General features: G+C 63.2%; 48 protein-coding genes and 1 pseudogene (2 of these 49 cut by a window edge). 22 read left to right on the forward strand and 27 right to left on the reverse strand.

The features are described from left to right. On the forward strand, positions 1–367 hold the end of the coding sequence (locus ACODS9_RS15665) for a spinster family MFS transporter (protein ID WP_489094241.1). 986 nt of this gene lie to the left of the window's left edge; only the last 367 of its 1,353 coding nucleotides appear in the window; its start codon lies off the left edge, out of view; it ends in the stop codon at positions 365–367. A 61-nt stretch (positions 368–428) separates the two neighbouring features. On the opposite strand, the gene ACODS9_RS15670 is transcribed toward ACODS9_RS15665, so the two are convergent. Together ACODS9_RS15670 and ACODS9_RS15675 are read right to left on the reverse strand one after the other, a co-directional pair. Then, positions 429–1,223 (reverse strand): hypothetical protein, encoded by a 795-nt coding sequence (locus tag ACODS9_RS15670; protein ID WP_156177517.1) that lies wholly within the window; start codon positions 1,221–1,223, stop codon positions 429–431. 96 nt (positions 1,224–1,319) lie between these two features. Then, positions 1,320–2,129 (reverse strand): helix-turn-helix domain-containing protein, encoded by an 810-nt coding sequence (locus ACODS9_RS15675; RefSeq protein WP_401111093.1) that lies wholly within the window; start codon positions 2,127–2,129, stop codon positions 1,320–1,322. Between the two features lie 124 nt (positions 2,130–2,253). Between ACODS9_RS15675 and ACODS9_RS15680 the strand changes: the two genes are divergently transcribed. Further along, a complete protein-coding gene (locus tag ACODS9_RS15680) occupies positions 2,254–2,568 on the forward strand; it encodes a DUF2834 domain-containing protein (RefSeq protein ID WP_401111096.1) in 315 nt (104 codons plus the stop codon). Next, positions 2,565–3,005 carry an MAPEG family protein gene (locus ACODS9_RS15685; RefSeq protein ID WP_401111099.1) on the forward strand — a complete coding sequence of 147 codons (441 nt, stop codon included), beginning with the start codon at positions 2,565–2,567 and terminating at the stop codon, positions 3,003–3,005. The genes ACODS9_RS15680 and ACODS9_RS15685 overlap by 4 nt, the downstream gene beginning before the upstream one ends. A gap of 158 nt (positions 3,006–3,163) precedes the next feature. Here the strand turns inward: ACODS9_RS15685 and ACODS9_RS15690 are convergent, their stop codons facing one another. The 13 genes and pseudogenes from ACODS9_RS15690 to gloB form a co-directional block, all read right to left on the reverse strand. Beyond that, entirely contained in the window at positions 3,164–4,006 is an 843-nt protein-coding gene (locus ACODS9_RS15690; protein WP_489094242.1) for an RHS repeat-associated core domain-containing protein, read from the reverse strand. 370 nt (positions 4,007–4,376) lie between these two features. After that, positions 4,377–4,844, reverse strand: a complete 468-nt coding sequence (locus ACODS9_RS15695; RefSeq protein WP_489094243.1) for a hypothetical protein — start codon at positions 4,842–4,844, stop codon at positions 4,377–4,379. Positions 4,845–5,141: 297 nt separating this feature from the next. Beyond that, positions 5,142–5,582: pseudogene (locus ACODS9_RS15700) on the reverse strand (GNAT family N-acetyltransferase); the annotation flags it as partial. Positions 5,583–5,677: 95 nt separating this feature from the next. Next, on the reverse strand, positions 5,678–5,947 hold the full coding sequence (locus ACODS9_RS15705; RefSeq protein ID WP_046854813.1) for a DUF3077 domain-containing protein: 270 nt from the start codon (positions 5,945–5,947) through the stop codon (positions 5,678–5,680). Between the two features lie 154 nt (positions 5,948–6,101). Then, the gene (locus tag ACODS9_RS15710) at positions 6,102–6,347 is read right to left on the reverse strand and encodes a hypothetical protein (RefSeq protein ID WP_011534689.1); all 246 of its coding nucleotides are present in this window, start codon (positions 6,345–6,347) and stop codon (positions 6,102–6,104) included. Between the two features lie 365 nt (positions 6,348–6,712). Continuing rightward, positions 6,713–7,774, reverse strand: a complete 1,062-nt coding sequence (locus ACODS9_RS15715) for a hypothetical protein (RefSeq protein ID WP_489094244.1) — start codon at positions 7,772–7,774, stop codon at positions 6,713–6,715. A gap of 105 nt (positions 7,775–7,879) precedes the next feature. Next, the gene (locus ACODS9_RS15720) at positions 7,880–9,472 is read right to left on the reverse strand and encodes an ABC transporter ATP-binding protein (RefSeq protein WP_489094245.1); all 1,593 of its coding nucleotides are present in this window, start codon (positions 9,470–9,472) and stop codon (positions 7,880–7,882) included. A 1-nt stretch (position 9,473) separates the two neighbouring features. Further along, on the reverse strand, positions 9,474–10,493 hold the full coding sequence (locus ACODS9_RS15725; protein ID WP_046854816.1) for an ABC transporter permease: 1,020 nt from the start codon (positions 10,491–10,493) through the stop codon (positions 9,474–9,476). Position 10,494: 1 nt separating this feature from the next. After that, on the reverse strand, positions 10,495–11,568 hold the full coding sequence (locus ACODS9_RS15730) for a microcin C ABC transporter permease YejB (RefSeq protein ID WP_489094246.1): 1,074 nt from the start codon (positions 11,566–11,568) through the stop codon (positions 10,495–10,497). 1 nt (position 11,569) lies between these two features. Next, positions 11,570–13,402, reverse strand: coding sequence for an extracellular solute-binding protein (locus tag ACODS9_RS15735; RefSeq protein WP_489094247.1), 1,833 nt, complete (start codon positions 13,400–13,402; stop codon positions 11,570–11,572). Next, entirely contained in the window at positions 13,399–15,231 is a 1,833-nt protein-coding gene (locus tag ACODS9_RS15740) for an extracellular solute-binding protein (RefSeq protein ID WP_489094248.1), read from the reverse strand. Before ACODS9_RS15740 ends, ACODS9_RS15735 begins: the two co-directional genes overlap by 4 nt. Positions 15,232–15,409: 178 nt before the next feature. Further along, on the reverse strand, positions 15,410–16,840 hold the full coding sequence (locus ACODS9_RS15745; RefSeq protein WP_046854819.1) for a lytic transglycosylase domain-containing protein: 1,431 nt from the start codon (positions 16,838–16,840) through the stop codon (positions 15,410–15,412). Between the two features lie 100 nt (positions 16,841–16,940). Next, complete coding sequence (gene gloB, locus ACODS9_RS15750) at positions 16,941–17,720, reverse strand: hydroxyacylglutathione hydrolase (protein WP_489094249.1); 780 nt, start codon at positions 17,718–17,720, stop codon at positions 16,941–16,943. 84 nt (positions 17,721–17,804) lie between these two features. Between gloB and ACODS9_RS15755 the strand changes: the two genes are divergently transcribed. The 4 genes from ACODS9_RS15755 (at position 17,805) to ACODS9_RS15770 (ending at position 22,334) form a co-directional block, all read left to right on the forward strand. Next, positions 17,805–18,578: a methyltransferase domain-containing protein gene (locus tag ACODS9_RS15755; RefSeq protein ID WP_489094250.1), complete on the forward strand. Its 774-nt coding sequence runs from the start codon at positions 17,805–17,807 to the stop codon at positions 18,576–18,578. 13 nt (positions 18,579–18,591) lie between these two features. After that, complete coding sequence (gene rnhA, locus ACODS9_RS15760) at positions 18,592–19,038, forward strand: ribonuclease HI (RefSeq protein ID WP_023629443.1); 447 nt, start codon at positions 18,592–18,594, stop codon at positions 19,036–19,038. 157 nt (positions 19,039–19,195) lie between these two features. Then, positions 19,196–19,951, forward strand: a complete 756-nt coding sequence (gene dnaQ / locus ACODS9_RS15765; protein ID WP_489094251.1) for a DNA polymerase III subunit epsilon — start codon at positions 19,196–19,198, stop codon at positions 19,949–19,951. A gap of 142 nt (positions 19,952–20,093) precedes the next feature. Beyond that, positions 20,094–22,334, forward strand: coding sequence for an Orn/Lys/Arg family decarboxylase (locus ACODS9_RS15770; RefSeq protein WP_489094252.1), 2,241 nt, complete (start codon positions 20,094–20,096; stop codon positions 22,332–22,334). Here the strand turns inward: ACODS9_RS15770 and ACODS9_RS15775 are convergent. Further along, a complete protein-coding gene (locus tag ACODS9_RS15775; RefSeq protein WP_028690532.1) occupies positions 22,318–22,536 on the reverse strand; it encodes a hypothetical protein in 219 nt (72 codons plus the stop codon). The genes ACODS9_RS15770 and ACODS9_RS15775 overlap by 17 nt on opposite strands. Positions 22,537–22,694: 158 nt before the next feature. Here ACODS9_RS15775 and ACODS9_RS15780 point away from each other — a divergent pair, with 158 nt between their 5' ends. After that, a complete protein-coding gene (locus ACODS9_RS15780; protein ID WP_217866555.1) occupies positions 22,695–23,255 on the forward strand; it encodes an NADPH-dependent FMN reductase in 561 nt (186 codons plus the stop codon). Between the two features lie 70 nt (positions 23,256–23,325). Here ACODS9_RS15780 and phnX read toward each other — a convergent pair whose 3' ends face one another. Then, positions 23,326–24,153, reverse strand: coding sequence for a phosphonoacetaldehyde hydrolase (gene phnX / locus ACODS9_RS15785; protein WP_401111193.1), 828 nt, complete (start codon positions 24,151–24,153; stop codon positions 23,326–23,328). A gap of 34 nt (positions 24,154–24,187) precedes the next feature. Beyond that, a complete protein-coding gene (locus tag ACODS9_RS15790) occupies positions 24,188–25,294 on the reverse strand; it encodes a 2-aminoethylphosphonate--pyruvate transaminase (RefSeq protein ID WP_489094253.1) in 1,107 nt (368 codons plus the stop codon). Between the two features lie 113 nt (positions 25,295–25,407). Here ACODS9_RS15790 and ACODS9_RS15795 point away from each other — a divergent pair, with 113 nt between their 5' ends. The 9 genes from ACODS9_RS15795 to ACODS9_RS15835 all read left to right on the forward strand — a co-directional run bounded on the left by ACODS9_RS15795 (position 25,408) and on the right by ACODS9_RS15835 (position 42,198). Further along, a complete protein-coding gene (locus ACODS9_RS15795; RefSeq protein ID WP_489094254.1) occupies positions 25,408–26,271 on the forward strand; it encodes a LysR substrate-binding domain-containing protein in 864 nt (287 codons plus the stop codon). Positions 26,272–26,328: 57 nt separating this feature from the next. Beyond that, positions 26,329–27,372, forward strand: a complete 1,044-nt coding sequence (locus ACODS9_RS15800) for an AraC family transcriptional regulator (protein WP_489094255.1) — start codon at positions 26,329–26,331, stop codon at positions 27,370–27,372. A gap of 49 nt (positions 27,373–27,421) precedes the next feature. Next, on the forward strand, positions 27,422–31,963 hold the full coding sequence (locus tag ACODS9_RS15805) for an NEL-type E3 ubiquitin ligase domain-containing protein (RefSeq protein WP_489094256.1): 4,542 nt from the start codon (positions 27,422–27,424) through the stop codon (positions 31,961–31,963). A gap of 94 nt (positions 31,964–32,057) precedes the next feature. Continuing rightward, positions 32,058–36,524, forward strand: coding sequence for an NEL-type E3 ubiquitin ligase domain-containing protein (locus ACODS9_RS15810; protein WP_489094257.1), 4,467 nt, complete (start codon positions 32,058–32,060; stop codon positions 36,522–36,524). 118 nt (positions 36,525–36,642) lie between these two features. Beyond that, positions 36,643–38,289 (forward strand): AMP-binding protein, encoded by a 1,647-nt coding sequence (locus tag ACODS9_RS15815; protein ID WP_401111209.1) that lies wholly within the window; start codon positions 36,643–36,645, stop codon positions 38,287–38,289. A gap of 12 nt (positions 38,290–38,301) precedes the next feature. Further along, entirely contained in the window at positions 38,302–39,069 is a 768-nt protein-coding gene (locus tag ACODS9_RS15820; protein ID WP_489094258.1) for an SDR family NAD(P)-dependent oxidoreductase, read from the forward strand. Between the two features lie 12 nt (positions 39,070–39,081). After that, positions 39,082–40,275 (forward strand): acetyl-CoA C-acyltransferase, encoded by a 1,194-nt coding sequence (locus ACODS9_RS15825; RefSeq protein WP_401111215.1) that lies wholly within the window; start codon positions 39,082–39,084, stop codon positions 40,273–40,275. Positions 40,276–40,283: 8 nt separating this feature from the next. Next, positions 40,284–41,411: an acyl-CoA dehydrogenase gene (locus ACODS9_RS15830; RefSeq protein ID WP_489094259.1), complete on the forward strand. Its 1,128-nt coding sequence runs from the start codon at positions 40,284–40,286 to the stop codon at positions 41,409–41,411. Positions 41,412–41,424: 13 nt separating this feature from the next. Beyond that, positions 41,425–42,198 (forward strand): enoyl-CoA hydratase, encoded by a 774-nt coding sequence (locus ACODS9_RS15835; RefSeq protein WP_401111219.1) that lies wholly within the window; start codon positions 41,425–41,427, stop codon positions 42,196–42,198. Positions 42,199–42,233: 35 nt separating this feature from the next. On the opposite strand, the gene ACODS9_RS15840 is transcribed toward ACODS9_RS15835, so the two are convergent. After that, a complete protein-coding gene (locus tag ACODS9_RS15840; protein ID WP_489094260.1) occupies positions 42,234–46,568 on the reverse strand; it encodes a hypothetical protein in 4,335 nt (1,444 codons plus the stop codon). 543 nt (positions 46,569–47,111) lie between these two features. Between ACODS9_RS15840 and ACODS9_RS15845 the strand changes: the two genes are divergently transcribed. From ACODS9_RS15845 to ACODS9_RS15855, 3 genes are all read left to right on the forward strand, one after another. After that, a complete protein-coding gene (locus ACODS9_RS15845; RefSeq protein WP_046854836.1) occupies positions 47,112–47,516 on the forward strand; it encodes a TraR/DksA family transcriptional regulator in 405 nt (134 codons plus the stop codon). A gap of 650 nt (positions 47,517–48,166) precedes the next feature. Then, complete coding sequence (locus ACODS9_RS15850; RefSeq protein ID WP_489094265.1) at positions 48,167–49,273, forward strand: methyl-accepting chemotaxis protein; 1,107 nt, start codon at positions 48,167–48,169, stop codon at positions 49,271–49,273. A gap of 115 nt (positions 49,274–49,388) precedes the next feature. After that, positions 49,389–49,583 carry a hypothetical protein gene (locus tag ACODS9_RS15855; RefSeq protein WP_046854838.1) on the forward strand — a complete coding sequence of 65 codons (195 nt, stop codon included), beginning with the start codon at positions 49,389–49,391 and terminating at the stop codon, positions 49,581–49,583. 5 nt (positions 49,584–49,588) lie between these two features. Here the strand turns inward: ACODS9_RS15855 and ACODS9_RS15860 are convergent, their stop codons facing one another. Next, positions 49,589–49,876, reverse strand: coding sequence for a hypothetical protein (locus ACODS9_RS15860; protein WP_401111227.1), 288 nt, complete (start codon positions 49,874–49,876; stop codon positions 49,589–49,591). Positions 49,877–50,088: 212 nt separating this feature from the next. Between ACODS9_RS15860 and ACODS9_RS15865 the strand changes: the two genes are divergently transcribed. Then, on the forward strand, positions 50,089–50,559 hold the full coding sequence (locus tag ACODS9_RS15865) for a hypothetical protein (protein ID WP_046854840.1): 471 nt from the start codon (positions 50,089–50,091) through the stop codon (positions 50,557–50,559). Beyond that, positions 50,556–50,765, forward strand: a complete 210-nt coding sequence (locus ACODS9_RS15870; RefSeq protein ID WP_489094261.1) for a hypothetical protein — start codon at positions 50,556–50,558, stop codon at positions 50,763–50,765. Before ACODS9_RS15865 ends, ACODS9_RS15870 begins: the two co-directional genes overlap by 4 nt. A gap of 3 nt (positions 50,766–50,768) precedes the next feature. Here the strand turns inward: ACODS9_RS15870 and ACODS9_RS15875 are convergent, their stop codons facing one another. The 7 genes from ACODS9_RS15875 to ACODS9_RS15905 all read right to left on the reverse strand — a co-directional run. Continuing rightward, on the reverse strand, positions 50,769–51,134 hold the full coding sequence (locus ACODS9_RS15875) for a Na+/H+ antiporter subunit G (RefSeq protein ID WP_046854842.1): 366 nt from the start codon (positions 51,132–51,134) through the stop codon (positions 50,769–50,771). Further along, positions 51,131–51,409: a K+/H+ antiporter subunit F gene (locus ACODS9_RS15880; protein WP_046854843.1), complete on the reverse strand. Its 279-nt coding sequence runs from the start codon at positions 51,407–51,409 to the stop codon at positions 51,131–51,133. The genes ACODS9_RS15875 and ACODS9_RS15880 overlap by 4 nt, the downstream gene beginning before the upstream one ends. Continuing rightward, positions 51,406–51,894: a Na+/H+ antiporter subunit E gene (locus tag ACODS9_RS15885; protein ID WP_401111234.1), complete on the reverse strand. Its 489-nt coding sequence runs from the start codon at positions 51,892–51,894 to the stop codon at positions 51,406–51,408. The genes ACODS9_RS15880 and ACODS9_RS15885 overlap by 4 nt, the downstream gene beginning before the upstream one ends. After that, positions 51,891–53,570 carry a monovalent cation/H+ antiporter subunit D gene (locus tag ACODS9_RS15890; protein ID WP_489094262.1) on the reverse strand — a complete coding sequence of 560 codons (1,680 nt, stop codon included), beginning with the start codon at positions 53,568–53,570 and terminating at the stop codon, positions 51,891–51,893. Before ACODS9_RS15890 ends, ACODS9_RS15885 begins: the two co-directional genes overlap by 4 nt. Further along, on the reverse strand, positions 53,567–53,911 hold the full coding sequence (locus ACODS9_RS15895; protein ID WP_023632557.1) for a Na+/H+ antiporter subunit C: 345 nt from the start codon (positions 53,909–53,911) through the stop codon (positions 53,567–53,569). Before ACODS9_RS15895 ends, ACODS9_RS15890 begins: the two co-directional genes overlap by 4 nt. Continuing rightward, the gene (locus ACODS9_RS15900) at positions 53,911–56,817 is read right to left on the reverse strand and encodes a monovalent cation/H+ antiporter subunit A (RefSeq protein ID WP_110703560.1); all 2,907 of its coding nucleotides are present in this window, start codon (positions 56,815–56,817) and stop codon (positions 53,911–53,913) included. Before ACODS9_RS15900 ends, ACODS9_RS15895 begins: the two co-directional genes overlap by 1 nt. Positions 56,818–57,006: 189 nt before the next feature. Next, positions 57,007–57,157, reverse strand: partial view of a DMT family transporter gene (locus tag ACODS9_RS15905; RefSeq protein WP_401111241.1) — the 3' portion only. It continues 794 nt past the right edge of the window; only the last 151 of its 945 coding nucleotides appear in the window; the start codon falls outside the window, past its right edge — the gene reads right to left on this strand; its stop codon occupies positions 57,007–57,009.

Consider the following 57,157-nt stretch of genomic DNA (forward strand, 5'->3'; position numbering starts at 1 on the left):
CAACTTCTATACCTGCGTGTACACCGCCATCCAGGACGTGGTGCAACCGCGCTTGCGGGCCACGGCCATGGCACTGTTTTTCGCCGGGCTGTACCTGCTGGGCGGCGGGCTGGGGCCGGTGGTGGTCGGCGGGCTGTCCGACCACTTCGCCGTGGCGGCTATGACGGCGGCGGGTGAGGGCCTGATGAACGAGGCGTTCAAGGCACAGGGGCTGCATGACGCGATGTACCTGATACCCGTGGTGCTGATGCTGACCATGGTGTTCCTGCTGGCGGCTTCGCGGTGTTTCAGCCGGGATGCGCAGCGGATGCGCGAGGGGATGGTGCTGGAGGGCGGGGCGGTGGCGGGGCAGGCGGCACAGGCTTGAAGCCAGGTGTGCCGCCTTGATCGTCGAATGCCCACTTGCTGCGGCGGCTTGCATGAAGGATTCAGTGGGTGCCGTTGTCTCGGAATTCGGCACTGAGGTTCATCGGGTCGAGGCAGTCCTTGGTCAATGCCTGCACTTGCTTGAAGTGGGCCTGCGCCGTGGCTTCATCCACGTCGCCCATGACTATCAGTGAGTAGTAGGCGTCTGCGCGGTACTGCTGCAGCTCCAACGAGACGGGAGTGAACGCTTGCGCCACTGCGCCGAGCGGTCGTTGCGGATCTAACGTGGGTTTATCCAGGCCTTTGAAGCACAACGATTGCGACGTTGGCAACGGATAGTAATCGGCATAGGGGTCGGGCCGCTCCAAGGCCTTGAGCAGTTGTGCGCGCAGGCGTTGAAGCTCCGGGTCATCGACGGCAAAGCGCAACATTGCGGTCTGGCACTCGCGCAACATCGCCACCGCCGCAGCCAGCAGGCCCTGGTCGGCCGCCGTTTGGTACAGCGCGCAGGCCTGCGCCTGCTTTTGCTCACGTTGGCCTGGCATCAGCAACTTGAAGTGGGACTCCAGGTTGGCCAGCAGATAGCTCGCGACGGCATGACCGCCATCGCTGGCCTTGCGCAACTCGTGTTCCATGGCGTCGTGTTCTTGTGCGAAAGCGTGCAGGGCCTGCGCCATGGCGGGTTTGTCCAGCTGGCCAAGTTGTTCCTGCTCTACCAATCGACTCGCCTGTTGCGCATTGGCTTCGGCCATGCGAACTGCCCGTTGATAGTCAGCCTCGGCCTCGACGCTGGGGGCGGCCTGTGCCGTGCTGCAAAGCGTCAGGCAGAACAGCAGGGTTGGGAGCTTGAGTGACAATGGCGTTCCTCCATGAAGCGATGCCTGGATATGCCGGTCGGCAGTTGGCGGCGGATTCTACAGGGAACGACCAGCGCATGCCTTGGCTGCTCAGCTTCAGTTTTGCCACGCTTGATAGGCCGCCGTCATGGCTTGCCATGTCTCGCTGTCGGCGGGCACCAGGTGCTCGATACGCAGCGACGCCACCGTGATGTCCTGCGGCATGCCGAAGGTGGTGAAGGTGGACAGGAAGCGCAGCTCACCCTCGGCAGCGCGCACCCGGGTCAGCACCAATGGAGACACAGGCGTATCTGCCGCCCATGCGGGTGGCACGGGCAAGTCTTGCAGCAGTCTCGCCAGGTCAGGATTGCTCACCGCCTCCCTGGCCGCCCGCTGCCAGGCGATCGCCCGTATCTCGTCGGCATTGACCAGATGATCCCCTAGCCCGCCCGGGCGCAGCAGGGTGTCCAGCAGGTTGAGGCCCGAGGTGCTGCTGGTGGCTACGCCGGCCATTGCGAACAACAGCCCGGCACTGGCATTGGCCGCCGTGATGTCCCAGTTGCTGGCGATGACGATGGCCGGTGCGGGGTTGTTGGCCTGCAGGATGTGCTCCACGGCGTCGTGCACCATCTTCATGGCCGGGGCGTCCGCTGCAGAGGCCATGTAGCGCGGTGCATAGCCAGCCGCGAGGAACACTTCGTTGCACTGATCGAGCGGTACCTGCAGCACGCTGAGCAAAGCATGCAGGGTACTTGTGCTGGCCTTGGCGCGGCCGGTTTCCACGCAGCTCAGGTGGCGTTGCGAAACACCGGCGAGCAACGCCAGGTCGAGTTGGCTGAGCCCGGCCTGGCGCCGCAGGCGGCGCAGATGCGCGCCCGCGTCGGTGGCGGTGGGTGGGTGCGGGGTGTGGAAGGGAAGAGGGCTCATGCTGCGACTCTGGCTGTCCTTGGCTGAAGCGTCCATGACCTGTGAGGTCATTGCGGCGCAGGCGACTGTATCACTACCGTGAGGCCAACTTCGCCCGCCAGATCGACAGGTATGGAATTCGACTATGAGAGCTGAATGGATCGCGCTGCCGCTGTTGCTGCTGTTTGCACTGTACACCGGCTGGACCATGATGATTGCGGAGCAATCGTTGATTGCCTTTGGCCTGGAACTGATGTCCCGGCCGGACACCGCGCAGGTGGTTATCGACCTGTACGTGATGGCCGGGCTGGGCTGCGTGTGGATGGTCAGTGACCACCGCAAGCGCGGCGGCTCGTTGCTTGGCGTCATGCCCTATCTGCTGCTGACGCTGGTGTTCGTCTGCATGGGGCCGCTGCTGTACATCGTGGTCAAGGGTCGCATGCCGAGGCACGGGCAATGAGTGTCGCCCTGTCGGTCTATGCCTCCTGCGTGGTGGTGTTGTTCATCAAGATGCTGGCGATTTCTTGTTACCAGGGTTACTTCCGCCTGCGTTTCCTGGCCTTCACCAATGTGGAGGATGCGGCGGTGTTCAAGCGCGCAGCGCATCCTGCGGAGCTGGTGGAGGTGACACGGGCCATGCAGGCTTGGCGCAATGACCTGGAGAACATCCCGATGTTCATTGCGTTGGCCGGGCTTGCGATTGCGCTCGACGCGCCTGCAGCCAGTACCGCATGGCTGAGTGGCGTGTTCACCGTGGCCAGGGTGCTGCACACGGTGACCTACCTAGCGAGGCTTCAGCCCTGGCGGACGCTGAGCTATGGCGTGGGTGTGATGTGTCTGATCGGGCTGGCGACGTTGCTCGTCATGAGGCTGTGCTCAGCCGTGGAGTTACATTGAAATATTCCAGGCCAATAATTCTTGCCATGGAGTGATTTCGGATAAAATCACTGCTGATATCTTCCTGCGTCCTTAACTGGCCACGACATGGCCAGCTACTGCTTGAACACGCCGCGCTGGATATGCGTTGTTCCCACGAGCAACGGGATCTTCGTCAGTTAATTCTCTGGCCCCTCAGGAATGGGAATTACATTATTATTTCCTCGAACTTCGCTAGTCAACTGCTGAAGTTCAATGTCATTTCCGGTATCTGCTAGACGTGCTGCTTTCGTTCTGTTCTTATTGTTGATTAGCTGGCGAGCTGCATAGGAGTTCGTTATAAGGACTGAAAATTTAAGAACAATATCAATCGTCCAAAGAGGCCAATCCGTCAGCATCTGATGTCTGTCAAATCTGCTGGGGTCGTACAGGGTTGTTCCGGTCGCTCCCTTCCAGGCTTCCCATCCGACGTTTAATGCAGCGGTGAATCCGGAAAATATATAGGAGCGAATTTCACGGGTAGTCGCGTTACCGCTCTGTCGCATTCTTTTGGCCATGGTTATGTCGTAGGTAAGTAATCCCATCCAGAAAGCGATAAGCGGGATGTTCATCGCACTTATCTGAAAGGAACCGGAGTAGACCGTGGGTGTTTCGGTTTGTTGGTAAACACCCTGCCCGTTCACTCCGCTGCTTCGTACCACAGGCTTGCCCTTGGATTTACCATTCCGATCAATGTAGTTGATGGGATCCCCATTACAGTATGCATAAGGGTTGATGCCACCCGCTCCGAATGGGCTCAAGGTATCGGGCGAGGTGAACCGTAGCAAGCTGGTGCTGTAATGGCGGTGACCGTTACCCAGCAGATAGCCGCCCGTCCGTGGTTCATGGCATTGACCGCAAAACGCCAGCCGCTGGTTGTCAATCGAGCGCAATGTACCGTACGGGGCATAACTTCGTGTGGAATCATTGTCCCTCAAGATCGAATGCTGGTGGTCGCACGGGGACAGGTAGATTGTTTCCATGTTCAGCTCCGAACTGAGTAGCGCTTACGAGCTGCTAGTGGGTGTTTCACAAATCAATGACCCTACCTCGCGGCGCTTTTTTTGCGCTCAGGCGGCGTTGTCGCTCCTTGTCGTAGCTGGGGGCTATGACCCGTCGCGATACCTTGCCTGAGCGCAACAAACGCTCGCGAGCTGGTCGTATTGCAAACACCACGCTAGTGTTTTCGAGCGCTTGAGGAAACTGACAAAAATTACAGGGGGCGGTATAGGCGTGGCGTTCATGGGTCCCCGTCCTGCTGTCGTGACCGGTGGGTAACTGGGAGTAGGTGATCAGAGGGTGTTCACAGAGGGCGGGCAGCATGTTTCGGTGGTCGCGCCAAGGAACCAGCGGCTACAGGCCGACACACGCTTTGATCAGCCGACGGTGCTCGCTCAGCGCATGGTTGAAGTCGCTCAGGGTAAAACTCACCGGTTTGCTGTCTGGATACCAGTGCGTGGAAGCACCCACTTCCAGCCCACCCGTGGCGCTGTGCCCGAACCGCCGCCAGTACACGGTATCGCCGTCGATCACCTGTTCGGTCATCAGTGCGAAGCAGTCGAAGTCCATGTCGTCGCTGCACACCAGCAGCGGTACCAGGGTGGAGGTGCCGTCTGCGGCGGGGATAATGCGCCGGTTGGCCAGGGCGTCTTCTTCCTCGTCCAGCAACCACATCAAGGACAGGCCGCTGCGTTCCAAGTCAGGTTGGTCCAGGTGCTTGGCCAGCCAGACCTCGATGGGTACATCATCGATGGCCAGCCAGGCACAGGCGCTGCGCGAGCAGCTGGCTTGGTGGCAGAGGGCGGTGAGGCGATGGTGCATGGGGCGTCCTTGAAACGAGGTGCTGAGCCGTCGTAATACAGGAAACGCCTGACGATGCCAATGTCAGGTCTGGCTGTCGTAACCCATTTTCAAGGCCTGAGCCTGATCTGCCAGTTCATCCATCGCGGCCCGTGTGATCTTGTCGTGCCTGACCTTATAGGCAATCAGGTCGGGGAACGCGATACGCTGCTCACTTTCGGCGCAGGTATGAGGGATTGCCCCCTCATCCATCAGCTTCGCCAGATACTCGCAAGAAACGTTTAGCGCGTGTGCCGCTTCCGAAATGGTCAGCGTGGACTTTTCCATGACGATGGTGCGTTCTGCACCATGGAATTCATCACGAAGTTTCCGATACCCCAGTCGCGCGTAGAAGCCTTGGGCTGTGATGGATGAAGGAACGCGCAATGCGCTGACGCCAGCCCTGATCGCCGCTGTGTGGATAGCCTTCATCAGCTACCTGCCGATACCTGCTCCATGATGGACCGGCGCTACAAACACTGTCCTGACCACCTCACCATCGAGACTTGCCGTCCCCAGCAGATCGTTCTGCTTGACCGCCACGAACACCAACCGGCTATCGAGCAAGGCACTGACCGCCGTAGGTGAAAAACTCTGTTCTACCTGGGCGATCACCTCTGCCGGGTAATCCTGCGAGTTGGATTCGCGAAGTGCCGCGATCACGATGCGGCTGATGGCTTGTGCGTCATCGCGCTTAGCGCGGCGGATATGGCATTCCATGGACGTAACCCGAACTGATGTCCCCAAAGCCTAACCCGTGTCGAGCGGTCTTGTATTACGAAAGGGCCGCAAAGCGGCCCCGTGCACCTGTGAAGTCAGTGCTTCATCCCCAGCTCCGCATCATCCATCAGCGCCTTGGCCAGCGCGCTCAGGTAATACGATGCCCAGATCAGCTGAGGTTTCTCCTCCATGATCCCGGTGATGGTCAGGTCGCACACGCAGCCCATCAACTCCGAAGCCTGTTCCCGTGCGTGCTGGCAAGGGATGCCGGGTTCGATGCAGAACAGCGGATCGGTATGCCCCTCACCTTGGTAGAACCGAGTCTTGCCCACCGTGGTGTGGGGCGTGGTGTCGTCTGTGCTCATTGCTCAATCTCCCTGAAATGATCGGTGCCTGGGCGAGCTCTCGCGGTTAGATCCGCTATCAGCTACACAGCATCTGCCGCGCAGCCACGCCGATCCCCTGTGGGAGCCCGCTTGCCGGCGATGAGGCCAGCCCAGGCAACCCATGGCTAACGGCCTAGTGCAGTGTCCGAGGCTCCACCTGCGGCATCTGCACCTGAATCAACGCCGATTCGAGCAGCACCCGCAGCGCCTCCATTTCATGCATCGCGGCCATGACCAGAATCGACACGGGCGACTTGGGATGCAGCAGAACAGCCTGATGCGCCACGGTCTGCGCGCACAGGGCGTACTCCGTGGCCTGGATGATGGTGTCTTCGAGAGAGTGGTGGTTGTGGGGTGGATCGGGGACGATCTTTAGCATCTTCTTATTCCTTCTGGGGACTGCCACCTTTCTGCTGTCAAACAGAAGGGTGGCAGCTGTACGTGGGTTGACAGACCGGCGGAATAAGCAAAGTTCCGGCGCACGCAAGCGTGCCCGCACGTACAGCTACCATTGAGGGCTAGCCGTATGCTTAATACCGTTGCGACCTGTCAAAGTCGATCGCTGATTTCAGCGACTCATCGAGACTAGGGTGATACCAGAGCGGTCGCAACGAAAAAAAAGCGTTGAGAGGATATTTGGGAAATGGACTACAAGAAATGAGAATGATCTGATTTTTGGAGTTCTGTGTTCTTCGGGCTGAAATGCGCCGATGCAGTCTTAGGAATCTGTAGGGCGTGAGGTGCCTATATGGTTGGATCGCGCTCGGTTATACTTATGCTGTTTTCTTGGGTTGCTAGTGCGGTAAGGGAAAATATATTAACAGTGCCTTCCCATGTGGTGGATTCGTAGTCTGAAACATAATGCCCGTCTTTGAAGCATATAAAAAGATTTGCGCCAATAAATATATATTTTCTTGTGTTCGGTAGGTGGCATTCTTTTTCCGGCCAAATTGAATCGATAAATGCTCCGGTTAGCAGTAGATACTTCCTTAGCCAAGACTTTAGGTCGGCCTCCGAGGTGACGCAAATTTGTATTGCAGAATTGCTGCCTTTTATATAGAAGTAAGGCACGGAAGGAATGTCAATATGCAAGAGGTCCAGAGTCCTGCATAAGGATTTTGATATAAAGGCAAGCCTAATTAATTCGCCGTCTTTGTCGGGAGGTGTTTCGTCCTTAAGTGTTTCCATATGGAGTTTTATATTCTCTTCAATGCTCGCGGCCTCTGCAATTATCTGATGGTAAAGAGCTTCAGATGCCTCGTACGTTGATATTTTGCTAGGTGAAGCTTCTTTGTATATAGTTCTGAATAATTTGTAAGGCGCAGAGATGGAGATTTTGTGTTCGGACAAGTTTTCTTTCTGCCGAATTTTTAGTGTGCCGACCTTTTTCTCGATAAAAGCGCATTTATCGGTCAGGTTTTTCTCGCGCGCATAGTATTCATCTAGGAGATTCTTTTTTTCTGATATTGCTATTTGCGAGAGCGTAGATAAGATTTGTGACTTGGTTTGAATGGAGCGGTGAATGCTGGCGATGATCGCTACGAAAGGTATGGAAAGTGAGATCAATCCGATAGGTAACTTGCTGATTGATATGAAGGTATTGAATCCTTCTGCGGTTAGCTCTGGCTGGTAATCGCGCCATGCATAAAATCCGAATATTAGAAATGAGGCAAATGGGACTGCAATTGCAGCCCAGAACATTCCTTGGTGCGGAAGGGGGGAATCGTTAAGTTTGTACCATTTTTTATTTATGAATACTGCTATGGTTGCGCAGAGTAGTCCTGCATAAATTGAAATCCCAATCATATTCTTCCCTGTGATGACGTTAGAATTGCTATGGTGTAGCTGTAAGTCGGATTGTATTTGTTTCTATTGAAGTGGCTCTCTATATTGCTACAGCGCATCAATAGATCACAAAAACGCCGCCTCCAACAACTGCCTCGTATACCCATGCTGCGGCTCGTGGAAAATGGCCCCCGCATCCCCCTGTTCCACCACCTGCCCATGCTTGATCACCATCAACTGATGACTCAACGCCTTGACCACCGCCAGGTCATGACTGATAAACAGGTACGTCAGGTTGTACTTAACCTGCAAATTCCGCAGCAACTCAACCACCTGCCGTTGCACCGTCCGATCCAGCGCCGAGGTCGGCTCATCCAGCAGAATCAACGCCGGCTTCAACACCAACGCCCGAGCAATCGCAATCCGCTGCCGCTGTCCGCCGGAAAACTCATGGGGATACCGATGCCGTGTCCGCGGATCCAGCCCCACTTCCTCCAACGCCGCAATAATCGCCGCTTCCTGCTCAGCCGGCGTGCCGATCTTGTGAATCCGTAGCCCCTCGCCAACGATATCCGCCACGCACATGCGCGGGCTCAAGCTGCCAAAGGGGTCCTGGAACACCACTTGCATCTCCCGCCGCAGCGGCCGCACTTCCTTCTGGTTCAGCCCCTCAAGATTCTGCCCATGGAAGCGAATCCCACCCTGGCTGGAAATCAACCGCAAGATGGCCAGCCCCAAGGTGGACTTGCCCGAGCCACTCTCGCCAACGATGCCCAGTGTCTGTCCCTGGGGCAGGCTGAAGTTCACCCCGTCCACGGCTTTCACATGGTCCACGGTGCGGCGCAGCAGCCCCTTCTTGATCGGGAACCACACCTTCAAGTCCTTCACCTCCAGCAATGGCGCGCCTTCGGCATTCGCAGCCGGCGCTCCGCTGGGCTCGGCATTGATCAGCATCTGCGTATACGGATGCTGCGGCTTGCTGAACAGCGTGGCGCAATCGGCCTGCTCGACGATCTTGCCGCACTGCATCACGCACACGCGGTGGGCGATGCGGCGTACCAGGTTGAGGTCGTGGCTGATCAGCAGCAGGGCCATGCCGAGGCGCGCCTGCAGCGACTTGAGCAGGTCGAGGATCTTCAACTGCACGGTCACGTCGAGCGCCGTGGTGGGCTCGTCGGCGATCAGCAGTTCGGGCTCGTTGGCCAGGGCCATGGCGATCATCACCCGCTGGCGCTGGCCACCGGACAGCTCGTGGGGCAGGGCTTTCAGGCGCTTGTGCGGCTCGGGAATGCCGACCAGCTCCAGCAGCTCCAGGGTGCGCGCCGTGGCGGCCTTGCCGGTGAGGCCCTTGTGCAGCAAGAGGATCTCGTTGATCTGCTTCTCGATGCTGTGCAGCGGGTTCAGCGAGGTCATCGGCTCCTGGAAGATCATCGCGATGCGGTTGCCGCGAATCCGCTGCATGGGCTTCTCGCCCAGGTGCAGCAGGTCCTTGCCGTCGTACTGGATGCTGCCGCTCGGGTGCCGCGCCAGGGGGTAGGGCAGCAGGCGCAGGATCGAGTGGGCGGTCACCGACTTGCCCGAGCCGCTTTCGCCGACCAGGGCCAGGGTCTCACCCTTGCGGATGTCGAAGCTGATGCCGTCGACCACGCGGTTGACCTGCTCGCCAGTGACGAACTCCACCGCCAGGTCGCGGACTTCGATCAGGGTGTCTTGGCTCATGTCATTTCCTCGGGTCGAAGGCGTCGCGGGCGGATTCGCCGATGAATACCAGCAGGCTCAGCATCACCGCCAGCACGGCGAAGGCGCTGATGCCCAGCCACGGGGCTTGCAGGTTGGACTTGCCCTGGGCCACCAGCTCGCCCAGCGAGGGGGAACCGGCGGGCAGGCCGAAGCCGAGGAAGTCCAGGGCGGTGAGGGTGCCGATGGCGCCAGTGAGGATGAACGGCATGAAGGTCATGGTCGAGATCATCGCGTTGGGCAGGATATGCCGGTACATGATGGGGCCGTTGCGCATGCCCAGGGCGCGGGCGGCGCGCACGTATTCCAGGTTGCGCCCGCGCAGGAACTCGGCGCGCACCACGTCCACCAGGCTCATCCACGAGAACAACAGCATGATGCCCAGCAACCACCAGAAGTTGGGCTGCACGAAACTGGCGAGGATGATCAGCAGGTACAGCACCGGCAGGCCGGACCAGATCTCCAAGAAGCGCTGGCCGGCCAGGTCGACCCAGCCGCCGTAGAAGCCCTGCAGGGCACCGGCGATCACGCCGACGATCGAGCTGGCGATGGTCAGCGTCAGGGCGAACAGTACCGAGATGCGGAAGCCGTAGATCACCCGGGCCAGCACATCGCGGCCCTGGTCGTCGGTGCCCAGCAGGTTGTCGGTGGAGGGCGGCGCGGGGGCGGGCACTTTCAGGTCGTAGTTGATGCTCTGGTAGCTGTAGGGGATCGGCGCCCACAGCACGAAGGCGTCTTTCTTGGCCAGCAACTCGCGGATGTACGGGCTCTTGTAGTTGGCCTCCAGCGGGAACTCGCCGCCGAAGGTGGTCTCCGGGTAGCGCTTGAAGGCCGGGAAGTACCATTCGCCGTCGTAGCGCACGGCGATGGGCTTGTCGTTGGCGATGAACTCGGCGCCCAGGCTGAGCACGAACAGCACCAGGAAGATCCACAGCGACCACCAGCCGCGGCGGTTGGCCTTGAAGCGCTCGAAGCGCCGGCGATTGAGGGGGGAGAGGGCCATGTCAGTGCTCCCGGCTGGCGAAGTCGATGCGCGGATCGACCAGGGTGTAGGTGAGGTCGCCAATCAGCTTCACCACAAGACCGAGCAGGGTGAAGATGAACAAGGTGCCGAACACCACCGGGTAGTCGCGGTTGATCGCCGCTTCGAAACTCATCAGGCCCAGGCCGTCGAGGCTGAAGATCACCTCGATCAGCAGGGAGCCGGTGAAGAAGATGCCGATGAACGCCGAGGGGAAGCCGGCGATCACCAGCAGCATGGCGTTGCGGAATACATGGCCGTAGAGCACGCGGGTGCGGCTCAGGCCCTTGGCCTTGGCGGTGACCACGTACTGCTTGTTGATCTCGTCGAGGAAGCTGTTCTTGGTCAGCAGGGTCATGGTGGCGAAGTTGCCGATCACCAGCGCGGTGATGGGCAGCACCAGGTGCCAGAAGTAGTCGAGCACCTTGCCGGTGGGGCTCAGCTCGTCGAAGTTGTTGGAGGTCAGCCCGCGCAACGGGAACCAGTCGAAGTAGCTGCCGCCGGCGAACAGCACGATCAGCAGGATGGCGAACAGGAACGCCGGGATGGCGTAGCCGACGATGATCGCCGAGCTGGTCCACACGTCGAAGTGGCTGCCGTGGCGCACGGCCTTGGCGATCCCCAGCGGGATCGACACCAGGTACATGATCAGCGTGCTCCACAGCCCCAGCGAGATGGACACGGGCATCTTCTCGGCGATCAGGTCGATGACCTTGGCGTCGCGGAAGAAGCTGTTGCCGAAGTCCAGCTGGGCGTAGTTCTTGACCATGATCCACAGCCGCTCGGGGGCTGACTTGTCGAAGCCGTACATGCGCTCGATCTCGGCGATCAGCGCCGGGTCCAACCCTTGCGCGCCACGGTAGTTGGAGCCGGCCACCGAGACTTCGGCGCCGCCGCCGGCGATGCGGCTGGTGGCGCCTTCGAAGCCTTCGAGCTTGGCGATCATCTGTTCCACCGGGCCGCCGGGGGCGGCCTGGACGATGATGAAGTTGATGATGAGGATGCCGAACAGGGTGGGGATGATCAGCAGCAGGCGCCGCAGGATATAAGCCAGCATGTCAGTTGGCCTCATCCGGTGTGGCGGCTTCGCTTACCACGGGCGTGACGTCGGGCTTGATCCACCAGGTGTCGATGCCGATGTCGTACTTGGGCGATACGGCGGGGTGGCCGATATGGTTCCAGTAGGCCACGCGCCAGGTCTTGATATGCCAGTTGGGGATCACGTAGTAACCCCATTGCAGCACGCGGTCCAGGGCGCGGCAGTGTTCGATAAGGCTCTGCCGGGAGTCGGCGTTGATCAACTGCTCCACCAGCTGGTCGATGCCAGGGTCGCGCAGGCCGATGAAGTTGCGGCTGCCGGGGTTGTCGGCGGCGGCGCTGTTCCAGTACTCGCGTTGCTCGTTGCCGGGCGAGTTGGATTGCGCGAAGCCGCCGACGATCATGTCGTAGTCACGCGAGCGCAGGCGGGTGATGTACTGCGACACGTCCACGCGGCGGATCTCGAGGTTGATGCCGAGGTCCGCAAGGTTGCGCTTGAACGGCAGCAGCACGCGCTCGAACTGGGTCTGGGCCAGGAGAAACTCGATGGTCATCGGCTTGCCGTCTTTATCGACCATCTTGTCGTCGACGACCTTCCAGCCGGCCTCCTGCAGCAGCTTGTACGCCTGGCGCTGCTGGTCGCGGATCATGCCGCTGCCGTCGGTGACCGGGTTGTGGAAGGCGCCGTTGAACACCTCGTCCGGCACCTTGCCGCGCAGCGGCTCGAGGATCTTCAACTCGGCGGGGCTGGGCAGGCCGCTGGCGGCCATTTCGGAGTTCTCGAAGTAGCTGCCGGTGCGGGTGTAGGCGCCATTGAACAGCTGCTTGTTGGTCCACTCGAAGTCCAGCAGCAGGCTGATGGCGTGGCGCACGCGGATGTCCTGGAACATCGGCTTGCGCAGGTTGAAGATGAAGCCCTGCATGCCCACCGGGGTGCCGTTGGGCAGTTCTTCCTTGATCAGCCGACCGTCGCGCACGGCAGGCACGTCGTAGGCGGTGGCCCAGTTCTTTGCGCTCACCTCCAGGCCGTAGTCGAACTGGCCGGCCTTGAGCGCTTCGAGGGCGACTGTGTTGTCGCGGTAGGAGTCGAAGGTCATCACGTCGAAATTGTAGAAGCCGCGGTTGATCGGCAGGTCCTTGGCCCAGTAGTCCTTGACCCGCTCGTAACGGATCGAGCGGCCGGCCTTTACCTCGGCGACCTTGTACGGGCCGCTGCCGAGCGGGATCTCCAGGTTGCCGCGGTCGAAGTCGCGGCCTTGGTACCAGTGCTTGGGCAGCACCGGCAGCTGGCCGAGGATCAGCGGCAGCTCGCGGTTGTTGTTGTGCTTGAACTTGAACAGCACCTTGAGCGGCGCTTCGGCGACTACTTCGGCGACGTCGGCGTAGTACTGGCGGTACAGCGGCGCGCCATCCTTGATCAGGGCGTTGAAGGTGAATACCACGTCCTCGGCGCGCATCGGGTGGCCGTCGTGGAAGCGTGCCTCGGGGCGCAGGTAGAAGCGCACCCAGCTGTTGTCGGGGGCCTTTTCGATCTTGCCGGCCACCAGGCCGTACTCGGTGAAGGGTTCGTCCAGGCTCTGGCGCATCAGGGTGTCGTAGATGGCGCCGACGTTGTCGGCGGGCACGCCCTTGTTGATGAACGGGTTGAGGCTGTCGAAGCCGCCGAAGCTGGACTGGCGGAAGGTGCCGCCCTTCGGTGCGTCGGGATTGACGTACTCGAAGTGCTTGAAGGTGGCCGGGTATTTCGGTGCCTCGTCGTACAGGGTCAGGGCGTGTTGCGGGGCGGCCACGGCCGGGAGCGTGAGGCAGGCCAGCAGCAGGCTGGCGGCCAGGCGGCGCAGGGTCGGCGTCATTTGGCTTTCTCCGAAGTCTTCTTGATCCACCAGCTGTTCAGCCCGAGGGTGTAGGGCGGCGTGGTGACGAAGGCGAACCGGTTGCGGTAGGCCAGGCGGTGATTGTCGAGGTACCAGTTGGGGATCATGTAGTACTGCCATGAGAGCACGCGGTCCAGGGCGCGCGCGGCGGCGATCTGGTCATCGCGGCTGCGGGCGGCGAGCAAGGTGTCGAGCAGGTGGTCGACCACCGGGTCCTTCACGCCAGCATAGTTCTTGCTGCCCTTGGTGGCGGCCTGGCTCGAGTGGAAATACAGCCACTGCTCGAGGCCCGGGCTCAGGGTCTGGTTCAGAGTCATCAGGATCATGTCGAAATCGAACTGGTCGAGCCGTTGTTTGTACTGGGCGCGGTCCACGGTGCGCAAGCGCGCATCGATGCCGATGCTGGCCAGATTTTCGACATAAGGTTGCAGGATGCGTTCGAGGTTGGGGTTCACCAGCAGCAGTTCCAGCCTGAACGGTTGGCCTTTGCTGTCCACCAGGCGCTGGCCGTTGAGCTTCCAGCCGGCCTGGGCGAACAGGGCCACGGCCTGGCGCAGGGCGGGGCGGCTGATGCCGCTGCCGTCGGTGTGGCTGACCTGGTAGGGCTCGGTGAACAGCTTGTCCGGCAGCTGGTCGCGGAACGGCTTGAGCAGCAGCCATTCCTTGCCGGTGGGCAGGCCGCTGGCGGTGAAGTCGCTGTTGGGGTAGTAGCTGGTCGAGCGGCGGTAGGCGCTGCTGAACAGGGCGCGGTTGGTCCACTCGAAGTCGAGCATCAGGCCCAGCGCCTGGCGCACCCGAGGGTCGCTGAACGCAGCGCGGCGGCTGTTCATGAACAGGCCTTGGGTCTGGGTGGGGATCTTGTGCGGGATCTGCGCCTTGATCACCTCGCCACGGCGCACGGCGGGGAAGTTGTAGCCGTTGGCCCAGTTCTTCGCCTGGTGCTCGATGTAGATGTCGAATTCACCGGCCTTGAACGCCTCGAAGGCCACGGTGGCGTCGCGGTAGAACTCGTATTCGACGCGCTTGAAGTTGTACTTGCCGCGGTTAACCGCCAGGTCCTTGCCCCAGTAGTCCTTCACCCGTTCGAACACCAGCCGGCGACCGGGTTGCACTTCGCTGATGCGGTAGGGGCCACTGCCCAGCGGCGGCTCGAAGGTGGTGGCCTTGAAGTCGCGCTTGGCCCAGTAGTGCTTGGGCAGCACCGGCATCTCGCCCAGGCGCAGGATCAGCAGCGGGTTGCCGGCGCGCTTGAACACGAAGCGGATGCGCAGCGGGCCGAGGATATCGACCCGGGCCACTTCCTGCAGGTTGGTGCGGTAGATCGGGTGGCCGTCCTTGAGCAGGGTGCGGTAGGAAAACGCCACGTCCTGCGCGGTGATCGGCACGCCATCGTGGAAGCGCGCTTCGGGGCGCAGGTTGAACACCACCCAGCTGCGGTCCTCGCTGTATTCGACCGAGCGGGCGATCAGGCCGTAGCTGGAGGTGGGTTCGTCGCCGGACGGGTCGTACATGCCGGTACCGACCATCAGCGGCTCGTTGAGCTCGTTGATGCCGTACTGCAGGAAGTTGGGCGTGGTGACCGGGCTCGAGCCCTTGAAGGTGTAGGGGTTGAGCGTGTCGAAGGTGCCGAAGGCCATGGCCCGCAACGTGCCGCCTTTGGGGGCTTGCGGGTTGACCCAGTCGAAGTGGGTGAAGCTGGCCGGGTACTTGAGCGTGCCGAACTGCGCGTATCCGTGGCTTTCGCTCACCATCGCGACGGCGGGGAAGCTCAAGGCCAGGCTGAGTGACAGCAGGAGGGGACGTATCAAGTCGGCATCCGATCCAGAGGGCGTTGGGCTTGGTTCGGGGTACAGTAACAGCTTGTCTTGAATGGAAAAAGGGTAGGGCGCTGGGCTTTGCTTCAGCCTTCAAAGCACTGCGGGGCCAGCCCGCTCCCACGCCGATCGTGACTGGCGTGGGAGGAGGGCTGGCCCCGCGAGCGAGGTATCAGCGCGCCAGGTAGACGGTCAGGGTCTGGCCTGGCTTGAGCGCATGCCCGGTGCGTGGGTTCCAGCGCTTGAGGTGCTTCATCTCGACGTTGAAGCGCTTGGCCACCAGGTAGTACGAGTCGCCCTTGCGCACCTTGTACTGGGTGGAGCGCTGCTTGGAGTCGGCCACGCGGTTGGCCGCCGCGCTCGGCGCGCTGCCGCCACGCAGGGCCAGGACCTGGCCGACCTTGAGGTTGTTGCCACGGATGCGGTTCCAGCTTTGCAGCTGCTTGACCGACACCCGGTTGGCCTTGGCGATGCTGCCCAGGTTGTCGCCACGCTTGACCCGGTAGCTGCGCGCCGCAGGCGCCTTGGCCTCGGCCAGGGCGGCCTGGAACACGGCCTTGTTCGGTTGCAGGCTGACCAGTTCCTCGGGCTTGAGGTTGGACATGCGGTCGCTGAGCAGTTGCGCCTTGGCGGTCGGCACCAGCAGTTGCTGCGGGCCGTCCACGGTCATGCGCTTCTTGAAGGCGGGGTTGAGCTGGATCAGTTCGTCTTCGTCGATGTCGGCGAAGGCAGCCACGCGGGACAGGTCGAGGCGGTCGTTGATGGCGACGGCTTCGAAGTACGGCTCGTTGGCGATCGGGTTCAGGTTGACCCCGTAGGCAGCCGGGGTGTTGACCACCTGCGACAGGGCCAGCAGCTTGGGCACGTAGTCACGGGTTTCCTGCGGCAGCGGCAGGTTCCAGTAGTCGGTCGGCAGGCCCAGGCGCTCGTTGCGCTCGATGGCGCGGCTGACCGTGCCTTCACCGGCGTTGTAGGCCGCCAGGGCCAGCAGCCAGTCGCCGTTGAACATGTCGTGCAGGCGGTTCAGGTAGTCCAGCGCGGCGTTGGTCGAGGCGGTGACGTCGCGACGGCCATCGTAGAAGTTGGTCTGGCGCAGGTTGAAGTGGCGCCCGGTGGACGGGATGAACTGCCACATGCCGGCGGCGTGCGCGCGGGAGTAGGCCATCGGGTTGTAGGCGCTCTCGATGGCCGGCAGCAGGGCCAGCTCCAGCGGCATGTCGCGTTCTTCGAGGCGCTCGACGATGTAGTGCAGGTAGAGGCTGCCGCGCTCGCCGGCGTTCTCGAGGAACGACGGGTTGCTGGCGAACCACAGGCGCTGCTGTTCGATGCGCGGGTTGACGTCCATGCCGTCCTGCAGGGCGAAGCCCTGGCGCATGCGCTCCCAGACGTCCTGCGGCGGTGCCTGCTCCTTGGGCTTGACCACCAGCGGCGCCGGCTTGTGCTTGATCCGCGCCTGGTAATTGTGCGCGCGAACGCTGTCGGCTTCGTCGAGCTGACGGGTGCTCTGGCAGCCGACCAGGGTGGCGGCCAGCGCCAGTGCACTGATCTGGGCCAGTCGCGTCAGGGCGACCGAATGAGAGGTTCTGCGGCTACGGGAAGACATCGGCTGGGACGGTTATCCGGGCGAAAAAGTTGGGCGATTCTAGAAACCGCTCCCCGCCGGGTCAACCATCGGGCCTATGATGCGATATATCTTGAGGTTATCAGAACACGTCCTTCCAAGACCTCAAGGCAGCAAAAACAGTGGCTTGGCTGGGGTTGGAATGTCCCTTCCATTCGTCTGCTTTTTGTTTAACGAATGTTTCAGCGGTGCGCAAAAACGGGTTGGTCAGGCGCTCCAGGCCAATGTTGGAGGGCAAGGTGATGCGATTGTCGGCGCGCAACCGGGTAACGTCCTCGAACCGTTGGCGAACGTGTTCGTTGTCGGGTTCCACGGCAAGGGCGAAGCGCAGGTTGCTCAGGGTGTATTCGTGGGCGCAGTACACTTCGGTCGCGGCGGGCAGCGCCGCCAGGCGTTGCAGCGAATGGTGCATCTGCTCGGGCGTGCCTTCGAACAGGCGGCCGCAGCCGGCGGCGAACAGGGTGTCGCCACTGAACAGTAGCGGTGTGGGCGATTGCGCAGTGTAATAGGCGATGTGGCCCAGGGTGTGGCCGGGCATGGCCAGGACCTCGAAGGCCAGGCCCAGCACCTCGATGCGGGCGCCGTCTGCCAGGGCGATGTCGCGGCCCGGGATATGTTCGCTGGCCGGGCCGTACACCTGGGCGCCGGTGGCCTGTTTCAGGGCTTCGACGCCGCCGACGTGGTCATGGTGGTGGTGGGTGACGAGGATTGCCTCCAATGCCCAGTCCGGGTGCTGCTCCAGCCATGCGCGCACCGGCCCGGCGTCACCGGGGTCGACCACTGCGCAGCGGCGATTGGCAGTATCCTGTAACAACCAGATGTAGTTGTCGTTGAAAGCGGGTAGGGCATCGATCTGTATCATGTGCGGATCCGTATCGCCAAGCCTGGACATTGAGGGCATCTTAGCCGCGATGGCGCGAGCGGAGAACCTTCGAGGGAGAACGCAATGACCGACCAAGCCTTCGCCCAGGCCGACCCCGACTGGGTCGAGCTGATCCGCCTGGCCCGCGACTGGTTCGATGGGCCTCTTGGGCAGTTGATGCTCAAGGAGGAGGAAAAGTTGCTCGAAGAAGAGCTGCGGCGCTTCTTCGGTGGCTACCTTGTGCACTACGGCCCCTGCGCCGAACCCCCGCCCAACGCCCCGCAGGTACAGCGCAACGTGCGCCTGGGCGCGCCGCTGCCGGGTGTGGAGATCGTCTGCGAAGAGCAGGCCTGGCCGCTGTCGGAGCACGCCGCCGACGTGGTGGTGCTGCAGCATGGCCTGGACTTCAGCCTGTCCCCCCACGGGCTGTTGCGTGAAGCCGCCAGTTCCGTGCGCCCAGGTGGCCATCTGCTGATCATCGGGATCAACCCCTGGAGCAGTTGGGGCGTGCGCCATTTCTTCAGCCACGGGGCCTTGCGCAAGGCCCGATGCATCTCGCCGTCGCGGGTCGGCGACTGGCTCAACTTGCTGGGCTTCGCGCTGGAGAAACGCCGCTTCGGGTGTTATCGTCCGCCGCTTGCCTCGCCGGCCTGGCAGCAGCGCTTGGTTGGCTGGGAGCGCGTGGCCGGTGGCTGGCAGACTGCCGGCGGCGGTGTCTACCTGCTGGTGGCGCGCAAGATGGTGGTGGGCCTGCGGCCGCTGCGCCTGGAGCGTCGCGAGCCGATGGGCAAGCTGCTGCCGCTGCCGCTGGCCAAGGTCAACCGCAGCGCCACCCATCCCGAATCCGAAAAGCACTGAACATGAGTGGTACATGAGCGATAGCGTCGAGATCTACACCGATGGTGCCTGCAAGGGCAACCCTGGCCCAGGCGGCTGGGGTGTGCTGATTGTCTACAAGGGCGTCGAGAAGGAGCTGTGGGGCGGCGAGCGCGAGACCACCAACAACCGCATGGAGTTGATGGCGGCGATCGAGGGCCTCAAGGCGCTCAAGCGCGAGTGCGAGGTGCTGCTGACCACCGACTCGCAGTACGTCATGAAGGGCATCAACGAGTGGATGGTCAACTGGAAGAAGCGTGGCTGGAAGACCGCTGCGAAAGAACCGGTGAAAAACGCCGACCTGTGGGTGCAGCTTGATGAGCAGGTCAACCGGCACAAGGTGACCTGGAAGTGGGTCCGTGGGCATATCGGCCATCCGGGCAACGAGCGGGCCGACCAGTTGGCCAATCGTGGTGTTGATGAGGTTCGCGCTCAGCGTTGATCCGATTGGGGCTGCTGTGCAGCCCATCGCCGCGGTTCGTCGCCACGACAAGCCGGCTCCCACAGGGATCGCGTGAAACCTGCGGCGGGCCGCAAAGCGGCCCCGATTTCGTTATACTCCCACCCCGAATTCAAGCACCGCCAGTTGGAGTCCCCGCGTGGAGCAGCAGCAAGACAAACGGTTCGTCATCCTCGACACCGAGACCACCGGCATGCCGGTGGCCGAAGGCCACCGCATCATCGAGATCGGTTGCGTCGAGGTCGTGGGCCGGCGCCTGACCGGGCGGCACTTCCATGTCTACCTGCAGCCCGACCGCGAGAGTGACGAGGGCGCGATCAACGTCCACGGCATCACCGATGCCTTCCTGGTCGGCAAACCGCGCTTTGGCGAGGTGGCCGAGGAGTTCTTCGAGTTCATCCAGGGCGCTACCCTGGTCATCCACAACGCCGCGTTCGACGTTGGCTTCATCAACAACGAGTTTGCCCTGATCGGCCAGCAGGATCGTGCCGACATTTCGCAGCATTGCCCGATCCTCGACACCCTGATGATGGCGCGCTCGCGCCACCCGGGGCAGCGCAACAGCCTCGATGCCCTGTGCAAACGCTACGGCATCGACAACTCCGGCCGTGAGCTGCACGGCGCACTGCTCGACTCGGAACTGCTGGCCGACGTCTACCTGGCGATGACCGGCGGCCAGACCAGCCTGTCGCTGGCGGGCGAGGGGGCGGGCGATGAGGATGGGCAGGGCGGCACCGGCAGCGAAATCCGCCGTATCGTCGGGCGTGCGCCGGGGCGGGTGATCATGGCCAGCGAGGAAGAGCTCGAGGCCCATGCCGAGCGTTTGGCGGCCATCGCCAAGTCGGCGGGTGGGCCGTCGATGTGGCAGGCATTGACCGAGCCAGCCGCCAGCTGACTCGAAGGCAGGCCCGGCCCATCGCTGGCAAGCCAGCTCCCACAGGGACCGCATCCAGCGCTGCACCTTGTGAGCCGGCCTGGCAATGACAGCATCACACTCGACTACCCTGAGGGAAATTACCCGCAGAGGTAGCCGCCCGATGTACAAGGACCTGCAGTTTCCGATCCTCATCGTCCACCGGGCCATCAAGGCCGACAGCGTCGCCGGCGAGCGGGTGCGCGGCATCGCCGATGAACTGGCGCGGGACGGCTTCGCCATCCTCGCCGCCGCCGACCAGGCCGAAGCGCGGCTGGTGGCCGCCACTCACCATGGTCTGGCCTGCATGCTGATCGCCGCCGAGGGCGTCGGCGACAACAGCCGCCTGCTGCAGAACATGGCCGAGTTGATCCGCCTGGCGCGGCTGCGGGCGCCCAACCTGCCGATCTTCGCCCTGGGCGAGCAGGTCACCCTGGAGAATGCCCCGGCCGAGGCCATGGGCGAGCTGAACCAGTTGCGCGGCATCCTCTACCTGTTCGAAGACACCGTGCCGTTTCTCGCCCGCCAGGTGGCGCGGGCCGCGCACAACTACCTCGACGGCCTGCTGCCGCCGTTCTTCAAGGCCCTGGTGCAGCACACCGCGCAATCCAACTACTCCTGGCACACGCCGGGCCACGGTGGTGGCGTGGCCTACCGCAAGAGCCCGGTGGGGCAGGCATTCCATCAGTTCTTCGGTGAAAATACCCTGCGCTCGGACCTGTCGGTCTCGGTGCCGGAGCTGGGCTCGCTGCTCGACCACACTGGCCCGCTGGCCGCCGCCGAGGCGCGGGCGGCACGCAACTTCGGTGCCGACCATACCTTCTTCGTCATCAATGGCACCTCCACCGCCAACAAGATCGTCTGGCACGCCATGGTCGGGCGCGGGGACCTGGTGCTGGTGGACCGCAACTGCCACAAGTCGGTGGTGCATGCGATCATCATGACCGGCGCCATCCCCCTCTACCTGTGCCCGGAGCGCAACGAGCTGGGGATCATCGGGCCGATCCCGCTCAGCGAGTTCAGCCCGGCGTCTATTCAGGCGAAGATCCTGGCCCACCCGCTGGCCCAGGGAAAGCCGGCGAAGATCAAGCTGGCCGTGGTCACCAACTCCACCTACGACGGCCTCTGCTACCACGCCGGGATGATCAAGCAGGCCCTGGGTGCCAGTGTCGAGGTGCTGCACTTCGACGAGGCCTGGTTCGCCTATGCCGCCTTCCATGAGTTCTTCGTCGGCCGCTATGCCATGGGTACGCCACGTGGCGACGACGGGCCGCTGCTGTTCAGCACCCATTCCACCCACAAGCTGTTGGCGGCCTTCAGCCAGGCCTCGATGATCCATGTGCAGGACGGTGCAAGCCGGCAATTGGACCGCGACCGTTTCAACGAAGCATTCATGATGCATATCTCCACCTCGCCGCAGTACAGCATCCTCGCCTCGCTGGATGTGGCCTCGGCGATGATGGAAGGCCCGGCGGGGCGTTCGCTGTTGCAGGAGATGTTCGACGAGGCCCTGAGCTTTCGCCGGGCGCTGGCCAACCTGCGCGAGCACCTTGCCGCCGATGACTGGTGGTTCAGCATCTGGCAGCCGCCGACGGCGCAGGCCGGTGAGCTGCGGGCGGCGGACTGGCTGCTGCAACCGGGGGCTGAGTGGCATGGCTTTGGCGGGCTGGGCGACGACTATGTCTTGCTCGACCCGCTCAAGGTCACTTTGGTGATGCCGGGCGCCGCTGGCGCAGCGGATGGCCATGGTATTCCCGCCGCGGTGGTGGGCAAGTTTCTCTGGGAGCGCGGGCTGGTGGTGGAAAAGACCGGCCTATATAGCTTCCTGGTGCTGTTCTCGATGGGGATCACCAAGGGCAAGTGGAGCACGCTGCTCACCGAGCTGCTGGAGTTCAAGCGCCACTACGACGCCAATACCGCACTGGCCGACTGCCTGCCCAGCGTGATGGTGGCGCAGCCGTCACGCTACCAGGGGCTGGGGCTGCGCGACCTGTGCCAGCAACTGCACGATTTCTACCGTGGCAATGCCACGTCCAGGCAGCTCAAGCTGCTGTTCACCCGTTTGCCGGAGGTGGCGATGGCTCCGGCCGAGGCCTATGACCGGATGGTGCGCGGGGAGGTGGAGGCGGTGCCTATCGAGCATCTGCTGGGCCGGGTCGCGGCGGTAATGCTGGTGCCCTATCCACCAGGGATACCGTTGATCATGCCGGGCGAGCGCTTCACCGAGGCGACCCGTTCGATCCTGGTCTACCTGGACTGCGCCCGGGCCTTCGACCAGGGTTTCCCGGGCTTCGTCGCCGACGTGCACGGCCTGCAGCGGGAAGGGCAGTTGTATACGGTGGACTGCGTCAAGGAATGCGAATGATCTCGACGCCAGTCTGGGCCAGCTCGAAACGGTCGTCGCCCAGGTGGTTGACGCGGTCGCCGATAGCCAGGCGATAGCTGGTAACCGGCGCGCCGAGGGTGCTGCCGTCGGCCTGGAGGGTGGACTCCTGGAACTCGTGGACCGGGTAGATACGGCCTTCGGCGTCGCGGGCGTGGAACTGGCCGACCATTACTGCTGCCATTTAGGTGGAAACCTCTGAATCGTGTAGGAAATGTCTGTAGGCATAGACCAGTGAAACGCCCGGGAAGTTTTCAGCCGAATGGAAAAAAACCGCGAAGCCGAGGAACGGTCATCTATAACTAACTGGTCCCATTCCCAGAGCAGAGGTTGCAAAACGCCATGAGCCAGGTCTATTCGGTAGCGGTTGTCGTCGGCAGCTTGCGCAAGGAGTCCTACAACCGCAAGGTGGCCCGCGCGCTGTCTGAGCTGGCGCCGTCCAGCCTTGCCCTGCGGATCGTCGAGATCGGCGACCTGCCGTTGTACAACGAGGATGTCGAGGCCGAGGGCGCTCCCGAGGCGTGGAAGCATTTTCGCGACGAGATCCGCCGCAGCGACGCGGTGTTGTTCGTCACCCCGGAGTACAACCGTTCGGTGCCGGGCGGGTTGAAGAATGCCATCGATGTGGGTTCGCGGCCTTACGGCCAGAGCGTGTGGGGTGGTAAGCCGGCGGCGGTGGCCAGTGTGTCGCCGGGGGCGATCGGCGGGTTTGGTGCCAATCATGCCGTGCGTCAGTCGCTGGTGTTCCTTGACATGCCGTGCATGCAGATGCCCGAGGCCTATATCGGCGGGGCCGCGACGCTGTTCGATGACAGTGGCAAGTTGAATGATAAGACCCGGCCGTTCCTGCAGGGGTTCATCGACAAGTTTGCCTCGTGGGTGAAGCTGAACCGGGCGGTCTGAAGATGCCTCATCGCCGGCAAGCCGGCTCCTGTGGGTGCCGGCTTGCCGGCGATGGCCATCACGCGGACGATCAGCAAGCCTGCGGCATCTCCCCCTTGGCCAACCGCCGGTTGATATCGGCGATCACCTCGGGCAGCTCGTTGATGGTGTCGATCAGGTAGTGCGGGCGCGACCCTGCAAACAGCGCGTGAATACGCTTGCGCTCGCTCTCCAGCTTTTCCGCGCTCAAGGCCTGGTAACCTTCCCAGGTCAGGCCCAGGGCATTGCCCGAGCACACCAGCGCCACGGTCCACATCCCGGCGCGGCGGCCTTCGAGAATGCCCGGCACGGTGTCGTCGACCTTCACGCAGGCCGCCACATCGTCGATCCCCAGGGCGATCACGTTGGCCAGGGCCTGGGCCGGCCATGGGCGGCCGTTCGGGGTTTCGTCGGTAGCCACCACGTGGTCGGCGACGTAGCCATTGCGTGCCGCCAGTTCCACCACCTTGTCCATCACCACTTTCGGATAGCCCGAGCAGGAGCCGATCTTCAAGCCGTCCTTGCGCAGGCCGGTGAGGGTGTCCAGCGCGCCGGGGATCAGCGCCGAGTGCAAGGCGATCTTCTCGATCTGCAGCGGCATGAAGCGTTCGTAGATGGCGGTGACGTCATCATCGCTCGGCGTGCGGCCAAACACCTTGCGGTAGCGCTCGGCGATCTCCGGCACGTCGCACAAGGTGCGGATATGGTCCCATTTGCCCATGCCCATCGGCCCACGGGCCTCCTCGATGGACACCTGTACGTCGAACTCGGCGAAAGCCTCGACGAAGATCTGCGTGGGGGCGAAGGAGCCGAAGTCGACCACGGTGCCGGCCCAGTCGAGGATGGCGGCTTGCAGCTGGGTAGGGTTGCTGTAGTTCATGTGCGCAGTTTCCTTGAATTGGGTAGGCAGAAGATCAGATGTCCAGTACTTCCATTTCCCGCAGCACCTCGGCCACGGCGTTCACGGCGGCCTGCATGCCCTCGGCGCCGACCACGCCGATGCAGCCGACGCGGAAGGTCTCGACCTGGGTCAGTTTGCCGGGGTAGAGGATGAAGCCCTTGGCCTTGACCCGCTCGTAGAAGTCCTTGAACTGGTAGCGCGCATCGTTCGGCGCGTGGAAGGTGACGATGATCGGCGCCTGGATTTCGGCCGGGAGGAAGCTGCGCAGGCCGATCCGGGCCATGCCATCGAGCAGGGTCTTGCAGTTGTCGGCGTAACGCTGGTGGCGAGCAGGCAGTCCACCTTCCTCGTTGTACTGTTGCAACGCTTCGTGCAGGGCCGCGACCACGTGTGTCGGCGGGGTGAAGCGCCACTGGCCGGTCTTGGCCATGTAGGCGTGCTGGTCGTGCAGGTCCATGGCCAGCGAATGGGCGTTGCCTTCGGCGGCGGCCAGGGCGGCTTTTTCGGCGAAGACGAAGCCCATGCCCGGCACGCCTTCCAGGCACTTGCCGGAGGCAGCGATCAGCGCTTCGAAAGGCACCTGGCGGGCATCGATCGGCAGCGCGCCGAACGAGCTCATGGCGTCGATGATCAGGCGCTTGCCGTGATGTTTGATCACCTGGGCGATCTCCGGCAGCGGATTGAGGATGCCGGTGCTGGTCTCGCAGTGGATCAGCGCCACGTGGGTCACGGCGGGGTCGGCGGCGAGCAGGCGGTCGACGTCGGCGGCGGTGGTTGGCTGGTCCTCGGCGGTCTCGAAGGTGCTGTAGGCGCGGCCCAGTACCTTGCAGATCTTCGCCAGGCGCTGGCCGTAGGCGCCGTTGATCAGCACCAGCACCTTGCCGTCGCGTGGCACCAGGGTGCCGATGGCTGCTTCCACGGCGAAGGTGCCGCTGCCTTGCAGCGGTACGCAGTGGTGGCTGGCGGCACCGTCGAGGATCGCCAGCAACTGCTCGCACACGCTGGCGGTCAGCTGGTTGAAGTCGCGGTCCCAGGAGCCCCAGTCCACAAGCATGGCCTGGCGGGTGCGCAGCGATGTGGTCAAAGGACCGGGGGTCAGCAGGATCGGGGCGTTGCTCATTCCGTGGTTCCTCACTTGCGGTGGGCTGGAAACTAGTGGGGCTAGGTTGCAATTCGCCGAGTCATCAATCAAATTGTTTGTGGATATGCCAGCCATAAGTCAGGCCGATAGATATGAACCTGTTCCAGCTCCGTGCCTTCGATGCCGTCGCCCGCGAGGGCAGCTTCACCCGTGCCGCCGAGCGCCTGTTCATCAGCCAGCCGGCGGTGACCGGGCACGTGAAGGCGCTGGAGGAGCACTACCAGATCACGCTGCTGCGGCGCACCGCCCGGCGGGTCGAGCTGACCGAGGAGGGCACGCGCCTGGCGGCCATCACCCGGGCGATGTTCAGCCTGGCCGAGGAGGCCCAGGCCATGCTCGAGGCCAACAGGCAGTTGCTCACTGGGCGGCTGGAGGTCGCCGCCGATGGTCCGCACCGAGTCATGCCCATGCTGGCGCAACTGCGCGAGCGCTACCCTGGCATCACCGTCAACTTGCGCCTGGGCAATGCCCAGGAAACCCTGGCCGCGTTACTGACCGAACATGCCGATGTGGCAGTGCTGACCGAAATCGAGCCACGCAAGGGGCTGCACCTGCAAAGCCTGTGCGAATCACGCCTGTGTGCCTTGCTGCCGGTAGGGCATGCCTGGGCCACGGCCACCGATGACTTGCCGCTGACCGAGCTGGACAAGCAGATCATGGTGCTGCGCGAACCCAGCTCGACCACTCGCCGCACCTTCGACAAGGCTTGCGCCGATGCCGCGGTGCAGCCGCGGGTGTTGCTGGAGCTGGATAGCCGCGAGGCGGTGACCGAGGCCGTGGCGGCCGAGCTGGGCATCGGTGTGGTGTCGTCCACCGAGGTGGCGCATGACCCGCGGGTGGTGGCGCGGCCGTTGAGTGGCGCCGGCCTGGTCAACCAGCATATGGTCGGCTGCCTGGAACGGCGTCGGGAGTTGCGCCTGATCCAGGCGTTCCTGGGCCTGGCGGCCGGCCTGTGATAGCTGTTTACAGCGGTGCGGCCTAAGATGGCCGGCAATGTGACGACAGGACGGTCGATGAGCGAGAAAGACACCATCTCCATGCAACTGGTGCGCGAGGCGCTGTTGCAGACCTGCCCGGCGGGTGCCGATACGGCATTGCTGGCACGTGCCGGTATCGATGCCGGCCAGCTTGACCTGCCAGAGGCGCGTGTCGGCGCCGAGGCCTATGCCCGGCTCTGGCGCCTGCTGGCGCGGCGCTGCAACGATGAGTTCTTCGCCATGGATCCGCGAGGCCTGCGCAGTGGCAGCCTGGCATTCCTGTGTCGGGCGAGCATGGCACAGCCGACCCTGGCCGCTGGTATCGAGACCGCGCTGTCGTTCCTTGGCCTGATGCTCGAGGACCTGCAGCCAAGCCTGGTACGCCAGCAGGGGCTGGCCGAAATCGTCATCAACGAGCCGCGTGATACGCCACGCCGGGCCTTCACCTACTTCACCTTCTGGATGATCGTGCATGGCGTGGCGTGCTGGCTTGCCGGGCGCCGCATCCCGATCCTGGCCATCGAGCTGCGTTGTGCCGAGCCGCCATTCTGCGACGACTATCGGGTGATGTTCTCGGAAAACCTGCAGTTCGACCGGCCGCGCACGCGCATGATCCTCGCCGCCGATTGCCTGGACCTGCCGTTGCGCCGCCACCCGGAGGAGTTGCAGCGGTTCCTCGCCGAAGCACCGGGCAATATCCTGGTCAAGTACCGCGACCCGGCAAGCCTGGCCCGGCGCCTGCGCGGCGACCTGCGTGGGCGGGACCCTGCCACCTGGCCGGATGCCGAGGGCCTGGCCAGCGACCTTTGCATGTCGATGTCGACCCTGCGCCGTCGCCTTGCCGAGGAGGGGCAGACCTACCAGGGACTCAAGGATAGCGTTCGCCGCGAACTGGCCATCGCCTGGTTGGCCGACCCGGCCGTCGGCCTGGGCGACATTGCCGAGCGCCTCGGCTTCGCTGACAGCAGTTCGTTCTACAAGGCGTTTCGCAAGTGGTTCGGTTGCAACCCTGGGCAGTACCGCACGGTGGCGTTGGGGCATGAGGGTTCCGGGGGCACGGTTCCTGCTGCCGAATCCTGAGCGGATTGCGCAGAGTCGGGATTTTCTGACCCCGACATGGAATTCCAGCATGACTACACCCGCAGTCGCCTCGAAGGAGGCGTCTCGTGCCGCCAAACTGGCACATGCCACTGACGACTTTATCGCCGAGCACCTGCCGGCCTGGCTCAAAGGCGCCGGGGCAAGCGCGATCAACCGGCTGCGTGACAGTGCCCGGGCGCATGGCGCGATTCAGGCGCACCTGGCCAACGCCTTTGGCAAGATCGAGCCCCTGGACGCGTTTGTACAGCGCAAGCTGCAAGCTGAGGTGATTTCACCCCTGAACCTGACCCACGCCATGAAGAACCTGTACTGGCGCGAGGGGCGGGGCACGCTGAAACAGTCGGAGAACCCGCTCGAGTTTCCAGAGGTCGATCTCAAGCACGATCTGGAGCCCGTGCAGCAGCGCCTGATGCGCAACTTCGAGGCCAACGCCAGTTTCTTCGAAGGGACCGGCCTGGCGCTGGCCAAGGGGGAGCTGGTCTTCTCTGACACGCAGCGTATCGTCGAGCGTTGCCGCCAAGCTGATATCGGTCAGCAGTATCAACGACATCTTGATGCGTTCTTCACGCCGGCCCTGCGCGATCAATTGGCCAGGGACCGGCGCCACGCGCTGGCGATGGCCCTGGATATCGCGGTGTTGAAACAGCAAGTGGCACCCAAGGATGAAGCATTGCTGCGGCTGCTGCTGGCCGACAAGCCGCTGACCCATGTCGATGCGCCGACTGTACGAGTCTGTGCACTTACGGTCCTGGGGGCCCCGGTAACCGGGGGGCTGGCGCTCGAGATGTCAGGCTCTTGGCAACCAGGTGCGATATCCGGTCGGTTGCGGCGGGTCCAAGCGGTGCTGGTGTTCCTGCCTGATGATCCGGTGCCATTCCAGCGCTTCGATTCCTGGAACCGCGTGGCGATCACCCTGGGGGCGGCATTGCGTGACGACCGTTATCGGCAGCGGTTCATCCATCGCTTGGCCATCGCTGATCGCGCGGCCTTCATCTCGACCTTGAACAAGCGCCTGGCTGACCCCCAGACCGACGCCCAAGCCGCTGGCACAACGCTGGACACTGGCGTGTTCACCCAACTGGCGCGCGACCTGGAGGCACGCGTCAGAGGCGACGCCCGACAACTGGCAGTGCCAAATGCTGATGTCGACCATGCCGCCGCCAAGGCCCGTTTCCAGGCCCTGAAAGCCGTGGGCCAGACCGCGCTAAACCTGGTGGGGGTGTTTGTGCCCGTGGTAGGTGCCTTGCTGATGACGCAATGGGCAGCCGAGGTACTGGGTGAGGTTTTCGAAGGCGTGGACGATTGGGCCAGCGGGCATGATCACGAAGCGCTGGAGCATCTGCTGGGGGTGGCTGAATCGGTCGCGGTGGCCACGGTATTGGGGGTCGCCGCCCATGGCATAGCTGTGCGCTCGGCTGCACGGGGTTTCGAACGCAGTTCGCTGGTCGATACGATGGTGCCGGTGCACAGCGATGGGCAAGCTAAACTGAGCGCGGTTCGCTTAGGCGACTATCGCCTATGGGCGGGGGCCCCCTTGAGTGCGACTCGCCAGGCCAATGGTCTGCTGGGAGGTGATGGTCGGTTCTGGTGGACCGACCAGCATGTCACCTTTGAGGTACGCGAGACAGACGGTCAATGGTATCTGCGTCACCCGACGCGGGAATCGGGCACACACCCGCGCTTGTTGTTCAATGGTGAGCGTGGCTGGCGGTTAGCCAGCCAACGACCGTTGGAGTGGCAAGGCGCCCAGCATCTGCTGGGCTACCTTTGGCCGGAGGCGCTGGACATGACGCCGCAACGCGTGGCTCAGGTGCTCAAGGTGGCAGGTTCGGATGAGAGCCAACTGCGCTGCTTGTTGGTGGAAAACCGGGCGCTGCCGGTCGAGTTGCGCGACACGCTCGAGCGGTTTGCCGCCCATGCCCGCATCGAAGCCTTCCTCTCGCGGGCAAGGGCTGGCGCCACCGTTGCCGAAGATGACGCGCTGCTGCAAGCCTGCCGTGAACTGCTGGCGACCGGGTCATTGGATGGCCAGGCGCAACTCGAGGCGATCGAGGAAAACACCGCGCAGGTCAGAGAAAGCTTGCTGGAACGCATTTCGAAGGCGTACTTGCCGGAAGATACCTTGCAATCCCTGATCCAGCGCGATTTTCCCGGCTTGCCAGATGCATATGCCCTGAACTTGCTGGCCCAGGCCAGTGATGAGCAGCGTCTGGTGATGACCCAAAGCAGCCGTATTCCGCTGGCGCTGGGTGAGAAGGCGCGGCTGTTGCTGCAGGCCGCGCAACTAACGCGTACCCGCGAAGCCCTGTATTTGCCTGGCAGTTACCGGCACGAAGTCGTCGAACTGGTGTTCGCTTTGCTGCGCCGTAACGCCGGTTGGCCGGAGTCCTCTAACCTGTTGCTGCGAGGTAATGCATACGGTGGGCCTGTACTTTCCCGTCTCTATCCTTCCGGCGAGGCGACCGTATTTGTGCGCAAGGCCGGTGAATTCGAACTGTACACAGAGGCGGGGTTGCGTCTGGAGCGCCAGCCGCAGGCGCCGGCAGACCTGTGTGACGCGCTCGTCGCTTGTCTGCCGCAGGGGTGGAGGTACGCGCAACGTTGGCAAGGGCCGCAGGCTGCGCAGCGGATGCGCGAAGACTTGCAGGCCTGGCTGCCAAGCGAGCGCGAGGCGCTTGCCAGGCTGATGGGGATACGTGAAATCAAACCCTTCTTCAATCCGCTGTCGAGAGTGCGCGAAGGGCGTATCGGCTATCCCTTGAGTGGTGGCGGGGGATCGGCCCCACATGCCGAGCGCTTGCTGCGTAACGAGATTCGCGCTCTGTATCCGAGCTTCGATGATGAAGCGGTCCAGTTACATCTGGAGCAATTGCTCGACCTGCGCGGTTCGCCATTCACCCATCTGCTTGAGCAACGTCGTGCCTATCGTAGCCTGGTCGACACCCTGGGCAGCTGGGTCGCGGAAGAACAGGATGCCACCCTTGTGCAGACTCGCCGCAATGTGGCCAGCCAGTTGCGGCGTTGTTGGCGGCGGGAGGGCGAGCAAATGCTCGACTTCAATGGCGATCCAGCCGGGATGAGGCTGGCGTTGGTCGGCCTGCATGTCGGGGCGCTGCCCGCGTTGCCGGTAGGCATCGTGTTCACTCATGTGACGGATCTGATTCTCGTCGGGTTGCGGTTGAGCGAGATGCCGCAGGGCTTTCTGCAGGCATTTTCCAGTGTGCGCTGGTTGAACTTGGGTAACAACCAACTCGATCGAATCCCTGCAGAGGTCGCCCTGATGCCGCGGTTGCGGGCACTGCGCCTGATGCGCAACCGGATTCGCCCGGAGGAAGCCGGTACGCAGGTGCTAAGGGGGCTTTCCCGCTTGCATACCCTGGACCTGAGCGACAATCCGTTGCGCCAGGTAAGTCTCGACTTCCCGGCCCTCATGAACTTGCGCGAGGTGGGCTTGCGCCGCACGGGCCTGAATGAATGGCCGGCAGGGTTACAGCACTGCCTGTTGCTGGAGCGTGTGGATTTGCGTGACAACCTGATCGACAGCTTGCCCGAATTTGTTCTCGCCTCGCCTTGGGCCTATCGACAGCGTCTGGCGTTGACCGGCAACCCTTTGCCCGCGAGGGATTTCGCCCGATTGGTCGAGCTGCGCGAGCCTGCGGCCGTCATTGCAGCGCCACGGCCAGGCGCGCAACCCTGGGAGCAGGGATTGGACGCAGGTGCGTTGGTGCGCCATCGGATGCAATGGACGAGCCTGCAGGCCGAAGTAAGCAGCAATGACCTGTTCAGCCTGCTCGATGAGCTTACCGGTACCCGCGATTACCAGCGGGTCCCGGAGGACCTGCGCAGGCGTGTCGGCTCGCTGCTCGATGCGCTGTGGCAAGACAGTGCCCTGCGTCAGGATGTATTCGAGCTGGCCGCGGATCCACGCACCTGTGTCGACAGTGTGATCTCATGTTTCAGTGCGTTGGAGGTCAGGGTACAGGTGTTTCGCATGCTGCAAGGCTTGGCGCCGGCCGAGGGCGAAGGTGCGCGTCTTGGTTTGGCGCGTCGGTTGTTTCGTCTGGATCGGGTGGAGCAGCAGGCGCGTCTGCATATGGAACGGCTCGAGGCGCAATATGCGCGTGATGTTCCGGAGGGTGAAGGTATCGGCGTGGATGAGGTCGAGGTCAGTCTCGCCTACCGTGTTGGTCTTGCGCAGGCGCTGGATTTGCCTGGGCAGCCGCGGACCATGCAGTTCATCACGCTTGCGCAAGTCGGCCAAGCTGATCTCGATGCTGCCCAGGCGATGGTGCTTGCGCAGGAAAGGGGCCCCGAGTTGGCACTCTACGTGAGCCAGCGCGATTTCTGGCTCGAGTACCTGAGGCAAACGCATGCCGAGCTGTTCGAACAGGTTGAGCAACCTTTCTGGGCGCGACAGGAGCTGCTCTATGATCGTCGCCAGACCCTGAGCGACGGGGCTTATTTGGAGCAGAGCGGGCAACTGTCGAGCGAACGCCAACAGGCGGTCGCGGCGCTCGCCCTGCGTCTTACGGAACAAGCCTTGCTGGTTCGTCGACTGCCGCCGCTCTAAACCAGGCACTGGCTTTGTACGCGCGCTTTCCCTCTGACATGCTCAGGGATTCGGCGTCACCGTGATGCTTCCAATTACCCAGGAGGCATCACGGATGAACCCAATCCCCCCCTCTTCTGAAACGGCAATACCGGCAAAGATCGCCAATGCCACCGACGACTTTATTGCGAGCCGTTTGCCTGACTGGCTGGCCCGGGCCTCACGCGGGCAGGTCAGGACGCTGCGAGATGGCTTTGCCAGGCACAGGGCGAGTCAGGAAAAACTGCGCAAGGCGACGCTTGAGCTGATGCCCCTGCAGCAGTTCGCCGAGGATAGATTCGCAACCCTGCTACCCAGCGGCCTGAAGCTCGATCAGTTGCAATGGCGGGAAGTCGTGCTACGCAACATCACCCAGTTTGCTAATTTGCAGACGCCGCAGATGGATGTTGGCGTGCGCGTGCAGCCGGCCTTTCTGAGGCTGATGCAAAACTTTCACGAGGGCGCGAGTTTCTGGGACGGAACTGGCCTGGCCAGCACCGCAAGTGATGTGCTGGTGTACAAGCAGATGGACACGCTGGTCGACCGCGTGCGCAAGCTGGATGTCGGCGGGCAATACCAGGCCTTGTTGGCAAAGGTGCTTGGCGCAGCTCACAAGGAACTCGTTCAGGACAAGCGCGATGGCCTCGCGCTTGCCACCGAGCTCGCGGCCTTGAAGGGCCAGGTAACGGCCCACGAGCAGATCGTGTTGCGCGCACTGGCCAAGGGTGAAGAGCCGCATGGCAGCACCCTGCGTGGCCAGGCCAGTAGCTTGAAGATCCTTGGCCAGGTCATCGTCGATGCTTTGGTCATTGCCCTGTGTGATAGAGAAGGCAAAGAAGCAGGGGTGATCCTGTACCTGCCCAGCGACCCACAGCGTGCGTTGCGCAGCTTCGCGTCGCGACAGGCGCTGAACGATGCACTGGCCCAGCAACTACGTCAGACCGCTTACCGCCAATACTTCAGCTGCTTGGTCAGCCTCAAGGCGCGAGCCACCTTTCTCTCCACGTTGGCGCTGCGTCTGCGCGATGACAAAACGGACTTGCAGGTCGATGTCGACACACCACGGGGCAATGTGTTCGACAAGGTCGTAGAGCAACAGGTCCAGCGGGTCAAGGCCGACGCGCTCTTGCTCCTGGTCCCGACGGCGCAAGCCGATCAGCTGGCCGCTAAAGCCAGGCTTGAAACCTGGAAAGCCGTTGGGTTGGGTCTGTTCAACCTGGCGGGGTTCTTCATTCCGCAAGTGGGGGCCATCCTGCTCGGGCAGTTCGTGGCGCAGACCTTGGCGGAGGTCTATGAAGGTGCGGTCGACTGGCACCGGGGGCATCAGCACGAAGCGCTGAACCACATGCTAGGTGTGGCGGAGAATGTGACAGCGGGGGTTGCGCTGGCCGTGGGTGCGGGGCTGGTGCGCAGTGCGTTCGTCGATGACCTGGTACCGGTCAATGCCGGAGGGGAGTCGCGGCTGTGGCATGACGACCTGAAGGTGTATGCCGTGCTGCGGGACGAGGAGTCGTTACAAGACGATGGCCTGCATGGCGTCGGCGAGCGCCGGCTGATGCGCGATGGTGAACACTACTACCAGGTCCACAGGCCGGTGGCCGACGGGCCTTGGCGTTTGCGTCATCCGGTACGCGAGGGGGCCTATGGGCCGGAGGTCGAGCACAATGGCGAGCGCAGTTGGCGGTTACGTCAGGAGCATCCACTGCAATGGCGCGACAGTGACACGCTGCTCAATAGCCTCTGGGGGCCGGCGACGCCGTTCGATTCAGGCCAGGCAGGGCAGGTATTACGGTGTGCCGGTGTCGATCAGGAGGAGTTGCGTGGCGTGCTGGTGGAAGGCCGCCAGGTACCGTTCAATCTGCTCGACACTTTGCAGCGTTTCGAGGCCCATAGGCGTATCAAGGCATTTTTCGAGTACCTGCAGCGCAATGCGTTGCCGCCTGATGAGCAAACATTGTTGCTATGGTGCCAGACGCGGCTGGCCGTGACGGACCAGGGGGAGGCATTGCGCTCGGCGCTGTTGCGCCAGGCACCGGTTCTGCGTGGCCAGATGCTGACGCACCTGACCCAGGCTGCCGCGTCGGACGATCCGCTCATGGCGTTGGTGACGCGAGATTTTCCGGGGTTGCCTGGCCTGTACGCGCAAGAAGTCGTCAGCGATGCCAGCAACGCGCAGCGCGTGCGCGCATCCAGCACGCAACGCCTGCCATTGGCTCTGAGCACCCGGGCGCGCTCCCTGTTGCGTTTGGCCAGGCTCAACCGCGGGGTCGAAGGGCTGTACCTGCCGGAGGCTTATCATGACACCAGCGGGCAACTGCTGTTGGCGTCATTGCGCTCATTGCCGGGATGGCCGCGCGACGTCGACCTGGAGTTGCGCAATGGGGCTTTCGAGGGCCCCATCATCGCCCAGGTATTTCCCGATGCCACGGTGGTGCGCCGTTTCCGGTTGGTGCATCAGGATGGCGGCTTCTTGCTCTACGACGCGTTCGGCACGCGGTTACAACCTGGTATCAGCGGCAAGGCCGACATTTTCGATGCCATCACTCGGACGCTGACAGCGGACGATTGGCAGGCAATGGGCATCGTCGACAGCCCGTCTGGCGAGGCGCTGCGTCGACGATTGCTTGAACACTTGCCGTCCTCGCGCGAGGAACTGGCCGATTTGCTGGGGTTACCGCGGGTGGCGGGTTGGGTCAATCCAGGACACCGTCTTGCGGACGGCCGCGTGGGTTATCTGCTCAGCGGGCGGGGTGGTGGTGGCAACAGCACTCGACAGCGAATAATGAATCGATTGCGCGGGCTCTATCCCGGGCTCGATGAGCCCCAGCTCGAAGAGGAATACGAGCGACTACTGCGGCGTGACGGCCCGGTCTTTCAGCATCTGGCAAACCTGGAAGATGACGCCCAGCAATTGGATATACACCTGAACCGATGGGTCAGCGCGGAGCTGAATCCTGCCCAGCAGCGGGTGCGTGAGCGCTTCGCCATGCAGGTGCGTCGTGCCTGGCGTTTGCAAGGAGAGCCGATGCCGGCAGCAGACGGGCTGCCGGCCGGGCAGCGGTTGAGCTGCATTGGCATGCAGGTGACTACGTTGCCATCGCTTCCTCCGCAGCTGGACTTCTCGCGGGTTACCGCGATGACCTTGGCTGAAGGGAGGCTGACGAATGTTCATGCGGATTTTCTGCAGTGCTTTACAGCCTTGCGTGAACTGAACCTGAATGGCAATCGCTTGTTGCAAGTACCTCGGGGCCTTGCCTATCTGGTCGAGCTACGTCGGTTGCGGCTGGCGCATAACACTATTCGACTCGACCTTACCGGCCTTAATGCGTTGAACGGGCTGCCCCACCTGACCCACCTGGACTTGAGCTACAACCCGCTGGGCGCCTATCACTTCCGCTTCGACCTGTTGTCGCACCTGGTCGACTTGAATCTGCGTCGTACCCGTCTGGTCGAGTGGCCGTCGGGAATCGAGCTTTGCGAAGGGCTTGAGTGCGTGGATCTGCGTGATAACGAACTGACCACGGTTCCGTTGGAGATCCAGGCGATGCCCAATGTATTCCGTCGAGCCTTCCTGGTGAGCGGCAATGACTTGCGTGTGCGCGAAATCCAGGGGTTGTATGCCTTGGATCTTGTCCAGGAGCATCACCACCTCCCGCAGGGGCGGCGAGTGATCGATCCGCTCCGAACGCGCGAAACCTGGATCACCGCGGTGGATGAGGGGCTCTGCAACGCCAGGTCCATGCAATGGGACACGCTCCAGGCGTTGCCGGGAAGTGACGGTCTGTTTACCTTGCTCGGCCATCTGCTCCATACCGCCGATTACAGCGATGCGCGAGCGATGCTGGAACAGCGGGTCTGGCGACTGCTCGGCGCACTGCCAGAGAACAGCGACCTGCGCGAAAGAGTATATGGCCTGGCGGCCTTGCCGTTGAGTTGCGAGAACAGCGTAGCCGATCGCTTCAGCGAACTGCTGGTCCTGCAGAGCATCGACACTGCCGAACGCAACACCTTGCAGGAGCGCGGTGATGAACTGCTGGCATTGGGGCGGGGTCTTTTCCGCCTGGAGACAGTTGAACGATTCGCCCGCCACGACATCCTTGCGCGTATCGCCGAGGGCGAAGATGTTGATCAGGTCGCGACCGGGCTTTACTACCGCGTGCAACTGCGTCAGAGGCTGGCACTGCCGGCGCAGCCCCACGCGATGCTGTACGCCGATGCTGCAGGGGTCGATGCCGATATGCTCGAGGAGGCGTTCCAGGCGGTACGCACGGCGGAATCACCAGAGGGCCTGGCCGAAAGTCTCAGCCAGCGGTTGTTCTGGCAGCGCTATTTGCGTGAGCGGCATGGGCAGGTGTTCGATGCCCTCGATCAGCTCTATGTTTCCCGGCATACGGTGTTACAGGGGCGCCAGGCGCAACTGTCGGTGGCGGAGTACAACCAGTTGCTGGATGGCCTGGAAATCGACCGGGTCTCGGACGAGCATGCTCAGATGCTGCAACTGACTCGTGAGTTTCTCATGGGGCGTGAGCGTGGGCGGGGCTGAGCCAGGCCAAACCGGTCATCCAGATTGACAGCTTTGGCCATTGCCGCGTGAAGTACGTGGCGCGAACATCGTCGGACCGATGGTTCAACTCCAAAAACAAGAAACCAGGAGTCCGACAATGCGCGATTATACCGAGGCTGCTCGCTCGTTCGACCATGCCCGGGCCGCCGATGCGGCGCTGCATGGCAACTTCGACGCCCTCAACGCCTGTGTCGAATGCTGCGACCGGCACACCGGCGGCGACCAGCCCGCCCTGATCTGGGAAGACCGTGACGGTAACGGTGGGCGTTACAGTTTCGACCAGTTGCAGGGTATGGCGAGCCGCCTGGCCAATGTGCTCAAAAGCCAAGGGGTCCAGGCCGGCGACCGGGTCGCCGGGCTGATGCCGCGCACGCCCGAGTTGCTGGTAACCATCCTCGCCACCTGGCGCCTGGGTGCGGTCTACCAGCCGCTGTTCACCGCATTTGGCCCCAGGGCCATCGAGCACCGCCTCGAGCAGTCCCATGCCAAGGTGGTGGTCACCGATTGCAACAACCGGCCCAAGCTCGATGACGTGGCGGATTGCCCGTTCATCATCACGGTCGGGGCAGGCAATGGCGAGCTGGATTTCCACCGGGCGCTGGAGGCTGCAAGCAGCGTCTGCGAGCCCGTGATGCGCCGCGGCGACGATCCGTTCCTGCTGATGTTCACCTCCGGCACCACTGGGCCGGCGAAGCCGCTGGAAGTGCCGCTGCGGGCCATCGTTGCCTTTCAGGGCTACATGCGCGATGCCATTGGCTTGCGTCCCGAGGACAACTTCTGGAACCTGGCTGACCCGGGCTGGGCCTACGGCTTGTACTACGCGGTCACCGGACCGCTGTCACTGGGCCATGCCACCACTTTCTACGATGGGCCGTTCAGCGTGGAGAGTTGCGCACGGGTCATCGACAAGCTCGGCATCACCAACCTGGCCGGTTCACCCACGGCCTACCGCTTGCTGATCGCCGCAGGCAGCACCTTCTCGGCGCCGATCAAGGGCCGCCTGCGGGTGGTCAGCAGCGCTGGCGAGCCACTGAACCCCGAAGTGATCCGTTGGTTCGCCAGCGAACTGGGGGTGACCATCCACGACCACTACGGCCAGACCGAGCTGGGCATGGTGCTGTGCAACCACCATGAACTCGAGCACCCGGTGCACTTGGGTTCGGCCGGTTTCGCCATCCCCGGCCACCGCATCGTGGTACTGGATGAGCAGGGCAGCGAACTGCCCGCCGGCCAGCCGGGGATCCTCGCGGTGGACCGCGAGCAGTCGCCGCTGTGCTGGTTTGCCGGCTACCACGGGCTGCCGACCAAGGCGTTCGTCGGCAAGTACTACCTCAGTGGCGACACCGTCGAACTGAACCCGGACGGCAGCATCAGCTTCGTCGGCCGCAGCGACGATGTGATCACCACTTCCGGCTACCGGGTCGGACCGTTCGACGTGGAGAGCGCGCTGATCGAACACCCGGCGGTGGTCGAGGCGGCGGTGATCGGCAAGCCCGACCCGGAGCGCACCGAGCTGATCAAGGCCTTCGTGGTGCTCGGCCAGGGCTACCAAGGGAGTGCCGAGCTGGAGGAAACCCTGCGCCAACACGTGCGTCAGCGCCTGTACGCCCACGCCTACCCGCGTGAAATCGAATTCGTCGGCGAGCTGCCCAAGACCCCGAGCGGCAAGCTGCAACGCTTCATCCTGCGCAATCAGGAAATCGCCCGACAACAAGCCGCGCAGCCGATCGCTGCGGGCGCCTGAAGGAAGACCGTCATGCATATTGCAAACAAGCACTTTATCGTCAGCGGCGCGGCCTCGGGCCTGGGCGCCGCTACCGCGCAGATGCTCATCGAGGCCGGCGCCAAGGTCATGCTGGTCGACCTGAACGCAGCGGCAGTTGAGGCCAAGGCCGCCGAGCTGGGCACAAATGCCCGATTCACGGTGGCCGACATCAGCGACGAGCAGGCGGCCAAGGCGGCCGTCGATGCCGCCGTCAGCGCCTTCGGCAGCCTGCAGGGTCTGGTCAACTGCGCCGGCATTGTCGGTGCCGAGAAGGTCCTGGGCAAGAACGGCCCACACGCCCTGGGCAGCTTTGCCAAGGTCATCAACGTCAACCTGATCGGCAGCTTCAATTTGCTGCGCCTGGCTGCCGCAGCCATGGCCGAGGGGCAGGCGGACGAGGGCGGTGAGCGTGGCGTGATCATCAACACGGCCTCCATCGCCGCCTACGATGGGCAGATCGGCCAGGCGGCCTATGCCGCTTCCAAGGGGGCCATCGCCAGCCTCACCCTGCCGGCCGCCCGTGAGCTGGCGCGTTTCGGCATCCGTGTGATGACCATCGCCCCCGGCATCTTCGAAACCCCCATGATGGCCGGCATGACCGAGGAAGTACGTGCCTCGCTGGCTGCCGGGGTGCCGTTCCCGCCACGCCTGGGCCGTCCGCAGGAATATGCGGCACTGGCCCGCCACATCATCGAGAACAGCATGCTCAACGGCGAGGTGATTCGCCTCGACGGCGCGCTGCGCATGGCTGCCAAGTAAGGAGCAACGAACATGACCCTCGCCAATGATCCGATCGTTATCGTCAGCGCCGTGCGCACGCCCATGGGCGGCCTGCAGGGCGACCTCAAGAGCCTGACCGCGGCGCAGCTGGGCAGCGCTGCGATCCGTGCCGCCGTCGAGCGCGCCGGTATCGATGCCGCCAGCGTCCAGGAAGTATTGTTCGGCTGCGTGCTGCCGGCTGGCCAGGGCCAGGCTCCGGCACGCCAGGCGGCACTCGGCGCCGGGCTGGACAAGCACACCACCTGCACCACGCTGAACAAGATGTGTGGCTCGGGCATGCAGGCCGCTATTCTGGCCCACGACCAGTTGCTGGCCGGCAGCGCCGACGTGATCGTCGCCGGTGGCATGGAGAGCATGACCAACGCCCCGTATCTGCTTGATAAAGCCCGTGGTGGCTACCGCATGGGCCACGGCAAGATCATCGATCACATGTTCATGGACGGCCTCGAGGACGCCTACGACAAAGGGCGGCTGATGGGAACGTTCGCCGAAGACTGCGCGCAGAAAGGCGATTTCAGCCGCGAAGCCCAGGATGCCTTTGCCATCGCCTCGCTGACCCGTGCGCAGGATGCGATCAAGAGCGGCCGTTTCGCTGCCGAGATCGTCCCGGTGGAAATCACCGAGGGCAAGGAGAAGCGCGTCATCAAGGATGACGAGCAGCCGCCCAAGGCGCGCCTGGACAAGATCCCGCAGCTCAAGCCGGCCTTCCGCGAAGGCGGTACTGTCACCGCCGCCAACTCCAGCTCCATCTCCGACGGCGCCGCGGCGCTGGTGCTGATGCGCCGCTCCGAGGCTGAGAAGCGTGGCCTTAAACCCCTGGCGGTAATCCATGGTCATGCAGCTTTCGCCGACACCCCGGCGCTGTTCCCGACAGCCCCAATCGGTGCCATCGACAAGCTGCTGAAACGCACCGGCTGGAACCTTTCCGAGGTCGACCTGTTCGAGATCAACGAGGCCTTCGCCGTGGTCACCCTGGCGGCCATGAAGCACCTCGACCTGCCCCACGACAAGGTCAACATCCATGGCGGCGCTTGCGCCCTGGGCCACCCGATCGGCGCCTCGGGCGCGCGGATCCTGGTGACCCTGCTGTCGGCCCTGCGCCAGAACAACCTGCGCCGTGGCGTGGCGGCCATCTGCATTGGCGGTGGCGAGGCCACGGCCATGGCTGTCGAATGCCTGTACTGAGGTGAACCATGCTGGTAACTGACGAGCAACAACAGATCGCCGACGCGGTGCGGGATTTTGCCCAGGAGCGGCTGAAGCCGTTCGCCGAGCAGTGGGACAAGGAACACCGCTTCCCCAAGGAGGCCATCGAGGAGATGGCCGGGCTGGGCCTGTTCGGCATGCTGGTGCCGGAGCAATACGGTGGCAGCGACACCGGCTACGTGGCCTACGCCATGGCCCTGGAGGAGATCGCCGCCGGTGACGGCGCCTGCTCGACCATCATGAGCGTGCACAATTCTGTGGGTTGCGTGCCGATCCTCAAGTTCGGCAGCGAGGCGCAGAAGCAGCAGTTCCTCGCGCCACTGGCCAGCGGCGCGATGCTCGGCGCGTTCGCCCTGACCGAGCCCCAGGCCGGCTCCGACGCCAGCAGCCTGAAGACCCGCGCCCGCCTGGACGGCGACCACTATGTGCTCAATGGCAGCAAGCAGTTCATCACCTCCGGGCAGAACGCCGGGGTGGTGATCGTCTTCGCCGTCACCGACCCGGACGCCGGCAAGCGCGGCATCACGGCCTTCATCGTGCCCACCGATTCTCCGGGGTACCAGGTGGCGCGGGTCGAGGACAAGCTCGGCCAGCATGCCTCCGACACTTGCCAGATCATCTTCGACAATGTGCGCGTGCCGGTGGCCAACCGCCTCGGTGAAGAAGGGCAGGGCTACAAGATCGCCCTGGCCAACCTCGAAGGCGGACGGATCGGCATCGCCTCGCAGTCGGTGGGCATGGCCCGCGCCGCCTTCGAAGCGGCCCGCGACTACGCCAACGAACGCCAGACCTTCGGTAAGCCATTGATCGAACACCAGGCCGTGGCTTTCCGCCTGGCCGACATGGCGACGAAAATCGCCGTGGCGCGGCAGATGGTGCTGCACGCCGCGGCGTTGCGCGATGCTGGACGCCCGGCGCTGGTGGAGGCTTCGATGGCGAAGCTTTTCGCCTCGGAAATGGCCGAAAAGGTCTGTTCGGATGCCTTGCAGACACTTGGTGGTTATGGCTATCTGAGCGACTTCCCGCTGGAGCGCATCTACCGCGATGTGCGGGTTTGCCAGATCTACGAAGGCACCAGCGATATTCAGCGCATGGTCATTGCGCGCAATCTTTGAAGGAGCAGTCTGCATGGCATTCGAAACCATCCTGTTGGATATCCATGGCAAGGTCGGCCTGATCACCCTCAATCGCCCGCAGGCGCTCAACGCACTGAATGCGCAGATCGTCGGCGAGATCAACCAGGCCCTGGACCAGCTGGAGAAAGACCCGAACATTGGCTGCGTGGTGTTGACGGGGTCGGCCAAGGCTTTTGCCGCGGGCGCTGACATCAAGGAAATGGCGGAGCTGAAGTACCCACAGATCTATGTCGAAGACCTGTTCAGCGACGCCGACCGCATCGCCAACCGGCGCAAGCCTGTCATCGCCGCAGTTTCCGGCTTCGCCCTGGGTGGTGGCTGTGAGCTGGCGATGATGTGCGACTTCATTCTCGCCGCCGACAACGCCAAGTTCGGCCAGCCGGAAATCAACCTCGGCGTGCTGCCGGGCATGGGCGGCACCCAGCGTCTGACTCGCGCGGTGGGCAAGGCCAAGGCCATGGAGCTGTGCCTGACCGGCCGCCTGATGGGCGCCGAGGAAGCCGAGCGTGCCGGCCTGGTGGCACGCATCGTGCCGCAGGCCGAGCTGGTGGAAGAAGCACTGAAGGTGGCTGCGACCATTGCTGCCAAGTCCATCCCGGTGAGCATGATGGTCAAGGAAAGCGTCAACCGCGCCTTCGAGGTCACCCTGAGCGAAGGCGTGCGCTTCGAGCGCCGGGTGTTCCATGCTGCCTTCGCCACCGAGGACCAGAAGGAAGGCATGGCCGCCTTCATCGCCAAGCGCGAGGCGCAGTTCAAGGACAACTGACGCACAGGGGCGCGGCATTGGCCGCGCCCCTTGGTTCAAAGGTTGAAGAAATAGCGCGCGGCGACGGCTCCCGTGATGGGGCTACGGTACACCTCGGCCGTGCCGCCAGTGCCGTCGGCATGGCGCTGCCCTGAAAGATGGCGCTGTGCGGCTGTCTTGAGGTGGCCGGCGGTGAAGTCGGCCTTGGCTGTGTCCATCGCGGGATAATGGAAATGGGCATACCACAGCACCTGGCCCTGGTGGCTGATGCTGTACTCATCGAGAAAATCAGCGGGCCTGCCTTTGCTCCTGGCCAGTTTCGTGCGGGTTTCCACTGCGCTGATGCTGACCTGGTGATGGTCGACCAGGAACATGACTTCCCCCATGCGTGGTGGTTGCCCAAGGGCCGCCGATATGCGCAGCTCGGTGGCTTTTCCCTGCAACTCTTCGGCCAGCGAACGTAAGTTGCGCGATACCAGTTCGGCGTCCTTGCCGCCCTGGGCCTCATCTGTTTCGTTGTCGTCGGTCAGGCGTGATTCGATGGCCTCTACCTGGGCGAGCAACCGATCCCGTTGATGGTTCACGGACTCTTCAAGTTCGACGGGCAAGTATCGGCTCGATGCTCTCTGAAGCCTTGCGTACTCATCGCGCGCGTCTTGCATCAGTCGGTCACTGCCTTTGAGCAGGCGTTTGAGGCTGACCCCGGTGGGCCTGGGCGCGATGTTGTCGGGTTTGAGCTCGACCCACTCTCCTTGCTTCAAATGATAGGTCCGGGTTGGTGCCTTGCTGTCGGGGCCTGGGATATCGACGGTATTGGCATCATTGCCACGTGGCTCGGCCAGCAGCAGCCCATGGTCGATGGTCTCGATCAGTCCCGGCATCTTCTTGCGCAGTTGCCGGAGATTGCTGACTGGTGGGTAGTCCGGCAGCTCGGCCAGGTCCTGCTTGAGGTGCGAGGTTATCCAGTCGAGTTCTGCTTGCAATTGGTGTGCAGTCTGCAGTGCGGCGTTGCCCTGGATATGCTCGACAAAGTGGCTTAACTGGCGTGCCGAGGCCTGGAGTTGATCGACAATGCTGCGCAGCAGCCTGACAGTCACCTCGGGGTCTGTGTCGCTGAGTTTGAGCAGCTTGGCGCGTTGGGCTATGCCAAGCTCGAGGCTACGCCAGAAGCGGTCTCGCCAGTATGGGGCTTCACCTGACAGGCCATGCACCAGCGTCAGACGATTGAGCAGCCCTTCAAGGCGCAGGAAGCGCAGAATCAAGTCACGCTCCGCCGTGGCAGGCAGGATGGCGGCCAGGTTGCGCCACTGAAGGATCTCGGGTTGCCGCGGGCTCGCCAGTTTGTTCAGGGCATCCTGGCATTGGCGCAGGTGCTTGTTGTTCTCGATCATCTGGTCGATCAGTGGCGCAATGCGATCCAAGCGCGTGGCGGCAATGTGCGCGTCACTGGCGGCCAGATCCTGGTCCGTGACTTGCTGCCTGGCTATTTGCAGCAATTGTTCGCGAACAGGCTGGTAGCGCATGTGCAGGATCTTGCGCAATAGCCGTTGGCAAAAACTATCCTGGTACAGGGCAAAGGCCTGCACCTTCTTGAAGTCCTTGATTGGTTCGAGGCCGTTGCGAGTGTGGAGTCGCTCGAGGTGCGTGGTCCAGAAGGCGGAAAGTGCCTGCGCCTTGTCCTGACAGCGTTGCAAGGTAGTGTCATCGTGGGTGGCAGCTACCAGGTTGTCGATGGTGCCTTGCTCCTTGATCTTGGCGGAAATGGATTCCTTGTCCGCCCTGATCAGTTCGTTCACGCTACTCAGCGCGTTTTGCTTTTCCAGTTGCAATCGGCGTAACTGCCCAGAAAGTGGCATGCCGCCCTTCAGGGCCAGGCTCAGGTCCATTCGCCAGCGTCCGGCTTCATCATGGCGTAGCCACGGCCCTGGGGTGAGGTCCGGGCCGTTGATACGCATCTGGTTGCGCGCAGTGTCGAGTACCGCCTCATACACGTTGCCGTCCAGCAGGGTGTAGAGCCTGTTGTTCAGTAAATGCAGGCCACGCAACGGGCCATTGGGAATGGCGGGACCGAGGGCGGCAGCGGCGATTTCGGCTTTCAATGCCTGTAGCTGCGCGCGCTGGGTGGCGCTCAGGTGTGAATCGGGGCGCGACCAGCCGAGGTCGAATCCAAGGGCTGTGTCGGTCACGGCGGGTGTGGTGGGTGTCGGCAAAGCGGATGTCTGTGTCGAAGGTACCGGCCCTCGGAACGCCGCCGTCTCACCCTGTTCCAGACGCTGGCGCACGAGCGAGTGGAAAAAGAGCAACGTCGCGATATTGACCAACAGGTTGACCAGGGACAGACGAGGCTCATCAGGTTCAAGGGTTGTGTCGGAATCGACATATTCAGCCAGCGCCACTTCCATCTGCGCCAGCCACGCGACCTTGCCCAAGGTTCCGCCTGCCAGGGGCAGCAAGGTATTGAACAGCAGCCATCCTAGCGCCTTCCAGCTGGCCCAGCGGGTTTGCGCGGTGCTCGATGCCTGATCGGCGAAATGCTGGATCGACTCGTTCACACAGGCCTGGTAAAGCGCTTCTCCTGGTTTGGCAACAGGAGGGGTTAGTGCCAGTTTCACGGGTGCTGGCGTTTCAAAGGGCGTGGCGCTGGTGTCCTCCAGTATCACGAACAGATGCGGCTCGAGGAATCCACCATGGGCATAGAAGCGTCGAGTGTCTGCCGGCAGGCGTTGCAAAAGGTCGTTCTGGAGCTTGCCTGGGTTGCTGATGGCAACGAACAGCGCGAGGCGGTCGGTGAATTGCAGCAGGCTATCTTCATGCAGTGGGCGGTATAGCAGGCAGGAGTCGCCGTTTGGCGACAGCGGTTCGATCAGCCAGGTGTTGCACGGATAGTCTACTGTCGAACCCGGCGCCTTGATGAAACCGAGCGGACGCATCACCCAGTGGGGCGCACCATCGTCGATGGCCTCGAATACCTCGGCTATGCGATCGACGACCTGTTGATCCAGCAGCTTGCCGCGCAGGTACAGCTCCTGGGCCAGCGCTGGCAGCTGGCTTCGCAGCTGGTTGGTCAGCAAGGTCTGGCGTGAGCCGCGTTGAGACGGGTCGTCCAGTAGCCGCTCGCGTAGCATGGCCGGATAAAGGGTGGCGATGTCGGTTTCGCTGATTACGGTCCGCAGATAGTGTTCATTCAGCCACTTGGGCAATGTGTCACCGGTCGTGTTGCTCAGCTCCACCCGGCCTGACTTGAGCAAACCTAGGTTGCCGATGGCCAATTGGGCAAGGGTGAACATGACAGGCGTAACCTCGCCCGTGGTGACGATTGCGTCTTGGCCCGGTGCAGCAACGGCAGTGGTCTGGTAGTTGATGATCCGGATCTGTTCCACCGAGGGCGAGTCATCGGGGTGGTCCATGGCAAAGCGCTCGCTGATTTTCCGGTTGGCAAACGTTTCGGCATTGTCGATACCATCCAGCCACGACTCGCCGTTGGCATCCTGAACGCCTTGGGCGACATCGAGGAGCAGATTGCTGTAGTGCATCAGCGGGCGGCCCGGCGCGTCGCGCAGCCACTCGGGTAAATGCTCGGACAAGGCTTGGCGTTGCGTGGCTTCGGCGTCGTTGCAGAAATCGAGCATGGATGTAAGCCGGTCGAGGTCCTGATTCATGTTCAGGGCGTCCAGCTTGCTGCGGTAGTGATTGGCCCGCTGGGTGATCACACGTAGCTGCTGGTCGAGCAGGCCTAGCGCCTGGCGGTCGAAAACCGCCTGGGTGAGTGGGCCGATGCTTATCACGTACGGCGCGAGTTGGTCTTCGCTGGGCCAATAGCGTCCAACGCTTTGCAGCAGGTGCTGGCGGGAAGTGAAACGGTACAATTTGCCTGTGAGCGTAAAGAGCAGGGTCAGGTCGCGCCCAGGGTTGCCATCGGTATGTTCGATCAACAATGCGCTGGCCAGGTCGGTATCCAGCTTGCCGTCCGCCGAGAAGTCCACCACCAGATGAGAAACCTTGAGCCCTGCGGTGTTCTGCCAGGTGCCGTGCGCAGATGGATCCGGATAGTCATGAACGAGCCTGGCACTCGCCAGGGCAAAACCTGGCCAAGTGTTTGCTTCGCGCTGTTGCTCGATCGCTGTGTGCAGTTGGTCACGCAGGTAATTGGCGAACCATTGCCATGGCGTCTTGCCAGACGCATCGAAGCGGCTCCAGTAGTCGACGAGCGACTGACGATAGACCGCCAGCAATTGCGGTGCGGCCTCGTTGATCAGTAACTCGACCGGGTGCAGGTCGATGTCCAGCTTCCAGCTTGGGTCGGGTTGCACACGGTGGGTGAGGTAGTCGTCACCAGGTGTGAGGTTCAGCGTCTGGCGTTGGCAGTAGCGCTCCACAAGCACTTGCGACAAGGGGCGGGTCCAAGTGCTATCCCTGTGTGGGTGCCGGCTGGCAACGTATAGGGTCAAGGGGTCAAGCCCATCATTGGGGAAATGCTCATGCCAACGTTCTCGTAGTATCTGATCGGCCGCGTCCAGCAGTGTTGGGCGGTCGGTGAAACGCTTGGCGATATCACAGTCGAGGTTACTTGCACGGGGTAGTCGGGGGTGCGCGCTGTTGCTCATCGTTCGAACTTGATCTTGGAGAGGGGTACCGATTTGGGCACCCTGCAGGGCTTGGACTGCGGTAGTGGGCTACCACATGTCAAACCTGACTTTTTATTTCGGCATATTGCTTGCTGCCGCGTCGTTCAGGGAAAAGACGATGCCAATGAGCGGATTCCTGGCGATTTCAGGCAAATCGTCCGTCAATACTGTTGCCCGCCGCCGCTTGGCACCTTAGACTTCCGCCCCCTGTAAAAGAGTGCCGGTTGGCGCTTGAAGAATTCCGCGGCCGACGCAGCAGCGTCGGCGGCACCCGAATCGCCCATATGCACATTTTTCATAGAGAAATCGATGACCAAGGAACAGTTGCTGGCCATGTCGGCCGATGACTACATGAACGCCGAGCAGCTCGCGTACTTCACCGCGCTGCTGCAGGCGATGAAAGTCGAAACCCACGAGCGCATCGAACTCAGCCGCACCGCCATCGAAAGCCTGGATACCCCATCGGATCCCGCTGATGTGGCCTCGGTCGAGGAAGAACGTACCTGGCTGGTAAACGCCATCGACCGCGACCAGCGCCTGCTGCCGCAGCTGGAGATGGCCCTGGACCGCATCACCGAAGAAAGCTTTGGCTGGTGTGATGACAGCGGCGAGCCGATCGGCCTGAAGCGCCTGCTGATCAGCCCGACCACCAAGTACTGCATCGAAGCCCAGGAGCGCCACGAACAGCTCGACCGCCACCAGCGGCAGATCTGATTCAACGCCCTGCGCAAGGCCCCACGGAGCGATCCCTGGGGCCTTCTTGCTTTCTTGCCTTGCATCAAGTGCGACCGTCTTGCTCCTCTGGAGGCATGGATAATGGCGTTATAGTGGCGTTTAATGACGTCACAATAACGACATGCGGATGGACCACGAAGATGATGCGAGAAGGATCTCTGTCGGCCGGTGACACGCCTCGGCCTGAGCCTTGCCGAACGGGTGCCGGTGTTGCCCTGTTGCAGGGTGTTGCCCTGTGCGCACTGCTGGCCGCCATGGCCTATGCCGGGTTGGCGTTGTACCTGGCCGTGCCCCTGGCGCTGCTGGTGCTGTGGCTACCGCGTGGACGGCGTGCCCCAGTGCCTGCGGTTGCGCCCACCGCGCAGGATGATGACCTGCTGCAAGAGCTCGCGCGCGGTACCAGCCACAATGCCTTGTCGGCCGCCGCAGTGGCCCATTCGGTGCAGCAACTGGCGGCGCGGGTACAGTCGCAACTGGGCGCGGCCCAGGAGATCGTCGGCAGCGCCGAGATCATGATCACCACCGAGCAGGCCACCGCCCAGCTCAGCCAGCAGGCCTTGGCCGCCGCGCGATCGGCCCATGACAGCAGCGTTGCGGGCAGCGCCGTGCTGGGCGAGTCGATACAGCGCATGCGTGACCTGAGCGAGCGGGCCAGCGCCAGCCGCGAGCTGATCGAAGCGTTGCACCAGCGTAGCGAGGATATCGCCCGGGTCACCCTTGTGATCCAGGCAATTGCCAGCCAGACCAACCTGCTGGCGCTCAATGCCGCCATCGAAGCGGCGCGGGCCGGCGAGCACGGCCGTGGCTTCGCGGTGGTCGCCGATGAAGTACGTGGCCTGGCCGGGCGCACCGCCAGCGCCACCGAGGAGGTCGGGCAGATGGTGGCCGACATCCAGGCACGCACCGCCCAGGTGGTGGCGCAGATCCGGGGGCTGGCCGATGAGCTGGGCGCCGGGGTCGAGCAAGTCGAGCAGACCGGTGGGCAGCTGGCGCAGATCGCCGAGTTGGCGGCCAGTGTCGAAGGCCAGGTCAGCGAGATCGCCGAGGGGACGCAGACCAACCAGGCCCAGCTCGATACCCTGTTCCAGGCCGTGGCCCAGGTGCGTGGCGACTTGCAGGTCAGCGACCAGCAGACCCGGCGCCTGGCCGAAGCGGCGGTGCAGATGGAAGGGCAGGTCGAGAACCTCAGCGAGCGTCTGGCCGAGGTGGGGCTGGATGCCTATCACCAGCGGGTTTTCGAACTGGCCCAGGCCGGTGCCCGGCAGATCGGCGAGCGTTTCGAGGCGGATATCGGGCAGGGGCGGATCAGTCTGGACGACCTGTTCGATCGCCAGTACCGACCGATCGCCGGCATGCAGCCACCGCGCTTCAGTACGCGCTTCGACCCTTACACCGACACCGTGCTGCCGCAGATCCAGGAACCGCTGGTACAGCACGACGGGCTGGTGTATGCCATCGCCTGCACCCAGCAAGGGTATGTGCCAACCCATAACAGTGCCTTCAATCAGCCGTTGACCGGCGATCCGGCCCACGACACCGCGCACAATCGCAGCAAACGCATCTTCGACGACCGTACCGGCAGCCGCTGCGGCAATCACCAGCAGCGGGTGCTGTTGCAGACCTACACCCGTGACACCGGCGAGTTGATGCATGACCTGTCGGTGCCGATCTTCGTCCAGGGCCGGCACTGGGGTGGGCTGCGCCTGGGCTACCGGCCTGAACCCGGGCTGGATTGAGCGGATTTGTTGCCGTAACTGCAATACAGCTGTACCTGGCGGCGCTTTTTCCCAGGCAGGGCAGATCGTATCATGCGCACATCGTTAGGTTGCTAATTAAATTCCGGAGGGAATGATGAATAGCCAAGTCGATGTAGCCGTCATGATCGGGACTGGCGTGCCGCGCTCAATGCAGGCCCTGGGCAACCGTGTGTGTTGGGTAGTACTGGTCGACGGCGAGCGTCGTGGCACAGCGTTCGCCAGCCGCGCCGAAGCATTGGAGTGCCGAGATGCCTGGCTGGCCTTGCTGGGCAGCTGTAACGTGGCCTGAGGCGTTCAGCGCTCGAACTGTCGCGCCAGTGCGCAAGCTTGCTCGTGGCATTGGCGAAAACCCCTGACCCGGCCCGTATCGCGCTCGGCGATGTGGTAGAAGGCGATACCGGCGGGAATGACGATGTAGCGCGGCATATCCTGGCCGGAAATGTTACGTGCCTCTCGACGGGTTTCGGTGTTTTCGTGCATATTCGCTCTCCTGTAATGAGCGACTGAAGGCCAGCATTTCTTTCTGGCGAAAGAACTGGCGCTGTTTGTCGCATCCTTTCCGGCATTTTTGCTGTCGGACATTACGTTTCCCTTTGCGGAATCAAGCCGAAGCTTACTTCGCATCGCCGGGCGGTGGCTGGGTGAACTGCTTCCTGGTTGCCCTTGCGCCGTTGCGCGTGGACGCTTTGTTGCTTGTTTCCACGGTCCTGCGGACCTTGACTAAAAAGTGCCTGCCACCTGACGCAACCTGTGTCCGTGGCGTGGCCGTTGCAATCGATGTGAGGAGCCTTTCATTGGCAGTCAGTACACTGGATACCCATGCGTTGTTCGCCCTGGGCGACTTGCGCGCCCAACTGGTCAAGCTGTTCCACGGGCGTTTCATCTATGTCACCGAGCAGAATCCGGAAGGCCTGTACATGGCCGAAATCGACACCGAAGACGCCATGGTGGTTGACGACAAGCAGCGCCTCGAATTGAAGGTGGGTGACCACTTCCGTGCCGCGGTGTTGCCCAGCCGTGAGGGTGGCAAGCTGGAGTTGCGTTTTCGCGAGATCAAGTTGAACGTCTATGGCCAGGGCGACTACGCCTTCGTCTCGGTACCGGAAGGCGACGGTATCGTGTTCCGCGATGGGCATGGCGTGATGCTGGTGTTCGCTGCACAGCAACAGGTGCAGGAAGGCCTGGGCAAACTGCTCAAGGCGGTGACCGGCAAGGTCGCCAAATGGCGTAAGGGCGAGTTGACCACCTTCAAGGCCAGCGAATGAGCGACGAGCCCAGCTCGGGCTCGCGGGCAGACTTTCACCGCGAGTATCAGGCCCGTGCGGTGGAGGAGGCCGAGCGCCTGCTGGCGCGCCGGGATGTGCTGCAAGGCGCCTGGCTGGCCTGGGTAGCCGGCGAGCTCTATCGGATGAGCCCGCCGCCGTTTGCCGCCATGGTACGCCGCGAGTTGCAGCGCATGAGCCAGGCATGAGCCTCAGTTGCCGCGGTCGCGCCCGCTGCTGACTTCCTCAGGTACGTTTTCACCCGAGGTGCGTTTGCGAAACAGCGCGGCCCTGGCCAGCAGCAGCGTGGTCACCGGCACGGTGATCGACAGCAGGATCGGGATCAGCCACGCATGCAGCACCGGGCTCTGCTTGAGCACCGAGAAGTACAGGATCGAGGCCGCCGCCACGCACCACGCGCCGATGGTCGAAGCCAGGGCGGGCGGGTGCATGCGCTGGAAGAAGTCTTTCAGACGAACCAGCCCAATGGCGCCAATCAGGGCAAACAGGCTGCCCAGCAGCAGCAGCGTGGATACCAGCAGTTCCAGCCAGAACGGCAGTTCGATAGCTTCGTTCATTCAATCACCTCGCCACGCAGCAGGAATTTGGCCAGGGCGAACGAGCCGACGAAGCCGAACAGGGCGATCAGCAGCGCGCCCTCGAAGTAGGTGTCACTGGCGTAACGAATACCCAGTACCAGCATCATCAGCATGCCCAGGATGTACAGGTAGTCCAGTGCCAGCACCCGGTCCTGGGCGGATGGGCCGCGGAACACCCGGATCAGTGCCAGGCCCATGGCGATGGCGAAGATGAACAGGCTGGTGAGGACGGCATAGGCGAGCAGGCCGCTCATTCGAAGATCTCCATCAGCGGGCGTTCATAGGTGTGCTTGAAGTGCTCGATGAAGGCCGTTTCGTCTTCAAGGTCGAACACGTGCAGCAGCAGTACGCTGCGATCCAGCGCCAGTTCAGACCAGACGGTGCCGGGCACCACCGTAGTGATCATCGACAATGCTGCCAGGCCATGGGCATCGCGCAGATCCAGCGGGATGTGCACGAACGCCGAGCGCGGTGGAGTACTGCCCGCGCGCAGGACGCCACGAGCCACCAGCAGATTGGAATGGATCACGTCGAGGCCTACTCGGCCAATCAGCTTGGCGATTGCCCAGGGGCGGCGCACGTGGGCGTGCTGCGGGCGCAGCGGGGCCATCAGGATTGGCGCGAGGATGCCCAGCGCGGCACCCAGCAGCAGGTTGCCCGGGCTGACCGAGAGGTTGAGCAGCAGCCACAGTACGAACAGTGCGACGGACAGCAGCGGCGCAGGGAACAGTCGGCTCATGGCTGCGCCTCCGCGCCGAGGGTGGTCGGGCCGGGCAGTGGCCGGGTGGCCATCACCGCCTTGACGTAGGCCTCAGGCGTGCTCAGGCTCGCGGCGGTGTCCTGGGTATAGCGCAGCAGCGGCTCAGCCTTGAGGCTGAGGAAGATGCATAGGCCCAGGAGAATGACGATAGGCACGCATTCATAGCGACGCAGCACCGGCGAGGGGCGCTCCTCGGGCTTCCAGAAACGCTGGATGCCCACCCGGCCGAAGGCGATCAGCGAGGCCATGCCGGACAGCACCAACAGGGTGACCAGGGTCCAGCCCGCGACGCCCAGCGGCTGCTCTGGGCTGACGCCCATGCCTTGCGGGTTGAACAACGCGCTGATCAGGTTGAGCTTGCCGATGAAGCCCGACAGGGGAGGCATGCCGATGATCAGCAGGGCGCAGGCGATGAAACTCAGGCCGAGGAAGGCCATGGTCCAGGGAATGATCTGGCCGATCACCACCTGCTGCTCGTCGTCCAGGTTGATGCCTTTGGGTGGGTGCAGCGACTCCAGCGGCGAAGGCATTGCGCCTTCTTCATCTTCCAGCGGCGCCTCGTTGGCCGAGCGCGAACGCTCCACCAGCTCGGCCAGCAGGAACAGCGCGCACAGGGCCAAGGTGGAACTGGCCAGGTAGAACAGCGCGGCGCCGGTGAGGATCGGCTGGCCGAAACCGACGGCGGCCAGCAGCGTGCCGGCGGATACCAGGATGCTGAGGGCCGCCAGGCGCTCCAGACGCTGCGCCGCGAGGATCGACATGGCCGCCACGGCCAGGGTCGCCAGGCCACCATAGACCAGCCATTCCCCGCCAAAGAACGCCGAGGCGCCGGCCTGACCGGAAAACAGCAGCGTCCACAGGCGCAGGATGGCGTACAGCCCGACCTTGGTCATGATCGCGAACAGCGCGGCCACCGGCGCGCTGGCCGACGAATAGGCCGGTACCAGCCAGAAGTTGAGCGGCCAGACCCCAGCCTTGGCCAGGAAGGCGACCGCCAGGATCGCCGCGCCGGCATGCAGCAGGCCACGATCGGCTTCTGGTACCAGCGGCACTTTCAGTGCCAGGTCGGCCATGTTCAGGGTGCCGGTCACGCCGTAGAGCATGGCCGCGCCCACCAGGAACAGCGACGAGGCGAACAGGTTGATGGCGATGTAGTGCAGCCCGGCCTTGACCCGTGCCCGCCCCGAACCATGCAGCAGCAGGCCGTAGGAGGCCGCCAGCAGCACCTCGAAGAACACGAACAGGTTGAACAGGTCGGCCGTGAGGAAGGCGCCGTACAGGCCCATCAGCTGGATCTGGAACAGCGCGTGGAAGCTGGCTCCGGCACCGTCCCAGCGGGCCCGGGCAAACAGCAGGGCACTCAAGCCGATGATGCCGGTCAGCGTCAGCAGCAGCGCCGACAGGTGGTCGACCACCAGGGCAATGCCGAACGGCGCCGGCCAGTTGCCTGGCAGGTAGACGCCGATGGACTCCGCCTGGCCCTGGGTGCGCACCCACATCAGCAGGGTCACGGCGATGCCCAGGCCGATGGCGGTGGACAGCAGGTTCAGGCGCGCCTTCAGCCAGCGGTGCTTCTCGCCGATCAGCAGCATCAGTGCCGCGGTGAGCAGCGGCAGCAGGATCGGCGCAATGATCAGTTGGTTCATCCCGCTCATTCGTCACGCTCCCGGCCATCGACATGGTCGGTGCCGGTCAGGCCGCGCGACGCCAGCAGCACCACCAGGAACAACGCGGTCATGGCGAAGCTGATGACAATGGCGGTCAGCACCAGCGCCTGGGGCAGCGGGTCGGTGTAGTGCAGCAAATCGTGGGGCACGCCGTCCTTGATGATCGGCTCCTTGCCGATGAACAGGCTGCCCATGCTGAAGATGAACAGATTGACGCCGTAGGACAGCAGGCACAGGCCCATGATCACCTGGTAGGTACGCGGGCGCAGGATCAGCCAGACCCCCGAGGCGGCGAGCACGCCGATGGCGACTGCAATGACTTCTTCCATCAGGCGGCTCCTGCTTGGCTGGACTTGGCGGGGCGGTAGGCACGCACCGACTGGTGGGCCAGCGCAGTGAGGATCAGCAGGGTCGAGCCGACCACCACGGTGTACACGCCGATGTCGAAGAACAGCGCGCTGGCCACATGCACGTCACCCAGCAGCGGCAGGTGCAGGTGGGCGGTGTGGGTGGTGAGGAACGGGTAGCCGAGCAGCATCGCACCGGCACCGGTAAGGGTGGCGCAGAGCAGGCCGGTGCCCATCCAGCGCAGTGGGCGCAGGCTCATCTGCGCCTCGACCCACTGGGTGCCGGCGACCATGTACTGCAGGATGAACGCCACCGACATCACCAGGCCCGCGACGAAACCGCCGCCGGGCTGGTTGTGGCCGCGCATGAACAGGTACATCGACACCAGCAGGGCGATCGGCAGCAGCAGGCGCACCAGGGCGGCCGGCACCATCATGAAGCCCAGCGCGGTGTCGGTGGCATGGCGCGGGTTGACCAGGTCGGTGACCACGTCCGGTGCCAGCTGGCGCTGCTGTGCCGGCAGCTGCATGCTCTCCTTGGGCGGGCGGAAACGGCGCAGCAGGGCGAACACGGTCAGCGCCACGGCCACCAACACGGTGACCTCACCGAGGGTGTCGAAGCCACGGAAGTCCACCAGCATCACATTGACCACGTTGGTGCCCCCGCCCTCCGGCAGGGCGCGGCTGAGGAAGAACGAGGAAATGTCGTTGGGCGTGGGGCGGGTAAGCATGGCGTAGGACAGCAGGGCCATGCCGCCGCCGACCAGCACCGCCAGCAGCAGGTCGCGCAAGCGACGCAGGCGGGCGCGGTCCTGACTGCCGGGCAGCGGCGAGACGCCTTCGATACGCCGTGGCAGCCAGCGCAGTCCGAGAAGGATCAGCACGGTGGTCACCACTTCGACCGCCAGTTGGGTCAGGGCCAGGTCGGGCGCGGAGAACCAGACGAAGGTGATGCAGGTCATCAAGCCGCAGACGCCGACCATGATCAGTGCCGCGAGACGGTGGTACTTGGCCTGGTAGGCGGCGCCGATGGCGCAGGCGATGGCGATCAGCCACAGCGCGACGAAGACCCCGGAGCCGGGAATTTTCGGCCGCTCGCCCCAGCTCAGGCCGCTGTACAGCAGTGGCGTCAGGCCGGCGATGAAGGCTGCCAGCACCAGCATGAACAACTGCGTCTGCAGGCGGCGGGTAGTCAACAGGCGCTCGAGATGCCGCGCCAGCAGCATCAAGCGGACCAGACCATGCTCGAACAGGCGCTTGCCATTGAAGCGCTCGATCAGTGGCGGGTGGGGGAAGCGACCGCGCTGCAGCTGCTTGCGCAGCAGCAGGTAGAGAACGATGCCGCCGCTCATGGCGATCAGGCTCATGATCAATGGCGCATTCCAGCCGTGCCAGATGGCCAGGCTGTACTCCGGCAGAGTGCCGCCTACCACCGGCAGGGCGGCGGCGGCCAGCAGCGGGCCGACCGATTGTGCCGGGAAGATGCCGACCACCAGGCAGGTGAGCACCAGCAGTTCGACCGGCGCGCGCATCCAGCGGGGTGGCTCGTGGGGCGTATGCGGCAGGTCCTCGGCCGTGGGCCCGAAGAACACGTCGACGGTGAAGCGCAGCGCATAGGCCACGCTGAAGGTCCCGGCGAGGGTGGCGATCACCGGCAAGGCGGCCTCGACCCAGGCGGTGGAGGTGATGAACACGGTCTCGGCGAAGAACATCTCCTTGGACAGGAAACCGTTCATCAGCGGCACCCCGGCCATCGAGGCGCTGGCGACCATGGCCAGGGTGGCGGTGAACGGCACCAGGCGGAACAGACCGCTGAGGCGGCGGATGTCGCGGGTGCCACTCTCGTGGTCGATGATCCCCGCGGCCATGAACAGCGAAGCCTTGAAGGTGGCGTGGTTGAGGATGTGGAACACCGCGGCGACCGCTGCCAGGGGGCTGTTCAGACCCAGCAGCAGGGTGATCAGGCCCAGGTGGCTGATGGTCGAGTAGGCCAGCAGGCCCTTGAGGTCGTTCTGGAACATCGCGGCGAAGGCGCCGAGCAACAGGGTGGCGGCACCGGCGCCGCCGACGATCCAGAACCACTCTTCACTGCCCGATAATACGGGCCATAGCCGGGCGAGCAGGAACACCCCGGCCTTGACCATGGTCGCCGAGTGCAGATAAGCCGATACGGGGGTGGGCGCCGCCATGGCATGGGGCAGCCAGAACTGGAAGGGGAATTGCGCGCTCTTGGTCAGGGCGCCGATCAGGATGAGGGGCAGCAGCACCGGGTACAGCGCATGCTGGCGGATGATGTCGCCGGCAGCCAGGACCTTGTCCAGGTCATAGCTGCCGACCACATGGCCGAGCAGCAGGGCCCCGACCAGCAGGCACAAGCCGCCGGCCCCCGTCACCATCAACGCCATGTAGGCGCCGCGGCGGGCGTCGGCGCGGTGGTGCCAGTAGCCGATCAGCAGGAACGAGAACAGGCTGGTCAACTCCCAGAAGAACACCAGCTGGAGCAGGTTGCCGGAGATCACCAGGCCGAGCATGGCGCCCATGAACGCCAGGAAGAAGGCGAAGAAGCGTGGCACCGGGTCCTGCGGCGACATGTAGTAGCGCGCATACAACGCCACCAGGCTGCCGATACCCAGCACCAGCAGGCTGAACAGCCAGGCGAATCCGTCCATGCGCAGGACCAGGTTCAGGCCCAGGCTGGGCAGCCACAGGAATTCCTCGCGAATCACCCCGCCATCAGCCACCTGAGGGTACAGCAACGCCACCTGGACGGTGCCGACCAGGGCCACGAGCCCGGCGAGAATGGACTCGGCGTTGCGTGCGTTGTGCGGCAGGACAGCCGCCAGGCAACTGCCCACGAAGGGCAGAAGCAATAGCACAATCAATGACATAGCGTTCTGTTCTGAGAAGTTTGCCAAGGATCATACGTGCCGGGGGGATGATCACCAACACGCAAGCAGTTGCAGGATCGTACAAATGTGCTGTGACAAGCTGTTTTTTTATAACAGTTTTTTACAAAGCATAGCGGGTGAGCGCGTAGCCGTGGGGCTGCTTTGCAGCCCCGAGGATGTGCAGGAGCACTACAACCCCGTCTCGCGCTGACGCGCGTCATCGTCCGGCAACGCCTCTGCCTCATCCTGGCGACGAATCTTCAGCTCGCTCACCACCACCGCCAGCACGATCAGCACCCCGCCGATCAGCGCCACGCCAGGCAAACGCTCGCCGGCAATC

The organism is Pseudomonas sp. FG36 (genome assembly GCF_057809275.1).

What these genes read in the sequence shown, in the direction of transcription:
- ACODS9_RS15895 (WP_023632557.1), bottom strand. Translation starts at nt 53,911, where the DNA reads ATGGAAGAAGTCATTGCAGTCGCCATCGGCGTGCTCGCCGCCTCGGGG.
- ACODS9_RS15735 (WP_489094247.1), bottom strand. Translation starts at nt 13,402, where the DNA reads ATGACGCCGACCCTGCGCCGCCTGGCCGCCAGCCTGCTGCTGGCCTGC.
- ACODS9_RS15685 (WP_401111099.1), top strand. Translation starts at nt 2,565, where the DNA reads ATGAGTGTCGCCCTGTCGGTCTATGCCTCCTGCGTGGTGGTGTTGTTC.
- ACODS9_RS15900 (WP_110703560.1), bottom strand. Translation starts at nt 56,817, where the DNA reads ATGTCATTGATTGTGCTATTGCTTCTGCCCTTCGTGGGCAGTTGCCTG.
- ACODS9_RS15770 (WP_489094252.1), top strand. Translation starts at nt 20,094, where the DNA reads ATGTACAAGGACCTGCAGTTTCCGATCCTCATCGTCCACCGGGCCATC.
- ACODS9_RS15825 (WP_401111215.1), top strand. Translation starts at nt 39,082, where the DNA reads ATGACCCTCGCCAATGATCCGATCGTTATCGTCAGCGCCGTGCGCACG.
- ACODS9_RS15885 (WP_401111234.1), bottom strand. Translation starts at nt 51,894, where the DNA reads ATGAGCCGACTGTTCCCTGCGCCGCTGCTGTCCGTCGCACTGTTCGTA.
- ACODS9_RS15820 (WP_489094258.1), top strand. Translation starts at nt 38,302, where the DNA reads ATGCATATTGCAAACAAGCACTTTATCGTCAGCGGCGCGGCCTCGGGC.
- ACODS9_RS15855 (WP_046854838.1), top strand. Translation starts at nt 49,389, where the DNA reads ATGAATAGCCAAGTCGATGTAGCCGTCATGATCGGGACTGGCGTGCCG.
- ACODS9_RS15725 (WP_046854816.1), bottom strand. Translation starts at nt 10,493, where the DNA reads ATGGCCCTCTCCCCCCTCAATCGCCGGCGCTTCGAGCGCTTCAAGGCC.
- ACODS9_RS15705 (WP_046854813.1), bottom strand. Translation starts at nt 5,947, where the DNA reads ATGAGCACAGACGACACCACGCCCCACACCACGGTGGGCAAGACTCGG.
- ACODS9_RS15860 (WP_401111227.1), bottom strand. Translation starts at nt 49,876, where the DNA reads ATGTCCGACAGCAAAAATGCCGGAAAGGATGCGACAAACAGCGCCAGT.
- ACODS9_RS15810 (WP_489094257.1), top strand. Translation starts at nt 32,058, where the DNA reads ATGAACCCAATCCCCCCCTCTTCTGAAACGGCAATACCGGCAAAGATC.
- rnhA (WP_023629443.1), top strand. Translation starts at nt 18,592, where the DNA reads ATGAGCGATAGCGTCGAGATCTACACCGATGGTGCCTGCAAGGGCAAC.
- ACODS9_RS15845 (WP_046854836.1), top strand. Translation starts at nt 47,112, where the DNA reads ATGACCAAGGAACAGTTGCTGGCCATGTCGGCCGATGACTACATGAAC.
- ACODS9_RS15875 (WP_046854842.1), bottom strand. Translation starts at nt 51,134, where the DNA reads ATGAACGAAGCTATCGAACTGCCGTTCTGGCTGGAACTGCTGGTATCC.
- ACODS9_RS15870 (WP_489094261.1), top strand. Translation starts at nt 50,556, where the DNA reads ATGAGCGACGAGCCCAGCTCGGGCTCGCGGGCAGACTTTCACCGCGAG.
- ACODS9_RS15690 (WP_489094242.1), bottom strand. Translation starts at nt 4,006, where the DNA reads ATGGAAACAATCTACCTGTCCCCGTGCGACCACCAGCATTCGATCTTG.
- ACODS9_RS15710 (WP_011534689.1), bottom strand. Translation starts at nt 6,347, where the DNA reads ATGCTAAAGATCGTCCCCGATCCACCCCACAACCACCACTCTCTCGAA.
- gloB (WP_489094249.1), bottom strand. Translation starts at nt 17,720, where the DNA reads ATGATACAGATCGATGCCCTACCCGCTTTCAACGACAACTACATCTGG.
- ACODS9_RS15800 (WP_489094255.1), top strand. Translation starts at nt 26,329, where the DNA reads ATGAGCGAGAAAGACACCATCTCCATGCAACTGGTGCGCGAGGCGCTG.
- ACODS9_RS15780 (WP_217866555.1), top strand. Translation starts at nt 22,695, where the DNA reads ATGAGCCAGGTCTATTCGGTAGCGGTTGTCGTCGGCAGCTTGCGCAAG.
- ACODS9_RS15720 (WP_489094245.1), bottom strand. Translation starts at nt 9,472, where the DNA reads ATGAGCCAAGACACCCTGATCGAAGTCCGCGACCTGGCGGTGGAGTTC.
- ACODS9_RS15815 (WP_401111209.1), top strand. Translation starts at nt 36,643, where the DNA reads ATGCGCGATTATACCGAGGCTGCTCGCTCGTTCGACCATGCCCGGGCC.
- ACODS9_RS15835 (WP_401111219.1), top strand. Translation starts at nt 41,425, where the DNA reads ATGGCATTCGAAACCATCCTGTTGGATATCCATGGCAAGGTCGGCCTG.
- ACODS9_RS15880 (WP_046854843.1), bottom strand. Translation starts at nt 51,409, where the DNA reads ATGAGCGGCCTGCTCGCCTATGCCGTCCTCACCAGCCTGTTCATCTTC.
- ACODS9_RS15890 (WP_489094262.1), bottom strand. Translation starts at nt 53,570, where the DNA reads ATGAGCGGGATGAACCAACTGATCATTGCGCCGATCCTGCTGCCGCTG.
- ACODS9_RS15775 (WP_028690532.1), bottom strand. Translation starts at nt 22,536, where the DNA reads ATGGCAGCAGTAATGGTCGGCCAGTTCCACGCCCGCGACGCCGAAGGC.
- ACODS9_RS15755 (WP_489094250.1), top strand. Translation starts at nt 17,805, where the DNA reads ATGACCGACCAAGCCTTCGCCCAGGCCGACCCCGACTGGGTCGAGCTG.
- ACODS9_RS15790 (WP_489094253.1), bottom strand. Translation starts at nt 25,294, where the DNA reads ATGAGCAACGCCCCGATCCTGCTGACCCCCGGTCCTTTGACCACATCG.
- phnX (WP_401111193.1), bottom strand. Translation starts at nt 24,153, where the DNA reads ATGAACTACAGCAACCCTACCCAGCTGCAAGCCGCCATCCTCGACTGG.
- ACODS9_RS15680 (WP_401111096.1), top strand. Translation starts at nt 2,254, where the DNA reads ATGAGAGCTGAATGGATCGCGCTGCCGCTGTTGCTGCTGTTTGCACTG.
- ACODS9_RS15795 (WP_489094254.1), top strand. Translation starts at nt 25,408, where the DNA reads ATGAACCTGTTCCAGCTCCGTGCCTTCGATGCCGTCGCCCGCGAGGGC.
- ACODS9_RS15805 (WP_489094256.1), top strand. Translation starts at nt 27,422, where the DNA reads ATGACTACACCCGCAGTCGCCTCGAAGGAGGCGTCTCGTGCCGCCAAA.
- ACODS9_RS15675 (WP_401111093.1), bottom strand. Translation starts at nt 2,129, where the DNA reads ATGAGCCCTCTTCCCTTCCACACCCCGCACCCACCCACCGCCACCGAC.
- ACODS9_RS15830 (WP_489094259.1), top strand. Translation starts at nt 40,284, where the DNA reads ATGCTGGTAACTGACGAGCAACAACAGATCGCCGACGCGGTGCGGGAT.
- ACODS9_RS15715 (WP_489094244.1), bottom strand. Translation starts at nt 7,774, where the DNA reads ATGATTGGGATTTCAATTTATGCAGGACTACTCTGCGCAACCATAGCA.
- ACODS9_RS15730 (WP_489094246.1), bottom strand. Translation starts at nt 11,568, where the DNA reads ATGCTGGCTTATATCCTGCGGCGCCTGCTGCTGATCATCCCCACCCTG.
- ACODS9_RS15745 (WP_046854819.1), bottom strand. Translation starts at nt 16,840, where the DNA reads ATGTCTTCCCGTAGCCGCAGAACCTCTCATTCGGTCGCCCTGACGCGA.
- ACODS9_RS15850 (WP_489094265.1), top strand. Translation starts at nt 48,167, where the DNA reads ATGCGTGACCTGAGCGAGCGGGCCAGCGCCAGCCGCGAGCTGATCGAA.
- ACODS9_RS15695 (WP_489094243.1), bottom strand. Translation starts at nt 4,844, where the DNA reads ATGCACCATCGCCTCACCGCCCTCTGCCACCAAGCCAGCTGCTCGCGC.